This window comes from Terribacillus sp. JSM ZJ617, assembly GCF_044383785.1.
GTDB lineage: Bacteria > Bacillota > Bacilli > Bacillales > Amphibacillaceae > Terribacillus.
This window is the reverse complement of record NZ_JBISEQ010000002.1, coordinates 460,872-518,542: the sequence shown is the minus strand read 5'-3', so window position 1 is coordinate 518,542 and position 57,671 is coordinate 460,872. Positions and strand designations below refer to the sequence as shown.

The following is a 57,671-nucleotide window of genomic DNA, read 5'->3' as shown; positions in this document are numbered from 1 at the left end:
TATCCCGAGGAAGTCTATGAATTACTGAAAGAACCAGTGCGGTTAATGACAGTCCGAATTCCAGTTCGAATGGACGATGGCAGTACGAAGATATTCACAGGGTACAGGGCTCAGCATAACGATGCAGTTGGTCCAACCAAGGGTGGCGTTCGTTTCCATCCGGAAGTGAGCGAGAATGAAGTAAAAGCATTGTCCATTTGGATGAGTCTGAAAGCGGGTATCGTCGACTTACCTTATGGAGGCGGTAAAGGCGGTATCATCTGTGATCCCCGTGAAATGAGTTTTCGGGAGCTGGAAGGCGTCAGCCGTGGATATGTACGGGCAATCAGTCAGATTGTCGGTCCGACGAAAGACATACCAGCACCGGATGTGATGACCAACTCTCAGATAATGGCATGGATGATGGACGAATACAGCAGGATGGATGAATTCAACAATCCAGGGTTCATCACCGGAAAGCCGATTGTATTGGGAGGTTCACATGGCAGGGAAACAGCTACAGCTAAAGGCGTGACAATCTGCTTGAAGGAAGCTGCCAAGCAGCGAGGCATCAAAATCGAAGGAGCGCGTGTTGTCATACAAGGCTTTGGAAATGCTGGCAGTTACCTAGCTAAATTCATGCACGAAGCTGGCGCGAAGGTAATCGGTATTTCAGATGCTTACGGGGCGCTTCATGACCCGGATGGCCTGGATATCGACTATTTGCTTGATCGAAGGGACAGCTTCGGAACAGTGACCAACTTGTTCAAGTCCACAATTTCCAACCAGGAATTATTGGAGCTTGATTGCGATATACTTGTACCAGCTGCGGTAGAAAACCAAATCACCAAAGATAATGCACATAAAATTAAAGCTCAGATTGTGATTGAAGCTGCAAATGGACCGACGACGTTTGAAGCGACCAAGATCCTGACAGAACGCGGTATCTTGATAGTTCCGGATGTGCTTGCATCGGCAGGCGGTGTGACGGTCTCCTATTTTGAATGGGTGCAGAACAACCAGGGCTTTTATTGGACGGAGCAGGAAGTAGAAGAAAGATTAGAGAAAGTGATGCTGAAAGGGTTCCAAAATGTATACCAGACTGCACAAACTAGACGGGTCGATATGCGGCTGGCTGCATACATGGTAGGTGTCCGGAAAATGGCGGAAGCATCCAGATTCAGAGGCTGGATCTAATCATATTGGAAATTATGCTCTTATCCTGAAGCAAAAAGGATAAGAGCTTTCTCTTTTCTCGGGAAGAGGGATAGAAAGGAGCAGTACAATGCATAAAGAACAAGCAATCATTATAGGAGCCGGTCCATGCGGATTATCCGCAGCAATTGAGCTGCAAAAAGTTGGTATCGAACCGCTTCTTATCGAAAAAGGCAATGTCGTGAATTCGATTTATAACTATCCTACCCACCAGACCTTCTTCAGCTCCAGTGAACGGCTGGAGGTAGGCGATATAGCATTTGTTACCGAAATGAAGAAACCTGTCAGGAACCAGGCGCTGGCTTATTATCGAACAGTTGCTCAGCGGCAGAATTTGCGTATACATACTTTCGAACGAGTGATACAAGTGTCTGGAAGTGTTCATGACTTTACGTTAACTACGAAGACGATAAAGGAGGAAGAAAAACACTATAAAGCAGATTATGTTATTGTAGCAACCGGATACTACGATCAGCCTTACTTGATGAATGTGCCTGGTGAGAATCAGCCGCATGTATTCCATTATTTTAAAGAAGCTCATCCTTATTTCGGTAAAAATGTGACGGTAATTGGCGGGAAAAATTCCGCCGTCGATGCTGTGTTAGAACTTCATAAAGCAGGAGCGAATATTACTGCACTCTATCGCGGCAGTACATATTCCAAAAGTGTAAAGCCTTGGATCCTGCCAGAATACGAATCATTGGCTCGTAATGGATACATCGACCATAGATTCAATGCACATATTAAAGAGATCACCGATACACAGGTTATTTATGAAGCAGAAGGCAAGACTCAATCGGTCGACGCTGATTTCGTTTTTGCGATGACTGGGTACCGGCCCGACCTGAAGCTCCTGCAAAGCATGGGTATCTCCATTCATCCAGGATCAGGAAAGCCTGACTATGATCCGGAAACGATGGAGTCGAACGTACCGGGTATTTTCATTGCGGGAGTAATCGCAGCTGGGAATAATAACAACGAAGTATTCATTGAAAATGGACGTTTCCATGGTGGACAGATTGCCCAATCAATTGCTTCGCGTAACTGAAAGGAAGAAAATCGATGAAAAAAGGGAAAGTTGTATTGATCACTACTGGCGGCACAATTGCCAGTGTTCCGAATGAAGAAAGCGGGAAACTTGCATCCGGTGAAATGACGGGTGAGGAACTGCGCAGCCAGATTGATCTGCCGGATCATATCGAAGTCAAAGTGGTAAGTGCACTTCAGAAACCGAGTATGCACATTACGTTTGATGACCTGCTGTCATTAAAAGAAATAATCGAACAGCAGCTAAAGGATCCGCAAGTCCAAGGGGTTGTTGTCACACATGGCACAGATTCGCTGGAGGAAACGGCTTATTTCCTTGATTTGACCATAGCGGATGCCCGTCCAGTTGTAGTCACAGGTTCACAGCGTGCTATCCACGAACTTGGTTCTGATGTGTTCATCAACCTGCGCCACGCTGTTCTGACAGCTTTTGATGACCAATTGTTGAATTGCGGGACTGTTGTTGTTTTCAATGAGCGTATTTTCCCAGCAAAATATGTTAAAAAAGAGCATGCCTCCAATATCCAAGGCTTCAATGCTTTCGGGTTCGGTTATTTAGGTATTATTGACAATGATAAAGTGTATCTCTATCAAAAACCGGTCAAACGGAATACGTATCAGCTGAAAAGCAGGCTTCCTGACGTGGATATTATCAAGTGCTATCTGCAGGCGGACGGCAAATTTATTAAAGCAGCGCGTGAAGCAGGGGTGAAAGGCATTGTCTTAGAGGGCGTTGGGCGAGGACAAGTAGCTCCAAAAATGAAAGAAGAAATCCTTCAAGCCTTACAGGATGGTATAAAAATCATTCTGACGACTGCTTCTGAAGAAGGTAATGTTTATACGACTTATGATTATGAGGGAAGTGCCTATGATCTGTATAAGGCTGGTGTTCTGTTAGGGAAGGATCAAGATAGTAAGAAAGCCCGTATCGAGCTTGCTGTTGCTTTGGCATCGTATCAGACCGATAGGCTTATATAGACCGCAGGAATTATTTCCTGTTTCTTTCCAGTAACATATTCCAAAAAAATAGACCACATGGTACGATAAGGGAAGATTGTTAGTTGGAAGAGGTGCTATCATGCTTACCATCCTTTCCGCAGCTATTGCGCCAGCCCTCGCGCTTCTCACCTTCTTCTATTTGAAGGATCGTCTGGAGCCCGAGCCGCTCAGCATGGTACTGCGGACTTTCCTATATGGCGCTCTGCTTGTTTTTCCTATCATGTTCATCCAATATGCGATGAAAGCTGAAGGATTAAGCACGCATCCGATTGTTTATTCATTTTTCACTGTCGGATTCATGGAAGAGTTCTTCAAATGGTTCATCTTCCTGTACACAGCTTTCCGGCACACTGAGATGGATTCGGTATATGATGGGATCATTTATGGTGTCAGTATCAGCTTGGGCTTTGCTACGGTGGAGAATGTACTCTACTTATTTGCGCATGGAGTAGACTATGCTTTCACTCGGGCGCTCTTCCCGGTTTCTTCCCATGCTCTTTTTGGAGTGCTGATGGGATATTATCTCGGAAGAGCTAAATTCGGAAGTTATCATCCCCGTTTGCGTATTTTCGGAGCGATGCTGATCCCGTTTTTGCTGCACGGATTGTACGATTATATTTTACTGATTGTTACATTCAACTGGATTTACGTACTGGTTCCCTTCATGATCATCCTTTGGATAATCGGACTTCGTAAAGTGCGATCAGCAATTCAGCATCCTATTGAACAGATACATACAACGAAATAAAAGAGTCAGGCAGTGAATCTGCCTGGCTCTTTTTTTGTTGCATAATATGTGCACACGAGAAGAAAGCTATCAGTATCAGATCATAGTTAGGTTGGAGGAAAAAGACAGATGGAAAGTAAAAAGTTTCGGCTATGCAAATTGTTATGTGCCGGTCTGATATTGATAGGCGCAATCCTATCGGCACCTGTAGAGACTAAAGCCTTTTCCGATCAGGTGATCCAGCATGGAGCCACAGGTGACGACGTAGTGGAACTGCAAGCTCGCTTACAATATGCAGGATACTACAATAAAACAATTGATGGTGTTTTCGGGTGGAGCACGTACTGGGCACTTCGTAATTTTCAATATGAATTCGGAATGGAGATTGACGGTGTTGCAGGCCAGCAGGCGAAAGACAAGCTAGTTTCCATGACGAAGTACGACAAAGCCTTCGTTATGCGTCAGATTCAAGAAGGTAATACATTCACTTATTATGGTGGAACACCGCAGGAAAATCAGGTGAAGAAGCGTGGTAATGGAGGCGGAGGCGGTAACAATGCTAATGCTGATGCTCCATCTACGTCTGCAGTCAATGTTCCAAATGGGTATTCTCAGAATGATATTAAACTTATGGCTAATGCTGTCCATGGAGAAGCGCGAGGAGAACCGTATGTTGGGCAAGTAGCAGTAGCAGCAGTCATTCTGAACAGGGTGGAAGATCCTTCTTTCCCCAACACCATCTCTGGTGTCATTTTTGAACCGAGAGCTTTCACAGCTGTTGCAGATGGCCAAATATGGCTGACACCTGATGAAACAGCAGAACAAGCAGTATTGGATGCAATAAACGGCTGGGATCCTTCCGGAGGAGCCATTTATTACTTCAACCCAAACACGGCAACTTCGCCATGGATTTGGGGCAGACCTCAGATTAAAACGATCGGTGAACACATTTTCTGTATGTAGAAAGGAGAGCGAAGGATGTACAAATGGGTTATTATCGGCGTTCTGGCTTTGGCACTCACAGGAACAGCTTTTTGGGGCTATAATGAACGCCAGGAAAAGAATGATATCAAGATGCAAGCAGAGAATAATTATCAGCGTTCTTTCCACGAGCTGACGTATCGGATTGATACTCTGCACGATAAGATCGGAGCGACACTGGCAATGAACTCCAGAGATTCCCTTTCCCCACAATTAGCGGAAATCTGGCGTTTATCATCTGAAGCACATACAGACGTCGGCCAGCTTCCATTAGCACTATTACCGTTTGAAAAAACTGAGAAATTTTTAACGAACATTGGAGATTTTACGTACAAAACAGCTGTCCGGGATTTGGACAAGGAACCATTGTCTGAAGAAGAAATGGAGCGCTTGGAGAAGCTGCATGATAATGCGGGGCAAATTAAAGATGAGCTGCGGAATGTCCAAAATACAGTTTTGGGAGATAACCTGCACTGGACTGATGTGGAGCTTGCGTTATCGGATGATGAACCAGATCATTCAGATAATACCATCATTTCAAGCTTTAAAAATGTAGATGATACCTCAGGAGGATTTTCAGACGAAAAAGATTTCAATAACGGTGCATTGCCAGCCTCCAATGAAGAGCATAAATTTGAAGGTGTGACCGGTGAACGAATCAATCAAAAACAAGCAAAGACAGTTGCTGCAAAAGCTTTTGATTTGAATACGATAAGCGGCATAGAAGGCGGAAAATCAGGTAAAGGATCTGATGTACCTCTATATAGTCTCTCCTATCAAAAGGATGGTGAAAGCGGCTATGCAGATATCAGTCAAAAAGGCGGTCACATTCTTACACTAATGATGCAGCGTGATCGGGAGGAGCCGAAACTGGGATTGCACGATGCCCAGCAAAAGGCACAGGACTTCTTGGAAGAGCAGAAACTGGCGGATATGGAAATGGTGCAGAGCAGCCAGTATGATTCTGTCGGTATCTTCTTCTTTGTACCTGTCCAAAACGACGTTCGTATTTATGCAGATATAGTCCAAGTGAAAGTAGCTCTCGATAATGGAGATATACTAGGCTATAATGCCCGTGACTATTTTATGAATCACCATAAGCGTGATTTACAGGAACCAAAGCTTACAGAAGACCAAGCAGCAGAAAAACTGAATCAAAATGTTCAGGTACAGGAGACGCATCTTGCTTTGATCGAGAACGATACCCATGAAGAAACACTCGTCTATGAAATAATGGGTACTAGAAATGACGAAACTTACCGAATTTATGTAAATGCCGATACAGGAAAAGAAGAAGAAATCGAGAAACAAACAACAACAGAAGCACGTTTTCTGCAAAGTACGTAAAGGGGAATGGCAAACAGCCTTCCCCTTTTTGAATATATTTGTAATAATAGGAAGAAAGAACGATTCAAGGGAAGAGGCGAGGTGCTTGCTGAAAATCGGTAGTACTTTAGTATTAGAGAAAACAGATACATTAAATCGGGACGAATGGCTGCGATATCGGGCCAAAGTAATCGATTTGGCAGAAAATGCGATTTATATCGATTATCCGGTAAACGAACAGACAAAACGGACAGATATTTTTCCAGTCGGTACTGCTTTTAGAGCATTATATGTGACAGAAGACGAGAATGCATTTACATTCGGAACATCAATAATGGGCAGAGAAATGCTGAAAGTTCCGGCATTGAAACTATCAATGCCGAAGGAAGATGCTATCCGGAAGATTCAGCGACGCCAATATGTGCGAATTATGACGAGTACGGATGTGGCTCTTCACAGCAACGAAGCTGGTGTACCCCCGATTTCATCCATTACACTTGATATAAGCGGAGGGGGGCTGTCTTTGCTGCTGCCTGAGAAACATGGATTCAAGGAGAGGATGAGCGTAACGCTGTATATTGCCTACTCCCTGCAGAAAGAGGGTCCTGCTTTTCTGACAGCCTCAGGAAATATCATTCGAATCGTCCGTAATGAGAAATCCGGCAAAATAATCGCCAGCATTCAGTTCGATGAAATCCAGGAACGGGACAGACAAGCAATCATCCGTTTCTGCTTTGAGCGTCAGCGGGAACAGCGGAAAAAAGGGGTCCGAATCAGGTAGACTTCAAATAGACCAAGCCGCTTTCCTGTGTTATGCTTTATTAGGTTTTATTTCCGATTATGATGAGAAAAAGGATTGAATTGAATGACGAAAACTATCGCTATCGCAATTGATGGACCTGCAGCTGCAGGCAAAAGTACGGTATCCAAATTAGTCGCTAAGAAATTGCAATTTGTATATGTGGATACTGGTGCCATGTACCGAGCACTTACACTGACTGCACTTGAGGCTGGAGCTGACTTGGAATCAGAGGAAGCCTTACTATCCTTGCTGCAAGGAATTGACATTGTTTTAATGCAGCATGAAGACGGTCAAAAAGTACTTGTAAACAGTAAAGATGTAACCGAAGCAATCCGCACGAATGAAGTGACAAATAATGTTTCCATTGTCGCTAAGCATCCGCTTGTACGCGAAGAAATGGTGAGACGACAGCAGAAACTTGCAGCCGATAATGGTATTGTCATGGATGGCCGTGATATTGGGACTCGAGTCCTTCCGGATGCTGAAGTGAAGATTTTCATGATAGCTTCTGTAGAGGAACGTGCAGAGCGCCGTTATAAAGAAAATATCGCCAAAGGATTCGAGGCAGATCTGGAACAGCTGAAAGAGGAAATTCGTCTCCGTGACAAGCTCGATTCTGAAAGGGAAGCATCTCCATTAGTCAAAGCCGAAGACGCTGTTGAAATCGATACAACTGCACTATCGATCGATGGTGTTGTAGAAAAAATCCTTAAAGCCGTACACGAGGCTCTCGGAAGATAAGGAGTAGGGATTATGTCATTATATACCATAGGTAAGATGATCCTTAGTGCTGCATTTTACCCGATGTTTCGTATAAAAGTATATGGCAAGGAACATGTTCCTAAAGAAGGACCTGTTTTGGTCTGTTCCAATCATATCTCCAATTTCGATCCGCCAATACTAGGTATTACCTGTCCGCGTGACATCGCCTTCATGGGAAAAAGTGAGCTTTTCAAGCCTAAGCCGCTTGGCTGGCTCATGAAGAACTTAAATGTTTTTCCAGTGAAGCGGGGCATGCAGGATCGTGGGGCACTTCGTGTAGGATTGGACATATTAGCCGAAGGCAAGACGATGGGTTTGTTCCCAGAAGGAACTAGAAGTAAGGACGGTAAACTCGGGGAGCCCCTTCCTGGAATAGGTTTCTTTGCCATGCGCTCGGAAGCGAAAGTTGTACCTTGTGCGATTATTGGCTCCTATAAAGGGGTAAAAGCATTGAAAGTAATCTATGGACCGCCAATTGATATGGAAGAGCTGAGAGAGCGTAAAGCGCCGGCTAAAGAAGTATCACAGGTGATCATGGATGAAATACAACTTCTAATGAATAAGCATGTCGGATAGATGCCCTATCACTTGACAAATATCTTCAAATGTTAGAAGTTAGAAAAAAGGACATTTCTATGTTTTTTTACTAATGTTTTGTCTCGTAAACTGAAGGAGGTCTCTTTGATGGATGAAATGAATGAGCAAGCTACGGATTTCAAGGAATTGTCTGTAGGCGATACTGTAACCGGTAAAGTGGTGAAAGTGGAAGATAAACAAGCTTTGGTAGACATTGGCTACAAAGTGGAAGGTATCCTGCCAATCAGCGAATTATCCAGTCTTCATGTTGAGCGTGCTGCTGATGCAGTGAGTGAAGGTGAAGAGTTGACACTTAAAGTGAAAAAAGTAGATGACGAAGAAGTCGTTCTATCCAAGCGTGCAGTCACTGCTGAGCTTGCATGGGATGACCTGGAAGCGAAATTCGAATCCGGAGAAGTCTTCGAAGCTGAAGTCAAGGAAGTCGTCAAAGGCGGTCTTGTTGTAGATGTCGGCCTTCGCGGATTCATCCCTGCTTCCCTCGTGGAAACATATTTTGTGGAAGAGTTTGAAGGGTACAAAGGAAAACCGCTTACGCTGAAAGTGGTCGAGCTGGACCGCGAACAGAACCGTGTCATCCTTTCTCACCGTGCGGTAGCCGAGGAAGAGGAAGCTTCCAAGAAACAGGAAGTGCTTGACAGCCTAGAAGCTGGCCAAGTAATTGACGGTACAGTACAGCGTTTGACTGACTTTGGTGTCTTCGTCAGCATTGGCGGCGGAATTGACGGGCTCGTACACATTTCCCAGCTTTCTCATGAGCATGTGGAAAAGGCATCTGATGTCGTGACAGAAGGTCAAGAAATCAAAGTCAAAGTGCTTGGTGTCGACAAAGAAAACGAGCGCATCAGCCTATCCCTGAAAGAGACACTCCCAGGACCTTGGGAGAACATCAGTGATCGAGCACAAGCAGGGGATGTACTGGAAGGCGAAGTGAAGCGCTTGGTAAGCTTCGGTGCATTTGTTGAAGTATTCCCAGGTGTTGAAGGCCTTGTCCACATTTCCCAAATTGCTAACCGTCATATCGGTACGCCGCAGGAAGTGCTTGAGCCAGGTCAAACAGTGCAAGTGAAAGTTCTTGATGTCAACGAAAGCGAAAAACGCATGAGCTTGAGCATCAAGGAATTAGAACAAGATGAAAACGATGCTGTCATCAAGGAATACGAAAAAGAAGAAGAGCATTCCGGCTTCCAGCTTGGAGATATTCTCGGTGACAAATTGAATAAGTACAAGCAATAATCTTAAAAGACCAAGGCTGTCCCAAAAGGACAGCCTTGGTCTTTTTTTGTGATCCGTGTATAGTTTTTCTCCTCACTTGTCATAATGCTGATACAAGGAGGAGTGAAAAATGGACGGGTTTTACTTTTATTGGGCTACATGGATCAGCTGGATCTTGGTAACCTTTTTCATGCGTCATTCATTGGCTCGGACACTTTTTGCATTCGCTATATTGCTTACCATTTCATTATCTGGTTTTTCCGTTAATTTTGCTGGACATCGAATTTTTGCTACCGTTTTTCTGCTTGCTGTCATTGGCTACCTATTCATTTTTTCCAGTAAGCGAGTTGGAAGGGGGACATTTGGGAGCATTTGTTTAGGAATTGCTTATGCGGGAATGCTGCTTTGGGAACTGACAAATCCCGTCGCACTGCTTATTCCGCGTATCCTTTTGTTTTCATTGACATTATTTGCCCTTGTCATCTATCTGACTCGGAATTTCCATTTACAGCTTGGCATTAGCTGCTTGGGTTTTGCTATCGGGGAAGTCATTTATCTGTTGCTATTGGATATTTATGGTCTGCAGCAAGATGCTGGCAGCTTTAAAGCAATGGATGTACTGGGAACGATACTGCTTCTAATAATCTCAACAAAACTGCTTGGTATGCTGAGAAAGTATCTGCGAAATAAGTCGAAATGGACTCCCGGACGAACATGATGTCGAAAAATATTGTTTCCCTATGACGCTTTTGCTAGAATAAAACAGTTAGGTTGCAACAGAAGAACCAGCACATAAAGGAAAGTAGGAAAGGATGTTCCTTTCATGAGGAAATCAGTAGTTGCCATTGTAGGCAGACCAAACGTAGGAAAATCAACAATATTCAACCGTCTGGCCGGGGAAAGGATCTCCATTGTGGAAGATACACCTGGTGTGACACGTGACAGAATCTATACGGAAGCAGAATGGCTGAACCAGCCGTTTAACATAATTGACACCGGCGGTATCGAAATCGGAGATGCACCATTTCTAGTGGAAATCCGTGAGCAGGCAGAACTTGCCATTGCAGAAGCGGATGTCATCATTTTCATGGTGAACGGGCGCGAGGGTATCACGGGCGCGGATGAAGAAGTAGCGAAGATTCTATTCCGTTCCAATAAGCCTGTTGTACTGGCTGTCAATAAAGTGGACAACCCGGAAATGCGAGATCAGATTTATGAGTTTTACAGCCTTGGCTTTGGCGAGCCATTCCCAATCTCTGGTACACATGGTTTAGGGCTGGGTGATTTGCTTGACGCAACTGTCCAGCATTTCCCTGAGCGTGCCGAGATGCAGGAAGATGAAGAAACGATTCATTTCAGCTTGATCGGCAGACCGAATGTCGGAAAATCGTCCCTAGTGAATGCACTGCTTAATCAAGAACGTGTAATTGTAAGTGACGTTGCTGGAACGACGCGTGATGCAGTCGATTCATCCTTCACAAGAGAAGGACAAGACTTTGTCATCATCGATACCGCTGGTATGCGTAAACGCGGAAAAGTATATGAGACAACTGAACGATACAGTATCCTTCGTGCATTGAAAGCGATTGAGCGATCCGATGTCGTCCTCGTGCTTATTAATGCAGAAGAGGGCATCATCGAACAAGATAAGAAAATTGCCGGATATGCGCATGATGCTGGTAAAGCAATCGTTATCGTCGTCAATAAATGGGATACTGTTGAATCCGATGAGAAGAAGATGAAGGAATTCACAGACGAAATTCGCGCGCATTTCCTTTACTTGGATTATGCACCAATCGTCTTCTTGTCTGCTAAGACGAAAAAACGGATCCATACACTATTGCCTGCAATTCTGACAGCAAGTGAAAATCATGCGAAACGTATTCAGACAAATGTTCTGAACGACGTTATCATGGATGCCTTGGCAATGAATCCAGCTCCGACATACAAAGGCCAGCGTCTGAAAGTGCTTTATGCTACGCAAGTGGCAGTCAAGCCGCCAGCGTTTGCTGTATTCGTCAATGATCCGGAACTGATGCACTTCTCTTATGTTCGATTCCTTGAGAATAGAATCAGAGAAGCATTCGGATTCACTGGTACACCAATAAAGATTTTCCCTAGAAGAAGATCATAAACAGGGACGAGGAGGATTTTTATGACACAACAGATAGCAGCAGTACTCGGTGCCGGCAGCTGGGGAACCGCCCTTGCCATGGTTTTGGCGGACAATGGACATGATGTGAGACTTTGGTCTCATAATCCGAATCAGGTTGCTGAAATTAACGAGAAGCGCCAGAATGAGAAATACCTGCCTGGAGTGACACTTCCTGAGGCTATTACTGCTTATGCAGATATAGAAGAGGCTGTACATGATGCAGCTGCTGTGATCCTCGTCGTACCTGCAAAAGCAACGCGCGAGGTGGCTGCGAAGCTTGCGGGACACATTCCTGCCGAAGCCGTTATTGCGCATGCTACGAAGGGAATTGAACCAAAAACTAGTAAACGCGTCTCCCAGATGATCGAAGAAGAACTGAAGCATGTCACACATCGTCCAGTCGTTGTCTTGTCAGGTCCAAGCCATGCAGAGGAAGTAGCGAAAAGACAGCCGACGACGCTAAGTGCCTCTTCTGTCGAAATGGAAGAAGCGAAGAAGGTCCAAGAGCTGTTCATGAATGAATACTTCCGCGTTTACACCATCACGGACATGGTCGGCGTGGAACTTGGCGGTTCCTTGAAGAATATCATTGCCCTTGGAGCAGGTATTTCCGATGGCCTGGGTTATGGGGATAATGCGAAAGCAGCATTGATCACAAGGGGTCTCGCAGAAATTGCCCGCCTTGGAACAAAGCTAGGAGCAAATCCTCTCACATTCATTGGCTTATCCGGTATGGGGGATCTCATTGTGACTTGTACGAGTGTCCATAGCCGTAACTGGCGCACTGGTAATATGCTCGGTAAAGGTATGACATTGGATGAAGCGCTCGCCCAAATGGGTATGGCTGTAGAAGGTGTCCGAACGACCGAAGCTGTGGCTGAGCTTGCTGACAAGGCTGGTGTCGATATGCCAATCACCCAGGGAATCAATCAAGTCCTCTTCCATGGTGCAAAAGCCAAGGACATTGTTGATCAGCTTATGACACGTTTGCCAAAACATGAAATGGATGATCTTCAAGATGTATTGAATGCCCGCTAACATTTTTTCTCTCCTTGCATATACTGTTTCGTAGCTAATCTGCAAGGAGGAATGAACGTGGCAGACTTTCAAAAGAACTTGATTGATCAGATTCAGAAAAAATCGAATGTGAAGGCTGATGATATCTACAAGGTAGCCAACTCTGTTAAAAGTGCGAATTTCCAAGACGAAGCAACAGTGCGTGGTTTAGTGAAGCAATTGGCTGCAATGGCAGGCAAGCCGCTTACACAGGCGAAAGAAGATAAAATCGTCAAAGCCATCATCGGTAACAATATGCCGACTGATATGAACACGCTAAGCAAATTATTCAAAAACTAACAGCGGCAATTGGGCAGAACAACTTACCATTCCTTGCCCTTTACGCATAAACTAACTCGCACCAGCATATTTTTCTAGGTTGCCTTGGGTATAATTTAGTCTATTTCAAGAAGAAGCGTCTGCTTCTTCTTTTTTTATTGGTATGATCCCCGACTGCAGCGCATAGATTATCCGCAGAGGGCAATATGCTGTTCGTCCTTTCCTGCAAAACCGCCCTTTGATGCCAGCAGGCAAGGAATCCATTATTTCTAGCATATTTGGATAGGACAACATCATAAACTGCTAGTGTATGTAGCTAAGACTGTCCATGCATCGAAAGTAGATCGGGAGGGGATCTTTTGGAAAGAGTAGATATTTTTAAAGATATCTCGAAACGGACAAACGGCGATATCTACCTTGGGGTGGTAGGGGCTGTCCGAACAGGGAAATCGACTTTTATCAAGAAGTTCATGGAATTGGTTGTCCTGCCTAACATGGAGGATGAAGCAGAGCGGGCCCGAGCCCAAGATGAACTGCCGCAAAGCGCAGCTGGTCGGACGATCATGACGACAGAACCGAAATTCGTTCCGAACAACGCTGTCTCCCTTCAAGTGGACGAAGGTCTGGAAGTAAGTGTCCGGGTCGTCGATTGTGTAGGATATACAGTGGCAGGTGCAAAAGGGTTTGAAGATGAAAATGGGCCGCGCATGATCAACACGCCATGGTATGAGGAGCCTATCCCATTCCATGATGCTGCCGAGATCGGAACCCGCAAAGTGATTCAGGAGCATAGCACCATTGGTGTCGTTGTGACGACAGACGGTTCGATCGGCGAAATTCCGCGAACTGATTATGTGGAGCCGGAAGAGCGAGTCGTATCTGAGCTGAAGGAAGTTGGCAAGCCGTTCATCATGGTGATCAATTCGGTAACTCCGCATAACCAAAACACCGAGCTGCTCCGCCAGGAATTGAGTGAAAAATATGATATCCCAGTACTCGCGATGAGTGTAGAAAGCATGACGGAACATGATGTATATAATGTGCTTCGGGAGTCGCTGTATGAATTCCCGGTCCTGGAAGTGAACGTCAATTTGCCGAGCTGGGTGATGGTGCTGAAGGAAGACCACTGGCTCCGTTCCAATTATCAAGTAGCCATCCAGGAAACAGTCAAGGATATCAAACGGCTTCGTGATGTTGATCGTGTTGTGGGGTACTTTGATGAATATGATTATATCGAAAGAGCAAATCTTGCTGGAATGGAACTGGGCGAAGGAGTAGCAGAAATAGATTTACATGCTCCGGATGCTTTGTACGATCAAGTGCTGAAGGAAATTGTCGGGGAAGAAATTCGCGGAAAGGATCACCTGCTGCAGCTGATGCAGGATTTCTCCCATGCGAAACGTGAGTATGATCAAGTATCCGATGCGCTGCATATGGTAAAACAGACAGGCTATGGTATCGCAGCACCTAGTCTTCAGGATATGGCTTTGGATGAACCTGAAATCATCCGTCAAGGCTCTCGTTTCGGAGTTCGGCTGAAGGCTGTTGCACCGAGTATCCATATGATCAAAGTAGATGTCCATTCCGAATTTGCACCGATTATCGGAACAGAGAAGCAGAGCGAAGAGCTGGTTCGATATTTGATGCAGGACTTCGAGGAAGACCCGCTTTCCATCTGGGATTCAGACATCTTCGGCCGTTCCCTCAACAGCATTGTAAGAGAAGGAATTCAAGGCAAAATCAGCTTGATGCCGGAAAATGCCAGATATAAATTGAAAGAAACATTGGAAAGAATCATTAACGAAGGATCGGGCGGATTGATAGCGATCATTCTATGAGCGGCAAATGAGCCGCTTTATTTTTTTGTCAAAAAATCATGCTGAAATGCGATAAATTTAAGGTTTTCTGGCGTTTTGTGTTGAATTATGACGCTAAGTCGTATATTATAAGCGTTGATATCGCTCTGTGAGCGGTATTGATAGGTATAAAACCTATCTTTATAGTGAACAAATGATAGCATATGCTATTATCTTTACTGTTCAAGGTAATGTCAGGGAGGTGTAATGATGAACAAAACAGATCTTATCAATACTGTTGCTGAGAAAAGCGATCTTTCTAAAAAGGATGCTACGAAAGCTGTTGACGCAGTTTTCGATTCAATCATGGATTCTCTTAAACAAGGTGACAAAGTACAATTGATCGGTTTCGGTAACTTCGAAGTACGCGAGCGTGCTGCACGTAAAGGCCGTAACCCGCAGACTGGGAAAGAAATCGAAATCCCGGCGAGCAAAGTGCCAGCGTTCAAAGCCGGCAAGGCCCTTAAGGATAACGTGAAGTAATTACATATGGGCTGTGATGAGGGATGCCTGAATACATCAGGTGTCCCTCATTTTTATTTGACAAGCTTGCAGACAAGACGAAATAGGACTTGCTATGCTATAATACTTTTTATACAGTTTGAAATACGAAAAAGGGCGCAGGTGATTGTTTTGTCCTATGCATCCATGGAAGAGCTACACACATTACGAAATAAAATAGAGAAGCGCATGCAGCAGACTTATCTGGACAAGAATACGGAAGCGCCATTCTTGGACGAAAATAAGCTGCTGATACTGCAGACGCTATTTGGTCAAACGAACCTGCCCGATAAGCAGCAGACAGACTACGTGATCACAATCATGCTAATCCAGATGGCGCTGGACACTCATGATAAAGTGATCGTAACCACTAAATCTGACGAGACGGCTGATGAACGGAAAAACCGACAGCTGACTGTATTGGCTGGTAATTATTATAGTGCGCTGTATTATCAGATTCTTGCTGGTCTGGAAGAAATTGATATGGTAGCGCTGCTGGCAACCAGCATTAAAGAAATCAACGAACAGAAAATGTCATTGCATTATGATACGACTTCAACGGAAGCGTTCTTTACAAAGCTAGGACGGCTGGAAAGCAGCTTGTTCCGAACTGCAGCTTCCCGTTATATGGATACAGCAATACTTGAGCCGCTGAATGACTATTTCCTGATTAGCAGACTACAGCAGGAGGCCAGGGAAAAGAAACAGACGTCCTTGCTTTCAAAGCTTGCTGCAATTCTAGAAACGGAAAAGAGCGGACTGACTGTGATGGAAGCGATACATCAGGAGATAGAAGCTGCTAAAGATCGGCTTCTAGCTAGACTGGATATACTGCCGCCGGTCTTTGCAAAGTTATCCCGCAAGCTGCTGCTTCAGGGGAATCGGCAGGAAGAGTTATTTCTGGAAGAAGGGTAATTATGGCACAAGAAACGAAAGAACAGCGTGTACACCACGTTTTCGAAAAGATATATGACCGCTATGATTTTATGAACTCTGTCATTTCCTTCAGGCGTCACCGTGCTTGGAGACGGAGTGTGATGAAGAAAATGCAGGTACAGCCAGGAGATACAGCATTGGATGTTTGCTGTGGAACTGGTGACTGGTCCTTTTCGCTTGCTAAGGCTGTCGGTCCGAAAGGGCAAGTGACAGGTCTTGACTTCAGCAAGAATATGCTTTCAGTAGCAGAAAAGAAAAACACGGAAAAATCAATCGATCAGCTATCGTTCACATGGGGAAATGCAATGGAGCTGCCGTTTGAGGATAATTCTTTTGATTTCGTGACCATCGGCTTCGGCCTGCGTAATGTACCTGATTATCTCCAAGTATTGAAGGAGATGTATCGGGTGGTCAAACCTGGTGGCAAAGTAGTTTGCCTGGAAACATCACAGCCGACGATGTTCGGTTTCAAACAAGTATATTATTTTTATTTCAAACGAATCATGCCAGTATTAGGTAAGCTTCTGGCGAAAAGTTATGATGAGTACAGCTGGCTGCAGGAATCTGCAAAGGATTTCCCAGGCAAGAAGGAACTTCGCGGGCTATTCCAGCAAGCTGGACTGACGAATGTGAAGATTAAGACATATACAGGCGGCGTAGCAGCTATGCATATGGGAGAAAAGCCGGCGGTAAGGAACTGACTGGCAAAATGTCTGGACGGATGAAGGTGACGTGAATGAAATTACCGATGATCTACTCATATTTAAAAAAGGACTTGGACAGAATCGAGGATGCGATGACAAACACGATTCGCGCTGAGCATCCTGTCCTGGAGGATGCGTCGGTACAGCTTCTCCGAGCCGGAGGCAAGCGGATCCGACCGGTTTTCGTTTTGCTGAGCGGTAAGTTCGGAACGTATGAACTGCCTCGGATCCAAACCGTGGCCGTCGCACTCGAATTGATTCATATGGCTTCGCTTGTCCACGATGATGTCATTGACGATGCGGAACTCCGACGTGGGAAACCGACCGTAAAGGCGAAATGGGACAATAAGGTGGCCATGTATGCGGGTGATTATATCTTCGCTCGATCCCTGGAGTACCTTTCTAAGCTGGAAGAGCCAAGGGCGCACCAGATTCTTGCGCACACGATTGTCGAGCTTTGTATCGGTGAAGTGGAGCAGATTCGGGATAAATACCGGATTGAGCAGCACTTGAAAGATTACCTCCGGCGCATACGCCGTAAGACAGCGATACTTATTGCAGCCAGTGCACGGCTTGGTGCAATTGCATCCGGAGCGTCACTTCAGCATGAGCGTGCATTGTATCGGTACGGTTATTTTGTGGGGATGAGTTATCAGATCATCGATGATGTGCTCGATTTCACGGCATCTGAAGCTGATTTGGGCAAGCCGGCTGGCGGTGATTTACTTCAGGGGAATATGACACTTCCTGCTTTGCTTGCATGCGAAGATCGTTTCTTCAAAGAACGGCTTACACAGGCCTTTCGCAATCCGGAAGCCTTGGATCGGGAAACTTTGCAGCCATTTATCCAGCACATAAAAGCTTCAGACAGCATCAAGCGATCGTTGGAAATCAGTGACCGCTACTTACAGAAAGCATATCAGGAATTGGATAAATTGCCGCCAACAAGAGATCGTAATACACTGAAACAAATTGCTAGACATATAGGTAAGCGCAGCTCCTGATTGTAAAACGCTTACATAACTGGTATGATGACAGTAAAGTTCAGAAAAGGGAGCTGTATTTAGTATGGAAAAAACATTTTTGATGGTTAAGCCGGATGGCGTACAACGCGGATTGATTGGGGAAATCGTAACAAGATTTGAAAAGAAGGGCTTGAAGCTTCTGGCAGGTAAGATAATGGTTGTAACAGAAGAGCAAGCAAAGACGCATTACATAGAACATGAAAGCAAACCCTTCTTCGGTTCTTTGATCAGCTATATTACATCCGGTCCGGTATTTGCAATGGTTTGGGAAGGCAAAGATGCTGTCGCACTTACGAGAAGCATGATTGGGGCGACTAAACCAACAGATGCAGCACCAGGGACTATCAGAGGCGATTATGCAGTCGAGATGAGCCGTAACCTTATCCATGGTTCTGACAGCCCAGAAAGTGCTGAACGGGAAATCGCAAATATGTTTAAAGCCGATGAACTGGTTTCATATGAACAAGCAACAGCGAAATGGCTATATGAATAAATGAAAAATGCAGGCGTACATGCCTGCATTTTTTATTTACATCTACCAACAATCGTCTATATACAGTAAAATAGAACTAGATACATATAGACAGGGGAACATGACGTGGCAACAGATTATGATTACTTTGTACAGCAAATCAAAGCACATACGGGTATCGATTTATCACAATATAAAGAAGCGCAGATGCTGAGGCGTTTGACGACGCTTCGTGAAAAGAGAGGCTTTAAAGATTTTAAGGCATATTCTCAGGCAATCAAGGATGACGCTGCTTTGATGGATGAGTTCCTTGATCGCATGACCATTAATGTCTCTGAATTCTACCGAAACTATCAGCGCTGGGAAGTGTTGGAGCGACGGATACTACCCGAACTGCTCAAGAAAAAGAAGCCGCTGAAAATATGGAGTGCCGCTTGCTCTACCGGTGAAGAACCATATACATTAGCAATCCTTCTTGATCGTTACGCTAAGGGAACTTCGTACACCATCCATGCAACCGACTTAGATCAGCGTGTGCTGGATACGGCTAAGCTCGGAAAGTATAATGAAAGGGCATTGAAAGAAATGCCAGCAGCAATCAAATCCGCTTATTTCAATCAAGACGGATCCGTATTCCAAATAAAAGACGAATTAAAGCAGCATATTCAATTCAAGCAGCATAATCTGCTGGCCGATGCTTATGATACGAATTACGATTTAATCATTTGCCGGAATGTACTAATTTACTTCACAGAAGAAGCGAAGGCAGATATATATCATAAATTCAGTAAATCCTTGGCATCTGATAGTTATCTCTTTGTCGGCAGTACAGAACAAATATTCAATCCCGGCATCTATGGCTTGGGTGCAGTCGACACATTTTTCTATCAAAAACAAAAAACAGACTAGGAGAATTCCTAGTCTGTTTTCTTATTCTTTAATCCGTATTATCTTCGACACATGTCGATTGACGAATGCCGGAAGAAAGAAAGAGATGGCGAATACTAAAGTAAAAGCAATGAACCAAGCACGCAGCCAGTTTGATAGTTGGAAAGCTTGTAATCCTGAATTCACTGCTGTTAATGTAAAAGAAATAATGGCGGTCATTATGGCAGCAGTGACAGCGCTGCAAAGAACGCGATGAATTTTTGAATTGACAATCATGTTCGTACTCCTTTTGTAACTAATCTCCAATAATTATATATTATCTTCAAAAGTTGTCAAATGGATTAAATGACGTATAATGATGCTAAAGCTGCATGGAGGGGGCAAAATTTTGAATGGATGAAATTGATTATAAACTGCTGCGGCAGATGGCGGTAACTATTGGAGACGCAGCTAAAATCACTGATATTCCGATTCGAAAGCTTAGATACTGGGAAGATAAAGGTTATATCGATAGCGTAGAGGAAAAGACGAATACGACAAGGCGGTTCGATTATTATATGATCAAGAAAATTGTCCTAATGAAGGAATTGTTGGAAGACGGTTATACCGTGGAAGCTGCCTCTAAAAAAGCGGAAGCCCGTCTCGGCACATTGCGTCACGTATTCGAGGAGAGCAGCCGAAAATAACGATAAGTTACTGCTCGAAAATATTGTCAGAATTGTTCCCACTTAAGAAACAAGTTATGTTATAGTAAATAAAATTACAAAGAACAGAGACAACGGAGGAATATACATGCGCTACTTAACTGCAGGTGAATCACATGGTAAACAGCTTACAACAATTGTAGAAGGTGTTCCTTCCTATTTACCGTTGACTACCGATGATATCAACGCATCCTTGCTTGAGAGGCAGAAAGGTCATGGCCGGGGCAAGCGAATGCAGATTGAAAAAGATTTGGTCGACATTGTAGGCGGTGTCCGTCATGGATATACACTGGGATCTCCTATCGCACTTGTCATACATAATGATGATTTTAAGCACTGGGTAGATGTAATGGGTGAGGACCCAGTGGAAGATCCGCAAGCTGTGCGTCGAATCGTCTCACGTCCAAGACCCGGACACGCGGATTTAAACGGTGCCTTGAAATACGGCCATCGCGACATGAGAAATGTATTGGAGCGTTCATCTGCTCGTGAAACAGCAGCGCGCGTGGCAGCTGGTGCTGTAGCTAAAAAGCTTCTTGCGGAATTGGATATAAATATTGTTGGCTATACAAAGGAGATTGCGGGCATTAAAGCAGTTGAATTCCCAGATTATACATATGAAGAAAGAGATAGTATTTCAAAAGCATCATCAGTACGCTGCCTTGATCCACAGGCTTCTGAACAAATGGTAAATGCGATTGATCAAGCAAAGAAAGACGGAGATTCTATCGGCGGTGTCGTGGAGGTCTTTGTAGAAGGACTGCCAGCAGGTATTGGATCTTACGTGCACTATGACCGTAAACTTGATGGTCGTATTGCAGGAGCTGTCGCGAGCATTAATGCATTCAAAGGTGTGGAATTCGGGATCGGCTTTGAAGCAGCAAGACTTCCAGGAAGTCAAGTACATGACGAAATTGCATGGGATAAAGAAAATGGCTATTACCGCAAAACGAATCGTCTTGGCGGATTGGAGGGCGGCATGACAACTGGTATGCCACTCATTGTCAAAGGTGTCATGAAACCAATCCCGACTCTTTATAAACCGCTACAGAGCGTGGATATAGAGACTAAGGAGCCGTTCAATGCCAGTATCGAACGTTCCGATAGCTGTGCCGTTCCGGCTGCAGCTCTAGTAATGGAGCATGTAGTGGCATTCGAGATAGCAAAGGCGATTTTGGAACAGTTCCCGAATGATCAGTTTCCAAAGCTTCAGGAAGCGATCAAAAACTACCGGGAAGAAATCCGGGTGTTCTGATGGAACAGATAACAGTAAAGGCAAGTCAGTCAAGTTACAAAGTTTCTGTAGGTGCGGGAATCAGGCATAAATTGTCTGAGTTCCTGCCTAAGTCCTATCAAAATGTATTTGTTGTCACCGATACTAGTATCGCACCTCATTATCTGGATGATTATGTAACTTCACTCTTGCCAGATGCTAAGATAACAAAGAAAATCATCGAGCCAGGGGAAGCGGCTAAAAGTAAGGATGTATATTTCGACATATTGGATAGTATGTTCGAGGCTGAGCTTGACCGAAAGGCCCTGGTCCTAGCCTTGGGCGGAGGAGTTATTGGTGACTTGGCCGGGTTTGTGGCAAGTACATATATGCGAGGCATCGACTTCGTTCAGCTGCCGACAACAATCCTTGCCCATGATTCGAGTGTCGGAGGTAAGGTTGCGATCAACCATGAAACTGGAAAAAATCTTATTGGAAGCTTCTATCCTCCAGTTGCTGTCGTTTACGATGTAGACACTATTACCACACTACCAGAAAAAGAAGTGCGAAGCGGCTATGCTGAGCTAATCAAGGAAGCTTATATCGGGAACGCTGCCTTTCTCAGCCAGCTGCTGGAACGTGAAAAACTAGACAAAGAAAATCAGGAACTGCTTATTCAGGATTTGTCTTATGGGATACGTGTGAAAACGAAGATCGTTGAGGCAGATGAAAAAGAAAATGACCTTCGGAAGTATTTGAATCTCGGTCATACACTCGGTCATGCAATTGAAGCAGAAGCAGGCTACGGCACATTCACTCACGGAGAAGCTGTCGCAATTGGTATGCTGTTTGCTTTGGAGTTGAGTGAGAAACGATTCGGAGCTGATTTGCGTTTAGAGGAATTCCGCAGCTGGATGGAACGAAACGATTACCCGTTGCAATTGCCTGATCTTTCTCCTGAAAGACTCGTTAAGAGAATGCAAATGGATAAAAAATCGGAGAACAAAGAAGTACACATGGTGCTGCTTCGTGAAATCGGGGAACCGGTGACTGAAAGAATCGATCATGATACGCTTCATGACGCTGTTAGATCATTCCTTGAGAGGATGAGCAGAGCATGATACGAGGTTTTAGAGGAGCAACAACTGTAGCTGAGAATGATGAGAAACAAATTATCGAAGCAACTGCAGCTATGCTGGATGAAATAGTCTCGGAGAATGCGATAGACCCGGAGGATGTTGTCCAAGTACTTATTTCGGCTACTCCCGATTTGACAAAAACATTTCCGGCAAAAGCATTGCGCGTCTTTCGCGATGACTGGACATATGTACCTGTCATGTGTATGCAGGAGCTGGCAATTGAAGGCGGGCTGCCTAAATGCATTCGTGTGATGCTGACAGCACGGACTGACTTGGCACAGAAGGACATTCATCATGTTTATCATGAGGAAGCAATCAAATTACGTCCCGACTTAAAGGAGGAGCATCAATGAGAGCAAAACAGATTTTGAATGAATTGACAGCTTACAAACCAGGAAAACCGATGGAAGAGGTTCGGAAGGAATTTGGATTGGATCGCATCGTAAAACTCGCATCCAATGAAAATCCCTACGGTTTTTCAGCTAAAGTAAAAGAGGCCTTGCCGACATTCGCAGATGAACAAGAGATCTATCCTGATGGATATGGTACAGCATTGAAAGAGAAATTGGCAGAGCGCTTTGGCGTAGGCTTAGATCAAATCGTTCTCGGAGCGGGCTCTGATGAAATCATTATGATGCTTTGCCGCACATTCCTTGCGCCTGGCCTTAACACGGTAATGGCACATCCTTCTTTTTCGCAATACCCGCATCATGCTTTGATTGAAGGGGCAGAAGTCCGGGCAATTGAAACAAAGAACGGGTTCCACGACCTTCCAGCAATGCTGGAAGCAATCGACGAGAAAACAGGAATCGTTTGGCTATGTACACCTAACAATCCAACAGGAAACCATATTGCCAAAGCAGACTTTGAAAACTTCCTTCGTCAAGTTCCAAAAGAGGTTCTGGTAGTAGCGGATGAGGCTTACGTCGAGTTTCTGGAAACTGATGACTATTTTGATACACTAGCTGCTTTGAGTGAATACCCGAATTTGATCACACTGCGCACTTTCTCTAAAGCGTATGGTTTAGCTGCATTGCGCGTAGGTTACGGAATCGGTCATCCGGAAGTTATTCATAAGATTAACGTAGTAAGAAGTCCGTTCAATAATACGACAATTGCACAAAAGGCAGCGATTGTGGCACTTGATGATCAAGAATTCATCAAGGATTCCATCGCTAAGAATAACCAAGTGAAGCATAACTTCCTGGCATTCTGTGATGCTCACCAAATCAAATATTATGAGTCACATACAAACTTCGTCTTGATATACGACCTGCCTGTCAGCGGAGATAGTGTCTTCCAGCATATGCTTTCCAAAGGCTTTATCATTCGTTCCGGCGACGCTCTCGGTATTCCGAACAGTGTCCGAATCACGATTGGTAATGAACAGGATATGACGGAATTCACTGTGTTACTTGATCAATTCTTGACTAGCGTGAAAGAAAGCTAAGATGGAGACGGTCGTAATCGCGGGACTTGGTTTGATCGGCGGCTCGCTTGCTCGTAATATCCAAACGCACAAGCAAGTTCATCTTATCGGAGTAGATCAAAGGGAAAGTACGTTGGAGTATGCCCTGAAGCATGAGATCATCGATGAAGCGTCGTCTTCTTTCCAAGAAGCTGCACGCAAGGCAGATATCATTATACTTGCTGCACCAGTTTCCAAGTCTGTCGAGCTACTTAAGGAGCTTGATAGTATGAAACTGGAAAAAGATGTGCTTGTAACCGATGTTTCATCAGTTAAGGGTCCGATCTTCCAGCAGGCTGCGTCCCTTCAGTCCGACAAAGTATACTTCGTCGGCGGCCACCCGATGGCAGGTTCCCATAAACACGGAATAGAGGCTTCAAAAGCACATTTGTTTGAGAATGCCATATATGTTTTGACACCTGTTCAGCGGGCTAGGGAAAGTGATATCAAGCGGTTGGAGAACTTGCTTGATGGTACGAAAAGCAGTTTTATCACGTTATCGGCAGAAGAGCATGATGAGATGACCGGAGTTGTTTCTCATTTTCCTCATTTGATTGCATCTGCGCTGGTACAGCAGGCAAAGAAATGGGAAGCGAAACATAGCTTCCTTCCTAAACTCGCTGCAGGCGGATTCCGTGATATCACCCGGATTGCCTCGAGCAATCCCGGTATGTGGCAGGACATTTTCTTTCAGAACAAAGAGAAGATGGGGGTCCTGCTTGACGATTGGATTGAGGAAATGCAGGCTTTTCGAAAGCTTTTGGCAGAAGATCAGGGACAGCAGATTCATACCTACCTGGAAGAGGCGAAGCAATATCGGGACGGTTTAGAACCTCGGAAAAAAGGTGCAATACCAGGGTATTACGATTTGTATGTCGATATTACTGACCGGCCCGGAGCTTTGCAGAAAGTTCTCACCATCGTCGCTGATGCTGGTTTGAGTATTGTGAATATCCAAATACTTGAGCTGCGTGAAGGGCTGACAGGTGTTCTTCGCCTCAGCTTTTCAGAGCAGAAAATCCAGCTGAAGGCAAAAGGTGTGCTGGAAGTTTTCGGATATGAAGTAAAGATAGAAGATTGAAGGTGGAAGCAGTGACAGATGTACGACTCAAACCTACAGCAAAGGGACTTTCTGGTTCTATTACCGTACCAGGCGATAAATCGGTTTCCCACCGAAGCATCATTTTCGGTGCTTTGGCCAAAGGAAAAACTACTGTCCGTCATTTCTTGACTGGAGAGGATTGTCTTCGGACGATAGATGCTTTTCGAGCGCTTGGTGTCTCGATTGAACAGGATGGGGATACGGTTATCATCGATAGCGCAGGGAAAGACAGCTTTACAGAACCGACTGTTCCGATTTACTTTGGTAATTCTGGAACAACCGCCCGCCTATTGCTTGGTGTTTTTGCAGCCTTGCCATTTCATATAACAGCATATGGGGATGCATCACTTACTAAACGACCGATGGATCGTGTTGTGATTCCTTTGCGACAGATGGGGGCAAAAATAAATGGGCGTGAGCAAGGGAAGTATTTGCCGTTGGCCATTGACGGACAAAATCTCTCAGCTCTTACATACCACACCCCAGTAAAAAGTGCACAAGTGAAATCAGCTTTGCTGCTGGCGGGTTTGTTAGCAAATGGCGAAACGCAGATTTCTGAAGATGTCAAGACGAGGGATCATACTGAACAGATGCTGAGAAGCTTCGGGGCGAGCATTGATGTAAAAGGAACGACAGTCACGGTCAAAGGCGGCCAGCAACTCGTCGGCACAGATGTCTATGTTCCAGGAGATATTTCATCGGCTGCTTTCTTCCTTGTTGCAGCATGTCTCGTTCCAGGCAGTGAAATCATATTAACGAATACCGGTTTGAATGCTACACGTACTGGCATTTTGGATGTGCTGCAGCAAATGGGTGCCGATATGGAAATCAAAGAGCATGACATTCAAGCTGGTGAGCGAATCGGAGATATCACGATACGATATCGCACTTTGAAAGGCACAGAGATAGGCGGAAACATCATTCCCCGGCTTATCGATGAGCTGCCTATCTTGGCATTATTGGCAACGCAGGCTGATGGAGAAACAATCATCAAGGATGCGGAGGAACTTCGGTACAAGGAAACCGATCGAATCGAGGCGATTGCAGCAACACTGCGGAGTTTTGGTGCTGAAGTGGAATCGACACCTGATGGAATGAGAATTCCTGGAAATCAATCCCTTACAGGTGCAACTGCTGATTCTTTCGGTGATCACCGAATCGGGATGATGATTGCTATTGCCAGCTTGATTGCAACAGGGGAGACAGTTTTAACTGATGCGGACAGCATCAATATCTCTTACCCATCATTTTTTGCGGATCTACGTGCGCTGCAGGATTGATTAAGTCTGATTCCCAACAGGGAATCAGACTTTTTTGCTGTTCTAAAGCTATTGCTTTAGGTTACACTGAAGACAGATGGATAAGCCGAGAGGCGTGTAAATAGAAGGAAGTGTGAAAAAATGGAAGAAATAAGAAAAGCAATAACTTATATGGAGAATGATCAGCCACAGGAAGCGGTGGATACATTAGAGGCTTATTTACCGGCTGCCAATGAGGAAGAGAAATTCACGATAGCAGAATTATATATGCAGTGGGGCATGCATGAAGAAGCAAAAGCAGTCCTGCTTCAGCTCGAGCAAATGTTCCCGGATGAGATGGAGCTTAAAATGATGCTTGCTGAACTTTTCATTGATCTGAATGAAGACCAGGAAGCAATTGATAAGCTGGATCAGATTGTGGAGGATGAGGACTATTTTATCCCAGCTCAAATGCAGCTTGCTGATTTGTATGAGGCGCAGGGTTTATTTGAGGTCGCTGAGCAAAAGCTGTTGGCAGCTAAACGATTCGACCCTTCTGAACCTGTCATTGATTTGGCATTAGGAGAGCTTGCTTTATCGACTGCATCCTACTTGAAAGCAATCACTTATTATGAAAAAGTCTACGAAAAGCAGACTGTCATGGGTGATATCGATATCGCCCTTCGCCTCGCAGAAGCTTATGCTGCTACAGGTGAATTCGAGAAAGCATTGACTTATTACCAGGAAACAGATGTCGATGATGTGGAACAGCTGTTCAGTTTTGGGTTCACGGCCTTCAAGCTAGCCAGATACGATATTGCTATCAGTACATGGGAGAAACTTCTTAAAGAGGAAGCGGATTATCTGTCTGTCTATGAGTATCTTGCCAAGGCCTATGAAGAAGAGGGATTGATGGAGAAGGCATTCGAAACGGCAGAAAAAGGTTTGTCATTGGATGAGTATAACCAGAAGCTCTATTTCACTGCGGGCCGTCTTGCAAGACAGCTTGGCAAAAATGATCGCAGCTATTTCCTTATTCGTCATGCAATTGCACTCGACCCGGGTTATAAAGAAGCGATTCTCTATTTGATTGAGAATTTCAAGCTGGATGAAGACCACGAGGCTATCATCGAATTATTGACGCATATCTTGGAAACAGATGAAGAAGATGCAGCGTACCGTTGGGAGCTTGCGCGTGCCTATAATGAAACTGAAATGTTTGATGAGGCATTAAAGGCATATGGGGAAGCATATACTAACTTCAAAGATGATAGCGATTTTCTAAAAGAATACGGATATTTCCTATTGGAAGAAGGGAGGATGCAAGAGGCTGTCGAAATACTAAAAGAGTATCTTCGCCTGGAGCCATCAGATATCGAAGTAGAGGAGAATATCAACCGGCTCTTGTCTCAATAAATGCATTGAATTGAAATCATTTCGCTTTCTGGGAGGGGGCACATATGAATATTTCCGTTACCATGCAGGATAAGAAGACGTTCATTCGCTGGTTCTTAGATAATTACCAATTGAAGCGCAGGGAAAGTGTCTGGATCTTGAACTACTTGATAAATCATGATTCGTTTCTTGATAATGTGCATTTTATCCGTGAAGCAAGATTCAGTCCCAGAGGAATCATCATATCCGCCCATTGTTCTGAAGAAGTGCCGTTCCGTTTCTACAAGGACAACATCGTTACAACCGATGCAGAGAAATCATTCCATGATATACGCATGAACAAGAAAGATCCTGTCTATATTCAACTCAATTTCAAGAATTCCCATCAAAGTATGGAATATGTCGCAGTGCTGGAAGACAATCCTTTCTTGCCGGAAGATCATTATGTGACGAAAGAAGACCGGCAGCTGGCAGCGAAACTTCTTGATGCGTCACACCATCAATACAAGAAGAAGAAGCTGCAAGAAGCAATTGATTTAGCTCTTGATAAGAGAGACGAAGATAAATTCAGGTTATTAAGCAAGGCGATGCGGCAATTGAAAGAAGAAGCTGAAGACACAATTGAACACATTTAATTAGATGCGCTGTTATAGCGCATCTATTTTTTTATCTTTCTAGTTAAAAATTTCAATAGAGAAGAAAGATTCTGCTAAAATAAAGTGACTGCTTCTTAAGAAGCAGGCTGGAATACATAAAAGAAAATACTTCATGAAAGGAAATACACAGAATGTATCGTCTTCTATTTCACCGTTACAGCATGCTGATATTGTTTATCATTAATCTTATTGGGACGATCTATGGGTACATATGGTATGGCTGGCAGCTTGAGATTACACCGGCGATTTTCCTTCCCTTTGTACCGGATAGTCCGACAGCCAGTCTCTTCTTCACTATCTTCCTTGGGTTATACCTGATTGGAAGACAAAATGGCTATATCGAAGCGCTGGCAGTTGTTTCATTATTCAAATACGGTATATGGGCGGTCGTCATGAATTTGCTCACCATAGCCGTAGCAGGGTCACTTTCCTGGCAGGGGTATATGCTGATTGCCTCTCATTTGGGAATGGCGATTCAAGGCCTTTTGTATGCACCGCTTTACCGAGTGAAGTTACGGCATCTTGCTGTAGCTGCTATCGTCGTTTTACATAATGATATCATCGATTATGTATTCGACATGATGCCTATTTACGGCAACTTGATGGACTATAGCGATAATATCGGCTATTTCACTTTCTGGCTCAGTATCGTTTCCATCCTGGTTGGATACATAGCCACGCAGCGAAAATCATCTTTACGAAATCTAAACAAATAAGGCACATACCGACATACAAATACGTTTTTAAGCATAGGCTGTAGGAACATTTAAAAAAGAGGGGATGCTTATGAAAAAGCTGCTTCTCGTCATTGTTCTGACAGCCTCTTTTTTTGTACTTGCCAATCTTGCTGAACTACTTCTGCAGCCGCATACAGAGGCTCTGTCGTCATCTTCCGACAAAACAGGTCAAACGTTTGATCAACAGTTCGAAGCGCTTCCTGCATATTTGTACAGTGTTACCGTGCCGGACAAAAACAGTTATGGAACAGGACGATTCTGGGGAATACTTGGTATTAGTGCAAGCATTGTAGGAACACTTGTTTATGTTGGTTATAAGAAGTATCGAGCTGAAAATGACAAAAGTGTGAACAACGATCCTAATAGTTGATTTTTTTCGAATTTTTGACTAAAATTGACCTTAATAAGTTCCAAATATTTTTATGGAGGAATGTATATGTCACTAGGTGCTTATATAATCTATATAGCACTTCTTCTGATTATCCCTTTATGGGCTCAATCGAAGGTAAAAAGCACGTATAAGAAGTATTCGAAAGTAGAAACGTCATCTCTAATGACAGGTGCACAGGTCGCAAGAAAGATTTTAGATGATAATGGAATATATGATGTGCAAATTGAAGAAACACGCGGTATGTTATCTGATCACTATGACCCGCGTCATAAAGTAGTTCGTTTATCCACTGACAACTACCATGGTCACAGCATGGCTGCAGCAGCGGTTTCCGCCCACGAGGTTGGACACGCAATTCAGCATGCAGAGGGATACGGATTCCTGAAGTTCCGTACAGCGCTTGCTCCGGCAGCTGCATGGGGCAGCAACCTTTCCATGTTCCTAATCATAGCAGGTGCTATCTTTGGATCCCTGCAATTCGTCGGACTTGGTATTGCGTTCTTTGCTATCGCAGTATTGTTCCAGGTTGTTACTCTGCCGGTCGAGTTCAATGCTTCTAATCGTGCAATGACACAATTGGTTTCAACAGGAATCATCCGGAACGATGAAGAGCGCTCAACTAAAAAGGTTTTGAACGCGGCAGCAATGACTTACGTTGCGGCAGCTCTAGTAGCTGTAGCCGAGCTTGTACGCTTCATCCTTATGTTCTTTGTCAGCAATAACGAAGATTAACAAAAGGCATCCCGAGGGATGCCTTTTTTATTGTGCTTGTATGACCTTGATCAACTCTCGGAGGTAGTCGGGCAGATCAGGCGGCCGTCTGCTGCTGACAATATGACCGTCTACGACAACAGCTTCATCATGCCATATCGCTCCTGCATTCGTCATGTCATCTTTTATTCCAGGAGTACTAGTGACATTTACACCTTCCAATATGCCGGCAGAGATAAGCACCCACCCAGCATGACAGATTTGACCGATTGCTTTCTTATGTGTGTGGAAATGACGGGTGACTTCCAATACACTGTGATAGCGGCGAAGTTTATCCGGTGACCATCCGCCAGGGACGAGCAAGGCATCATATTGATTCGGATCAACTTCATCAAACGTCAAATCAGAAGTCGCTGGAACCCCATACTTTCCTTTATAAACAGTATTTGCTGACTCACCCGCTAAATACACTTCCGCTCCTGCTTCGCGCAGCCGAAGTATTGGATACCACAATTCCAGATCCTCGAAATCATCACTGACAAACGATAGTATTTTCTTTCCAGTAAGTTCCACGATCTCACCTCTCTCGTTTATTCTTCTCCACTTTACCAATTCAAGTATCAAAATGCATGCAAAACGTCAGTCGGTATTATACGGTTTTTTATTTTCATCCAGTGTAAACCCTTCCCCCATCACATCATGCACCTCGCTAAGGGCGACAAAGGCATGTGGATCGACTGAGGTGATAATCGCTTTCAATCGGACAATTTCGTTCCGGGCGACGACACAATAAAGCACATCACGTTTTTCGCCTGTGAAGCTTCCTCTGCCATCAAGGACCGTTACACCCCGGTCCATTTGCTTTAGTATCTGATTGGCTATATCTGCACTCTGACTCGAAATGATAGTTGCACCTCTTGCCGAGTAGGCGCCTTCTTGGATAAAGTCGATGACTCTAGCGCCAACGAAGACGGCAACGAGTGTATACATACCGCGGATCAGATCAAGATAGGTAAGAACCGATGTGACAATAACAACGGCATCAAAGAGAAACATCGTCCGTCCCATCGTCCAGCCGGCATACTTGTTAGCCAGTCGGGCAATGATGTCGACTCCTCCGGTTGTACCGCCGAAGCGGAAGATGATACCGAGACCGACTCCTATGAATACGCCAGCTAAAAGTGAAGCAATCAGCAAATCGTTGCCTAAGTCAATATTAAACGAATATGTCTGGAATAAACGCAGGAACAAGGAAACTGCCACTGTCCCGATGATTGTATAAACGAAAGTTGTCCGGCCAAGGAACTTCCAGCCGATCAGGAACAATGGAATATTCAGCACCAGGTTCATAATTGCTGGATCCCAATCGAATTCGAATAGTAAAATAAGCGTTATCCCGGTGAATCCGCCTTCCCCAAGTTTATTGGCGATATTGAAATGGACGATACCGAACGAAAAGATAGCCGCGCCTAACAGAATGAACAGGATGTTCTTTATACGCAGTCTGAACATAATCTACCTCCTAAGATGACAATTCCTTCTATATTATAGACAACTATCCTTATCCCTACAAATCTGTCAGACAGGTAAAAACATTTGTCAAATGCCGTATTTTTAAGCTAACATGGTAATGATATAGCGAAAGGAAGATCGCGAATGAATACTACATATACGACAAAGGAAATACAAGCACGTGTCGACGCTTATATTTCCCAATTCAAAGAAGGTTATTTTTCACCGCTCAGCATGCTTGCCAGAATGACGGAAGAAGTAGGAGAGCTTGCAAGGGAAGTGAACCATACATATGGAGAAAAGCCGAAAAAAGCTAGTGAAGAAGCTAATACAGTAGCAGATGAACTCGGAGATATTATATTCGTGATGACATGCTTTGCTAATTCCTTGAATATCGATCTATCGGAAGCATTCGAAAAATCGATGACGAAATTTGAAACAAGGGATAAAGATAGATGGACGAAGAAGACACAGGAGGACATACATAATGACTAAAGATACGATTAAAATTATTGTAGCGGGACCAAGAGGCAGAATGGGGTCGGAAGCATTGCAGCTTATCGATCGGACGGCTCATTTTGAGCTAGTGGCAGCAATTGACCGAAAAAACGGAGGAAAGCGGATCAGTGATATCGAAGGTTTGCCAGCGAGCGATGCGTTCATTTACGAAGATGCTGCGGCGTGTTTAGAGGAAGCGGAGGCAGATGTACTTATCGACTTGACCATTCCGGAAACAGGCTACAAACATATGAAGCTCGCTATTGAACATGGTGTGCGTCCGGTAGTCGGTACTTCTGGTTTTACGGAAGAACAAGTAGAAGAGCTAGGGAAGCTTAGTGAAGAAAAAGGCATCGGAGCAATTATTGCACCAAACTTCGCAATTGGGGCAGTACTTATGATGCAATTCGCCAAGCAAGCAGCAAAATACTTCCCAACAGTAGAAATCATTGAAAAGCATCATGATCAAAAACTGGATGCCCCAAGCGGTACGGCTGTGAAAACAGCTCAGCTGATCCAGGAAGTACGCGAACCAGCAAAACAAGGACATCCGGATGAGAAAGAGACGATAGCTGGAGCACGTGGTGCAGACGTGGACGGCATGCGGATTCACAGTGTCCGTCTCCCAGGACTCGTTGCACACCAAGAAGTTATTTTCGGTGCACCAGGCGAGCAATTCACAGTTAAACATGATAGTTTCAACCGCGCATCCTTTATGTCAGGTGTAGAGCTGGCAGTGGACCGTGTCATGAAGATGGACATACTTGCATACGGATTAGAAAATATATTGGAATGAGGCGATAGACATGCATATTGCTTTAATTGCCCATGATAAGAAAAAACCTGAAATGGTCCGTTTTACGGTCGCATATAAAGAAATGCTGAAGAAACATACCCTGTATGCTACAGGCACGACAGGCACTCGCATCAAAGAAGCAACAGGATTACCTGTGGAATTGTTCCAATCGGGCCCGCTTGGAGGCGATCAGCAGATTGGTGCAAGGATCGCAACGAATCAAATGGATCTGATTATCTTTTTCAGGGATCCACTCACTGCCCAGCCGCATGAACCTGATGTAAGTGCACTAATGCGCTTATGTGATGTGCATCGTATTCCGCTGGCAACCAATCTGGCAGCGGCCGAAATATTTATTCGCGGATTGGACCGTGGAGATTTCGATTGGCGCAAGATCATACGCGATCGTGAGCCGGAGCTATGAAAAAGCTGAAAATCGGTATCACTTGTTATCCGACGCTTGGCGGATCGGGCGTCATTGCAACAGAACTCGGAAAAAAACTAGCTAAAAAGGGACATGACATTCATTTCATTACATCCAGTGTCCCTTTCCGGCTGGATATGCTGCTTCCGAATGTATTTTTCCATGAAGTCGAGATGAGTCATTATCCTGTCTTCCAATACCCGCCATACGATTTGGTGCTGGCTAATAAAATGGCTGAAGTAATCGACGAAGAACAGCTCGATATCCTGCATGTCCATTATGCTGTTCCGCATGCTATATGTGCAATCTTAGCTAAGGCAATTGCCAAGCGGGATGTAAAGATTGTCACTACCCTTCACGGAACGGATATTACGGTGCTTGGAATTGATAATGGACTGCGCAAAATGATCATTCATGCAATTGAAGAGAGTGATGTCGTCACAGCGGTATCACAAAGTCTCGTAAAGCAAACAAGAGAAATGCTTGATGTCACTAGCCCAATCGACGTTGTCTACAACTTTGTCGATGAAGAAGTGTATCGTCCGGCAGATGTGTGTGACATAAGGCAGCAATTCGGTATCAAGGAAGATGATAAAGTACTCGTACATATAAGCAATTTCCGTAAAGTGAAACGTGTACAGGATGTTGTACAGGTTTTTTCGTATATACAGGAGAAGCTGGATGCCAAGCTGATGCTAATTGGGGACGGACCCGAGTATTCAGATATTCTGCGAGATGTGCAGCAGCGCGGTCTTGAAGATAAAGTCCTTTTCTTAGGTAAGCGCAATAATGTTGCTGCCCTGTTAAATATGGCGGACATCATGCTGCTTCCTTCTGAAAAAGAGAGCTTCGGTTTGGTTCTTTTAGAAGCAATGGCCTGTGGGGTGCCATGTATCGGAACAGATGTCGGCGGCATACCAGAAGTTATCCAGCACGGTAAGAATGGTTTTATAACCCAGCTGGGAGATGTAGAGCAAATGGGTTCCTTTGCAATGGATTTGCTGACAAATGAAAGGCTGTGGCAGCAATTTTCCGAAGCATCCATTCAGTATGCTGCGGAAAACTTCCATTCTGATCAAATTGTTGCTCAATACGAAGCAATATATGAAGAGGTTTTGCAATGAAGATATTTGAAAAAGCTTTCCGGGTCATACAGCAACTCGAACAGCATGGTTATGAAGCATATCTGGTCGGAGGTGCGGTGAGGGATTATCTTATCGGAAAAGCTGTCGGCGATTTGGATATTGCTACGTCAGCTACGCCGGATCAGGTAATAAAAGTCTTTGATAAAGTCATACCAATTGGTATCGAACATGGAACTGTTCTTGTGCGTTTTGAGCAGGAAAGCTTCGAAATTACAACCTTCCGAACAGAAGGTGCATATTCTGATTACCGGCATCCTGATAGCGTGAACTTTGTGACCGATGTAACAGCTGATCTTGCACGTAGGGATTATACAGTTAATGCGATAGCGATGGCCAGAACAGGGGAGTTAGTGGATCCTTTCGATGGCAGGAGCGCTATCGAAAAGAAGGAGCTTGTTACGGTAGGTCAGGCCTTTGATCGTTTTCAAGAAGACCCTCTGCGTATGATGCGCGGTGTCCGGTTTGTTTCTCAGCTAGGGTACAAATTGGATCATGATGCACGAAAAGTGATGGAGGACCAGCGTCTGTGGTTAGCACGTATTGCAATTGAACGTGTAGCGATTGAAATGGAGAAATTATGCCGCGGCAAACATGTGAAGACAGCTGTGCAGCTCCTGCAGGATACGGGATTATGGAAAGCAATGCCGATTTTTAAGGATCATCCTGAGCTGATGGGTGAGCTATCCAATAAAATTGTGCCTCTCGGCAGTTTAGCAGAATGGGTCGCGCTTTGTTCTTTATTAAGCACAAGGCCAGTGCTTGATTGGGTAAAAGAGTGGAAGCTCTCCAATGCTGTCAAACAAGACGCTCAAAATTTGGTGCGCTTACTGCAAAGCGACCTGGATGCTTGGGCGGTATATCAGTTGCCAGATCATCTGGATACTGGCTACTGCCGTCTTGTGAAGATTTATAAGGAAATAGATATTCAGGATGAGTTATCAACTTTGAGAAATTCACTTCCGATTCGAAATAGTTCGGAGCTGGCTATTTCCGGTTCTGACTTGATCAGCTGGTTCCCTGAAAGAAAGAAAGGAAGCTGGATCCGTGATCTGCTGCTCGCTGCGGAAAAAGCTGTGGTGGAAAACAGGGTGCCAAATGATAAAGAGCAGCTGAAGGAGTGGGTCTACCATGGACACGACACGTAATCGTCTTATAAGAATTCTCCAGGAACATAAGACGTCGTATGTTTCTGGCCAGAACCTATCCGATCAGCTCGGTATCTCAAGGGCAGCAGTCTGGAAGCATATGAAAGCGTTGGAAGCAGACGGCTATGAAATAGATGCTGTTCCTCGCAAAGGATACCAAGTTAAGCGATCGCCAGACAAACTCAGCAAAAATACACTGAACTGGAAGCTGGATACAGAATGGATCGGACGCAAGATCATCTTTGAAGAAGAGCTTGATTCTACCCAAGTTTTGGCGAAATCTTTGGCGGATCAAGGTGCAGTTCACGGAACTGTTGTCATCGCTGATCAGCAGACAAGCGGTAAGGGAACAAAAGGGCGCAGTTGGCATTCACCAGCCGGAACCGGTATATGGATGAGTTTAATCATCCGGCCTGAATTCGGACCCCGGGAAGCAGCACAGCTGACGTTGGCTGCAGCGGTTGCCATCACACGCGTATTCCGCCAGAACGATATTGATGCTAGCATTAAATGGCCGAATGATATCTATCTGGGCGGCAAGAAGCTCGCTGGAATACTGACCGAAATGCAGGCAGAGCAGGATTATATTCAGCATATCGTACTGGGTATCGGAATCAACATCAATCAGACTGCGGCGGAATTAGCGCCGGATATCCGCGATAAAGCAACATCATTACGTATCGAGACAGATAAGGAATGGAAGCGGCAAGAGCTCATTCATCTGATTTGGAAAGAGTTCGAGGACGTCTATTCGCTATACATAAAAAAAGGTTTCCACATCATCAGGAACGAATGGATGCAGTATGCTTTACGACTCGGGCACCGTGTGAAAGCAACTACTCCATCAACTGTCTTTTATGCAGTTTTCAAGGGAATCGGGGAAGACGGCGAGCTTATCCTTGAAAATGATGATGGCAGTACACAGCGTTTGTATTCAGCTGAATTGGAATGGAGAGAGGAGTAACGAAATGAAAACAAGACTCGATTTTCAGAAGATGAAAGAAAACAACGAGAAAATCACGATGGTCACTGCCTACGATTATCCAACGGCAAAATTGGCGCAGCAGGCCGGTATCGATATGCTTCTTGTTGGCGACTCATTAGGAATGGTCGTACTCGGATATGACTCCACCATCCCGGTAACAGTGGAGGATATGATTCATCATGGAAAAGCCGTCACTCGCGGTGGAAACGATACGTTTGTTGTAGTAGATATGCCATTTATGACGTACCATGTATCGGTTGAGGCAACTATACCGCAAGCGAAACGCATCTTCCAGGAAACCGGAGCACAGGCTTTGAAGCTGGAAGGAGCAGATCAGGTCATCCTGGACAGCATCAAGGCATTAGCAACAGGTGGTATTCCAGTTGTCGGTCATCTTGGTCTGACACCGCAGTCAGTCCATATACTCGGGGGATATAAAGTACAAGGGAAAAACGAACAGACAGCAAAACAGCTGCTGGAGGATGCACGCAAAGTTGAAGCAGCCGGAGCGATTGCAGTCGTGCTGGAGTGTGTTCCAAAGCAATTGGCCGCACTCATCGCCAAAGATATTTCTATTCCGGTCATCGGAATTGGTGCCGGTGCAGAAGTAGACGGACAAGTACTTGTCTTTCATGACCTAAGTCGGTACGGTGTTGATCGTTTGCCGAAATTCGCTGTTAGCTATGCAGATCTAAATGAAACAGTTACGAATGTCTTCTCCACATATAAGGAAAATGTAAAGAATGGTATTTTTCCGAATGACGGACAGAGTTTTACGATGGACGAAGCAGCATTACCTAAACTAGGAGAATGAATATGAAGATCATTTCGACATTAGAAGCGTTGCAGCAAGAAAGAAAGCAGCTGGCGAAAGAGCAGAAATCAATTGGTTATGTAGCTACGATGGGCTTTTTGCATGAAGGGCATCAATCCTTGATGAAGCGCTCCAAGGCGGAGAACGATATCACCGTGCTTAGCATTTTCGTAAATCCGCTGCAATTTGGTGAGGGCGAGGATTTTGAGACTTATCCGCGAGATGCAGTCCGTGATCAGGCTGTCGCGGAAGCAGAAGGCGTCGATATCGTCTTCATGCCAGAAGCAGCGGACATGTATCCAGGCAGCAGTACAATCAAACTGCATGTTGCTGACAGAGTAGACGTGCTCTGCGGCAGATCAAGACCCGGTCATTTTGATGGTGTGGTTACTGTCTTATCGAAGCTTTTCCATTTGATTCAGCCGGACAGAGCGTATTTCGGGCTGAAGGATGCACAGCAAGTAGCAGTTGTACAAGCTTTGGTGCACGACCTTAATTTCCCGCTGGAAGTGGTTCCGGTACCGACTGTGCGCGAGGCAGACGGATTAGCGAAAAGCAGCCGCAACGTCTATTTATCAGAGGAAGAGAGAGAAGAAGCTCCAGCTATTCACCGCGCACTGCAGCAAGCTAAACAAAGCATCCAAGATGGAACAAAGGATCCTGAAAAAGTAGCATCTGCTGTAAAAGAATTTATAAACAGCCAAACAAGTGGTAGAATAGACTACGTTGAAATTTTGTCATATCCGGCCTTGAAGCCAGTCAGGGAAATAGATGCACGCATCATCATTGCTGCAGCTGTCTATTTCGACAAGGCAAGATTGATCGACAATATAGTATTAGAAGCTGATGGCTCCATCATGGACCGTTTTTAATATAGGGGGATAATAAGATGTTTCGCACAATGATGAAGGCGAAGATACATCGTGCTCGTGTCACGGAAGCAAACTTGAATTATGTTGGCAGTATTACGATCGATACGCACATTCTGGAACAAGTAGGCATACTTCCTCATGAAAAAGTGCAGATTGTGAACAATAATAATGGAGCACGTCTCGAAACATATGTCATCCCCGGTGAACGGCATAGCGGTGTCATCTGCCTAAACGGTGCTGCTGCACGTCTTGTACAGAAAGATGATGTAGTTATCATCGTTTCCTATGCCATGCTATCTGAAGAAGAACTGGCTGACTTCAAGCCAAAGATCGCCCTGATGAACGAAGATAATACAGTTCAGGAAATCATCGAGGAAGAACCGCCGCTTACTGTTATGATGTAACGGCATAAAAGAATCGTACGATAAGACTCTTATCTGTGATAAGAGTCTTTCTTTTCTAAGCAGTATGGAGGGTGGAGTATGGAAAAATTTGTAGTGGTGGATCTTGAAACAACAGGACATGCGCCGTCGAATGGCGATAAAATCATAGAGGTCGGGATTGTCGTCATCCAAGGACGTGTGATCACAGATCAATTTCAGACGATGCTGGATCCCGGTATGCCGATTCCACCTTTCATCTCCCAACTGACAGGTATTACGGATGAAGATGTAGCTGGTGCTCCGCAATTTGAAGATGTAGCAGAAGAGATTTCTGCTTTCTTCAAAGATAGCTATGTGGTTGCTCATAATGCGAATTTTGATTTGCGGTTTCTGAACAGCTCTCTGGAAGAGGCGGGACTAACTCCAATTCAGCGCCCAGTGCTGGATACTGTCGAGTTGGCGCGTATTCTGCTGCCAACGGCGCCGAGCTACAAATTAAGTGTTCTTAGTGAGCACCTTTCTTTTGAACATGATCAGCCTCACCGTGCGCTGTCCGATACGCTTGTAACGGCAGAACTCCTGCTGTCTCTTCTTGATGAGCTAGGAAAGCTGCCTTATGAGACAATTTCTCATCTACTAACACTGGAACGCTCATTGAAGAGCGATTTACGCGGCTTACTTGAGTATCGTTTGGAGGAACTTGCATTCGAGGATACACAAGATGATGGGCTTGAGGTTTATCGAGGGCTGGCATTTCGGAAAGTCCAGGAAGAAAATGATACTGTATCTGTTATTACGCAATCTTTCGGTGAGATGGCGGATCAGCTGTATCAAAAGAGTGGCTGGCTTTCAGAGGGAATGAAAGGCTATGAGCCGAGAAAAAGTCAGCTGGAGATGAGTGAACAGATCTTTGATGTTTTCCAATCAAATAAACACGCTCTCCTGGAAGCGGAAACAGGTACCGGAAAGTCACTTGCTTATCTTTTGCCAGCAGTATACACAGCAGTAAAAGAAAAGAGTCGGATCGTTATCAGCACTCATTTGACTCAGCTGCAGGCACAATTGATGGACAAGGAAATTCCGCTTTTACAGCGTATTCTGCCGTTTTCCTTTAAAGCTGCACTGCTGAAGGGAAAGCAGCATTATTTAAGTCTCAGCCGCTTCGAATCAGAGCTTCAGCAAACAGCAAATGATAATTATGATATCGTACTTACAAAAGCGATTTTACTTGTATGGCTGACAATGACTGAAACTGGTGATATTGATGAAGTGAATCTGCCTTCCAGCGGGAAGCGATTTTTCCTGCACATGTCTGCGGATGCAGAGGATACGCAAGATCCATTTTCGCCATGGTTTTCCCGTTCGTTTTACCAGCGGGCAAAAAAAGCAGCATGGCAGGCAGATGTGATTGTGACGAACCATGCGCTGCTTTGCAGCGATATGCAAGAAGAATACCAGCTCCTGCCATCGTATCAGCGAGCCATTATCGATGAGGCACATCATTTCGAGGCGACAGCCGCGAAGCATTTTGGATTGGCATTGGATTATGTCAGCATCCACCATATGCTGTCTCATGCGAATAAAGTATATGAGACAGCAACGGATGAGCTCCCAAATACACAAGCAGAGATGCTGATTTGGCAAAGTTTATGGGATCAGACGAAAGAAGAAGCAGATGACATGTTCCGCTATATCCATGATTTTGTCTTGTCCCAGCATAAGAAGAAGCTCGGAACCAACGACATCGGCAGATTACAGCTGCGGCTCGAGGATGTTCGGCAGACAAAGCAGGTCCTGGTAATAGCTGAAATGAGCAACAGATTATTATTTGGTGTGCGAGACTGTATCCACCATTTGCTTCAGCTGACAAAATCCGCTGATAAGCAGGGGGATAAGAAGATTGCTGATTCCATTCGGAATGCAGTGGATCAGCTGCAGACAATCATTGATGCGATTGAACGGATGTTCCTTATGTATGACGATGAGGAAGTGAAATGGATAGAAGTCGATATGTACGGCGCGCGCAACGCTGTTTACTTGTACAGTGAACCATTAGAAATTGCAGATTTGCTACTGGAACATTTCTTTTCGGAAAAGAAGAGTGTTGTGCTCACAAGTGCAACTTTAACAATGAAGCAATCGTTTGCTTTCATTCAGGAACAGCTAGGCTTGGATGAACACACCGTAACAAGACGTTTCGATTCTCCTTATTCTTATCAGGAGCAAGTACAGCTGCTCGTCCCAAATGATTTTCCGGATGTGCGAGGCAAGGATAACTATCCTTTCATTTATGCGGTTTGTGAATCGATTTTGAGCCTTGCTGCCATTACGGATGGGCGGATGCTAGTATTATTCACTTCCTATGATATGCTGAAAAAAGCTTATGGACTTGTGAAGGAACTGACAGAGGATCAGGATTATACTTTGATTGCTCAAGGTATTACGAGCGGCAGTCGTGATCGGCTGAAAAAGAATTTCCAAAGCAATAAGAAGGCCATCCTGTTCGGAACCAGTTCATTCTGGGAAGGCGTCGATATTCCTGGAGAAGATTTAAGCTGTCTCGTCATTGTAAGGCTGCCATTCCAGCCTCCAGATCATCCAATTTATGAAGCAAAGGCAGCCAAATTGAAGGCAGAAGGAAAGAATGCCTTTATGGAGCTTGCATTGCCTAATGCAGTCATCCGCTTTAAGCAAGGATTCGGCAGGCTGATTCGGTCATCCAGTGATAGAGGGATTGTGTTCGTTTGTGATGACAGGATGATGAAGACAAGATATGGCAGTTACTTCACGGCTTCGATACCAGATGTACCCACACATTATAAGAGTACAGCTGAACTTTTGGAGCTAGCAGAGGAATGGCTATAAAAAAAGTGCGCCACTAGGACGCACAACTGCTGGGGAGAAGGAAGATTTTTGTTGAAAAAACTTTGAACTCGTCTTAGAATTACACCAGTACAACTGGTATAATAAGAATTGGATTGCTTCTCAACATACATTAGTTTGCTGCAGAAAGCCATCTCTATGAGTAACAAATCATGTAAATGAATTGCTCGGAGGTAACGATGATGGAAAATAATAAGATGGAGACATTGTCCACTGTACGTGTACAATACAGCAGCGACCTGTACAAGCTGGTTGACTCACTGAACCGTACACTGAAAGAGAAGGACTTAATGTTCGGATTAGCATTGGATGAGGAAGATCATGATACGGCGATATTCACGATTTACCGTACCTAAATGGGCAAAGATCTCAATTATCAGTGCTTTAGCAGTTTTGATCATTGTCCTCGGCTGCGGTATATACGTTTATAGCACAGCACAAAATGCACGAACAGAGGGCTTTGAAGCTTCAGAGGACTTTGCACTTGATAATACGGATCTTGAAACCGCAGATGAAGTGACACGATTCAATGGCGAACATGTATATCATGTCGTCAAAGGCAAGCAGGCTGATGGAGAAGATGCTATCGCTTATGTCAAAAAGGGCGAGAAGGATCCGAAGCAGATCATTTTTACTACAGATACTGCTGATGAACAGCAAGCAGAAAGCAGCTGGCAGTCAGCGTGCGGAGCGGACTGTGAATTGGATGATGTCCGGCTTGGATTGTACGATGATGCACCAGCATGGGAATTCACATTCCGCGATGGACAGGATCGCCTCGGCTACAGTTATTACACACTAGATGGTACCGAGCAGCTGGAAAGCTATGCTCTATCCAACCAATATCAATAATACAACTACATATGTAGGACAGACAATGGAGGGTTCTTTTTGAAGACAACGATCGCAAAGCTTAGTGAGCATGTAGGAGAAGAAGTAACAATCGGAGCGTGGCTCCGCAACAAACGTTCCAGCGGTAAAATTGCATTTTTACAGCTGCGTGACGGAACTGGATTTGTACAAGGTGTCGTCGTCAAAAGCGACGTATCTGAGGAAGTGTTCCAGACAGCCAAGAACATGACACAGGAAACATCCCTTTATGTTACAGGAAAAGTAGTAGAGGACAGCCGTTCTTCCTTCGGTTATGAAATCCAGGTCAGTGATGTGGAAGTAATCCATGCAGCAACAGATTACCCGATCACACCAAAAGAGCATGGAACTGAATTCTTGATGGACAACCGCCATCTGTGGCTTCGTTCCCAAAAACAGCATGCGGTGATGAAAATCCGTAATGAAATCATCCGTGCAACGTATGAATACTTCCATGAAAATGGCTATACGAAAATCGATCCGCCAATTCTGACAGGTTCCTCTGCAGAAGGTACGACGGAATTGTTCCATACAAAATACTTCGACGAAGAAGCATATCTATCACAAAGCGGACAGCTTTACATGGAAGCAGCTGCAATGGCATTCAACAAAGTATTCTCCTTTGGTCCGACATTCCGTGCAGAAAAATCCAAAACTAGACGTCATTTGATCGAATTTTGGATGATTGAGCCGGAAATGGCTTTTGTTGAGCACGAAGAAAGCCTGGAAATCCAGGAGAACTACATCAGTCACCTAGTTGCTTCTGTACTGAAGAACTGCAAACTGGACCTTGAAATCCTTGGACGCGATACAGAGAAATTGGCTAAAGTTACTGCGCCATTCCCGCGCATCACGTACGACAAAGCGATCGAATTACTGAAGGAAAAAGGGTTTGATGATATTGAGTGGGGCGAAGATTTCGGAGCACCGCATGAGACTGCGATTGCTGAAAGCTTCGACAAGCCAGTATTCATCACGCATTACCCAGCTGCAATCAAAGCATTCTACATGAAGCCAGATCCGAATCGGGAAGATGTCGTGCTTTGTGCAGATCTGATTGCTCCAGAAGGCTATGGCGAAATCATCGGCGGATCTCAGCGTATCGATGATCTTGAATTGATGGAAAAACGCTACGAAGAACATAACCTGACTAGCGATGCGTACAACTGGTATTTGGAATTACGCAAGTACGGCAGTGTACCACACTCAGGCTTTGGTCTTGGTCTGGAGCGGACAGTCGCTTGGCTTTCCGGAGTGGAGCACGTTCGCGAAACTATACCATTCCCGCGTCTTTTGAACCGTCTATACCCATAATAAATAGATTTCCTGACGATCCCTTGTCGAATGACGAGGGATTGTCCTATTAATGGAAGGAGAACCCAGATGAATAACGACTTGAATTACCAACGAATGCTGGGAAATCCATTTTCCTTTCCCGGTATTTTGATGAATAGATATGTATCCCTTGGCTTGAATGAAACGGAAATGATGGTCATTTTGCATATTTGCTTTTTCCAGCAGCAAGGTATCATGTTTCCGACTACAGATCAACTTGCCAAAAAAGTAACGCTTTCCGAAAGAGATGTAGCCTTAGTTTTACGCAAGCTGGTTCAGCGTAATATGCTGCAGATTGAAGATGTGCAGGAAGAAAACGTGCGAAGCCAAGCTTACAGTCTGAACGGATTATGGCATCTCGCGTTTGCAGAAACCGTGTATCCTGAACCTGAAAAGAATACAGACAAAGAAGAAGAGGCTGCAATATTCATTCTTTTTGAGCAGGAATTCGGCCGACCATTGTCACCTTTTGAAATAGAAACGGTCACATTATGGCTCGATGAAGACATGCAGCCGCCATCCCTCATTAAAGCTGCTTTGCGAGAAGCAGTACTGATGAGTAAATTGAATTTCCGCTATATAGATCGTATTTTGCGTGAATGGAAGCGTAAAGGTATCCGATCCGTAGACCAGGCTCGCAAGGAAAGTAAATCATTTCATGAGAACCAGCGGCCTACGGCAGCTGCAGTACGTTCAGAGCAGCAAGCACCAGCCCGCGATGTAAGTATTTACTATAACTGGCTGGAAGAAGATTGAGGAGGAAAAGCATACAATGCTGAACAAAACACAGATACGACGGGCATTGGATGCGATGCGAGACATGTTCCCGGAAGCAGCATGTGAACTGGTCCACCGTAATCCATTCGAGCTGGTGATCGCCGTACTGCTGTCTGCGCAGTGTACCGATAACCTTGTCAATAAAGTAACGAAAGATCTGTTCGAAAAATATAAGACACCGGAAGACTATCTAGCTGTTCCGCTTGAAGAGCTGCAGCATGATATTCGTTCTATCGGTCTTTATCGCAACAAGGCGAAAAATATCCAGAAGCTTTGTCAGACGCTGCTTGATCAATATGACGGAATTGTACCAGACACACGTGATGAACTAGTCAAGCTAGCTGGAGTAGGGCGCAAGACAGCCAATGTGGTAGCATCGGTTGCTTTCAACGAGCCTGCCATTGCTGTAGATACCCACGTTGAGCGTGTATCCAAACGGCTCGGTTTTTGCCGCTGGAAGGACAACGTAACCGAAGTAGAAAACACATTGATGAAAAAGGTACCACGTGATGAGTGGAGCGATACACATCACCGCATGATCTTTTTCGGACGCTACCATTGCAAGGCAAGAAACCCTAACTGCCTGGCATGTCCCTTGAACGACATTTGCCGGGAAGGCAAGAAACGTCTGAAGGCAGAAGCAAATTAAAAGACAGTCACTCCAGATTGAAGTGACTGTCTTTTTTTGTTTGATATTTTGTTATTGCTGCTCGTTTGTATTACCTTGATCAGTTTCCGATTCAGTATCTCCGCCAGTATCCGAATCCGGATTGTCTCCATCAGGATTATCTTCTTCCTCGGTATTGCCGGTTTCCCCGCCTTGATCAGAATTGCCATTGCCATTACCGTTGCCGTTGCTATTCTCATTACCGTTACCATTACCATTGTTCTGGTCACTGTTTTCATCGGCGTTTTGGTCTTGATTCTGTTCATCATTCTGATCTTGGTTCTGCTCGTCCTCATTTTGCTGATCTTCATTATTCTGATCTTGCTGATCCTCAGCATTTTCATCAGGATTTTCTTCTTCTTCAGCATTTTCTTCTCCACCAGGGACGGTGACAGAAGTTGATTTTGCCTCACTAGTCTCACCATCAACTGATGCTGTAACTGCAATGTTGTAGGTTTGTCCAGCTTGAACGTTATCAATTACCGCTGAAGTATCAGATGTGGATGTCGAGCCGCTTGGATCGGCACTTATACTGAAGTTTGCATCGCCATCGTAGTTCCAGCTGATATTAATGCTGTTGCTTGCTTCATCATAGCTTGCAGAAAGTCCGGTAACCGGAGCTATTTCTTCTTCTTCATATCTTTCTGATGTAGCACCAGGAAGATTACCCTTCAGGAATAATTCCGTCAGGATTTCAGAAGAGGGGGTGCCAGCACTAGGAGAAGCAGCAGGGCGAGAGCCTTTTTCGACTTTCGCCTCCACTACGCTGCTGGGTTTTTTAAAGCTTTCCGTGTCCTTACCTTCATGGACTTCTGTCATGATTTGCTTGAATAGCTGTTTTGCAACATTCGTTCCAATTACACCGTTTCCGTCCTGGATTACTGTACTACCTTTATCGTTACCAGTCCAAACAGAGAGGGTGTAATTTGTTGTCAAGCCATTCATCCAGGAGTCAGGACTTCCTTCTTGGTCTTCTAGATTGGTTGTACCAGTCTTACCAGCAATATCCAACCCCGGCACATTTGCTAATGTTCCGGTACCTTCTGTCATAACAGAACGCATCATGTCTGTTACCATATAAGCTGTTGATTCGCTCATCGCTGCTTCAGATTCTGGTTTCATATCCAACGTACTACCATCGCTAAATTCTATTTTCGTAATGGCATATGGCTCCGTGTAGATACCTTCGTTACCAAATGCTGCATAAGCGCCAGCAATATCAATCGTATGGAACTGAGCTGCTCCACCTATACTATCTCCATTTTTGATACCATCCGGAAATTCCAGACCCAGACCATTCGCGAATTTCTCTGCGTTTTCTGCACCAACAGCTTGGAATGTTTTTATTGCTGGAATATTGTATGATTTCGCCAAAGCAGTTCTTGCGCTCATCCAACCATGGAATCGATCATCATAGTTACCAGGAGTCCACTTACCAATAGTAAGTGGTTCATCATTAATTTGTTCATACGTAGATGTATAAACACCATTTTCAAATGCTGGTGCGTAGTCAAGAATCGGTTTCATACCTGATCCCGGCTGACGACCATTTCCCTGGATAGCATAGTTGTAACCGCCAAGTTCGTTGTTTCGATTACCGCCAATAGCCCGAATTGCTCCGCTCTTAGTATCGAGTAGGGTAATACCAGCTTGCAGTTCTTCATTGGGCCAGACAATGCCGCTGTCTTCGCTAAGTGCATTTTCCACAGTGTCTTGCGCATCCGGATCCAAAGTTGTATAAATCTTCATGCCATCTAGATGAAGATCGGTATCTTCAAAACGCTCGCTAAGCTCTTTTTGTACTTGATCAAGAAAAGCTCCATATTTATTTGACTGTGGCTTCTTCTCAGTAAGTAAATCCTCAACCTTTGTCTTTTTCGCTTCATCTGCTTCTGCTTGGGTGATTTTCCCATGCTGTACCATTAAATCAAGAACAGTGTTCATACGTTCCTGAGCAAGATCGGGATTCTCAAATGGGTTGTAAGCAGTAGGTCGTTGTGGTAGCCCGGCAAGCAAAGCTACTTCAGGCAGTGTTAAATCATTCAAGTCATCTTTATCAAAATATGTTTCTGATGCTGTTAATACACCATTTGCATACTCCCCGTAAAAAACTTTATTCAAATACATTTCTAAAATTTCTTCCTTGGAGTACTTTCGATCAAGCTGGAAGGCAAGCCACCATTCCTGTACTTTTCGTTTGATTGTCTTTTCCGGAGATAGGAAAGAGCGTTTGATGACCTGTTGGTCGATCGTACTTCCGCCTTCTGCCCCAAATCCATTCTTAAAGTTGGAAATTAATGCGCCGCCGGTACGAATGATATCGATTCCGTTATGTTCAAAGAATCGGGAATCCTCTGTAGCAGTTACTGCATCGATCAGCTGCTGCGGCAGATCGTCATACGTTACTTTTCGTCTGCTTTCCGAACCTAATTCCGCAAATTCATCGCCATTCATGTCATAGACGATATTGGAAGCAGGGTCGGTTAGTTTTTCTTCGTCCAGCTTAGGAGCTGTAGCAGCGTAGTAAGCAAATACACTACCACCTGCGATAACACATAATACACCTATTAATACAATCGTAAGTAATATTTTCTTCCAAATAGGTTTTTTCTTCTTTTTCTGTTTTCTTCTTGATGCACGAGATTGGCCCTTTTCTGCCATTACTCCTCTTCCTCCGTTCTAAAATGAAGCTGGTCGATAATGTGTAAGTAATCGACCTTTGCCTGATACTTCATTGGAATCAGAAATCCTTGCTCACAAATCACTTCGTAGGGAATGGATTTTCTGCCTCCATCATATTGACGTTTCCACCACGGAAAAAGTTTCTCTGCTTCGAAAAAAAATGTTTGATTATGTGCGGAAAAACGCATAATGACGAAGCAGATAGCCCCATGGCTGCATACATGCTCCATGTGGGAAATCTGGTGCTCGTGGAAATTGGAGAGCGGGAAACTGGTCTTGTTTTTAGTGACCTTGGCTTCGAAGTCTACATATTTTCCGCGATATACGCCATTATAATCCGTAGTGGATGCTTGTTTGAAATACGCTTCTTTAATGACCGCTGCACTTCGTTTTGGATAGTCGACCTGGACAATCTGCACTGGGGTAGGTTTTTTGTGGATGATAGCCTTTTGCTGAGCGAGATAATACTCGTTCGTCTCATTGATATCTTCCTCTAAAGTCATCCCTCTATTGCCGAAGTCGACAGGCTGTGTGAGCCTCGATGCAGCAGTTTGTCTGATGATCTTTTTCCCGTTAGGATATTGCACGGTTTCTCCCCCCACTATAGGAATGATCATACCATAATCCTTAGAATACTTCACTTTGTGTCTGTAACTCAACTGAAAAAAGGGGCAATTCGATGACAATTACTGACATAGCACAATTGCTTTCTTCCATCGAAGAGAAAACAGCCGCTGCAAACTTAGATAATATCCGAAGAACGATGGCTTATCAAGCTTTTTATGAACGGAATCCAGAGATAAAGTGGGCATTCCTGGCTTCCATGGTTTCTAGGAACGCTGGCTGGAATATGACAGATTTACATTTGGATATGTTTCAGGACTTACTGTCAGCACGTATAAGAAAACAGCTTTTTTCTCTTTACGAACGTGCCAATTGGCTCATCTTCTCTGATGCTTATCCGCAGTTGCTGTTGTATGAGTCACATAAAAAAGGACAAATTGACATGATCGCACATCTTCATCATTTTCGTGTGTCTGCTTTTATGGAAGAAACGTGGAAGCAATTCATAAAAGAAGGTGACATGCAGCAACTGCTGTACTGCCTTATCGTCAACGAACAGCATGTCATCGGCTCGCCTGTCATCGTCCAGCCGTTCTATAAAAAGCATGTATTCAGCCGCTGGCCATATCAGCTTCAGGATTTTTTTCGTTTGAATACTGTGTTCTTCCCGACAATGGATGGGGAGTTGTATGGACTGTATGCTCACCATTTTACAAGCGTGGATGAACGAATACAGATGGGGAAGAAGTTGAGCCAGCTCCTTTTTGACGACCAGCTTTATCCCGCATTTGTACAATTTGCCAAACGCGTTCCTTACACGGGGTCTCGAGATGATTATGAGCGCTATGGCAGATTTAGAACCATCGGCAGTTGTCCATTACGAGCGTGCTATCCAGTCATTACACACAAAGATATTATTCGTACGGACTGGTACAGATATGGGGGCATCAAACGAAGTTGGCTGACCCCTGAGAAAAAAAAGCGTCATCGTCCAACCGGAACCGCCTTTTATTGGAAGAGGCGACTGATGAAGATTGCGGCATTGATCAAGAAAAAAAGCAAAGCGATCAATTGACCGCTTTGCTTTTTACACTTATATGGAAGGACGGTTTGGTCCATCAAGCTTTTTATCATACCCGTCGCCGGCAGTGCGGGCTGTCGGCCGTTTCTGGCCAGTCGATGTCTTTCTTTCCTGCTTTTTCATCTTTCACCCTCCTTTATAGTTAGGATGAGCGAAACAGCTCTGAATCATGCGAATGTGCCCGTATTTTTTGTTGTTTTGTCAACTGTGCAGGAGAAGTCTTAAATGGGCAGAAAAAGTAAGGAAAAAGGGGGCATACGGATGAACAAGCAAAATGGTGTGACCAAAGAAGAATTGCAGCTGGCTCTGTTCCAGCTGACTGGCGCATATCGGAAATTGGACCAAAGACTCACCGTACAGGCGAACCGTTCCAGGACGACGTTAAAACAGCCTTTGATTGAACGAGTGCTCCGAGCAGAGTCCCAGCTGGATAAAAAGCATGATAAATGGAATCATGAGCATGGTAAATTAGCCTGACTGCTTGTATAATAGAACAACACGAAAAGCAGAGAAGGGGTTATATTGACTACATTACAGATATATAATAAGCAGCTATCCGACTTGATGGCACGTTTGAAAGAGCGCTTCCTTACGCATGAGCCTCCAAGCGAAAAGCACGATAAAGCATTTTTTGAAATGGTCAAGAAGGAAACAGAACCAATGTATCTGCTGCTTAGGAAGTGGCATCAGGCTGCGGAGGAATTTGTCCAGCAGCGCGAGGTCAGTGTGCATCCGCAGCAGGTAAAGTCTACAGAAGAAAATGTCCATTTAATCATTCTGCATAGTTATTACATAGACATCAAGTCAGAACGATATATGGATTATCACCAATCAATCGGCTACGTCATCCAATTGCTAGATGAAGATTTGGACCGAATTGAAGGATACAACGGAGAGGGAGAAAACAAATGACGAAAGAAGAATTGATTAATCTGGCTAAAGAAGCAAGAGAACGGGCATATATACCTTATTCTAAATTTGGAGTAGGTGCTGCAGTACTGACAAAGGCAGGAAAAGTTTATCAAGGATGCAATATCGAAAATGCTGCTTATCCAGTTACATGCTGTGCTGAACGAACAGCAATTTTCCAAGCAATTGCAAACGGCGAAAGGGAGTTCTCTGAAATCGCAGTTGTTGCGAATACAGAACGTCCAGTTCCGCCTTGCGGATCTTGCCGCCAGGTAATGGCTGAATTCTTCCCGCAGGATGCTGTCATCCACATTTCGAACATGAATGGCGTTTCAAAGACAGTTACTATGGAAGAGCTGCTTCCGTTTTCATTCCAGCCAGAAGATCTCTACTCTGACGAAAAAGCTGCGCAGTAACAATCGACACTGATTCAAGGACTCAAAGTGTTTTTACACTTTGGGTCCTTTTTTATTTTATTTATCGTTCGATAGGTTTCTTCATAAGGCGAACAGGGTAAAGGGGACTATTGGAATGGAGGTCTGACCGTTGACTAAGAAAAAAGTAGCAGTTATCGGAGCTGGTCCTGGGGGTCTGACAGCTGGGATGCTGCTTGCAGCCAAAGGGTATAACGTAGAAATATATGAGAAAAATGATGTGATTGGCGGCCGGACTTCACGTTTGAAGCAAGGCGAGTTCCAATTTGATCTTGGTGCGACCTTCTTCATGATGCCTCAGCTTCTGGAGGAGCTTTTCGAGGAAGCGGGTCGAAATCTTCACGATTATGTCCAGCTGCATCGACTAGATCCATTATATACGCTACGGTTTGGGGACGTCACTTTTACACCCCGAGTCGACAGACAAGATATGCTGGATGAAATCGAACGGGTCTTTCCTGGCGAAAGCGAAGGTTTCATTCACTTCATGGAAAAAGAAGGGGAGAAGTTTGACCGAGTGGAAAAACTTCTGCGCCGTCCTTTCGTACATAAACGCACGTATCTGACTAAGGATGTGCTGCATGCGCTGCCGAAACTGGATATGTTTCAGACAGTATATAGTAAGCTTTCTACCTATTTTAATGATGAACGACTAAAATATGCTTTTACCTTCCAGGCAAAATACTTAGGAATGTCACCTTGGAAGTGTCCTGGCACATTCACGATACTATCTTATCTTGAGCATAAGTTCGGTTTGTACCATCCCATAGGTGGCGTAAATCGAATTTGTGAAGCGATGCGGCAGGTGATTGAGGAGTACGGAGGCATTGTCCATACCGGAAAACCTGTTGCTCAAGTTCTTACAGAAGGCAAACAGGCCACAGGTATTCGTCTGGAAGATGGTCATGTCGTTCATGCTGACGAAGTAATTATCAATGCGGATTACAGTTATAGCATGCAGCATTTATTTGATGGTAGGTGGAAGAAGAAATTCCGGAAGAAAACGGAGAATAAAAAATATTCCTGCTCAACCTTCATGCTTTATCTAGGCTTGAAGCAAGAAGTCGACCTTCCTCATCATATGGTTGTCTTTGCAGATGACTACAAAAAGAATGTAGAAGAGATGACAGAACAGTTCGTTCTTTCAAAGGATCCGTCCGTCTACATTCACTATCCGACGAAACTTGACCCGACAACGGCACCTGCTGGAAAGTCTACAGCTTATTTGCTGATGCCAGTGCCGAATACAGAGGCTGACATTGATTGGAACGAAGCAAGTCCTCGTATACGGCAGAAAATGCTGGATATCCTTGCTCATGAAACCGGTATTGAGAATATAGAGGCTCTGATTGAAACAGAGCATTGCATTACCCCGTCAGATTGGGAAGCGATGAATATTAAGCATGGAGCAGTATTTAATCTTGCTCATTCACTTGATCAAATGATGTACAACCGACCTCATAATCAAGTGAAAGAGCTATCCCATTGTTACCTTGTTGGTGGGGGAACGCATCCTGGCAGCGGACTGCCAACCATTTTTCAGTCAGCAAAGATCAGTGCCGATCTAGTGGAGAAGAATAATGGAGCGAAAACTTATCAAATGATAAATTCCCCTCGGAAGAAGGTGACGATGTGAAAACGGCAATTATCGGTGCAGGTATCGGTGGGCTAACAACTGCACTGCTTCTGGAAAGACAGGGACATGAGGTAACGATCTTTGAACAGCAGTCGAATCCCGGTGGGCGTATGCAGTACGAAACTGACGGCATGTTCCGAATCGACCAAGGTCCGACAATTGTCCTTCTGCCCGATATGATTCGCAGTGTATTGGAGTCATGCGCTATTCCTCAGAAGGATCTTGAGCTGATTAAATGTGATCCGCTTTACCGGATTCATTACGCGGATGGTACTGCGTATACAAAATATGCCGATTCTGCAAAGCAGAAAGAAGAATTACTGGAGAAGTTTCCAAATTCTGCGCTACAATTTGATCAATTTATGCGCGATATGAAAAACGTATACCGGTTTGGGGTGAGTCAATTTTTGGAGCGGGGCTTTTCGAACAGGTTACGTTTCTTTACGACAAGCAACCTGCGTTTCCTTTATAAATCAAAAGCTTACCGTAATGTTCATTCTTTTATCAGTGATTATTTCACCGAACCGAAGCTGCAAGATGCTTATGCACTCCAATCCTTGTATATAGGAGGTTCTCCTTATACGACTCCTGCAATTTATGGCCTTATTTCTTATAGCGAGCATGAGCACGGTATCTGGTATATGAAAGGAGGCTATGCGGGACTGATCGAAACGTTGGTTTCTTATTGTGAAAAACGCGGTGTCACTATTCAGTACAATTCGAAAGTGGAAAAAATCCGGAAGAATGGGAAACGAGTAAGCGGTATCGAGATGGACGGAGTATACCAGCCTTTTGATAATGTAGTGTTCAACGGTGACTTTCCTGCCATTCATTCTTTACTTGATGATAATAAAGCAAAAAAGAAAAAGCAACCTGCTGCCTCCAATGGCTGCCTGCTCATTTATGCAGGTACCAATCGAAAATGGGAAGAGCTGCAAACACATCAATTTGTGCTACCTGAACAGTTCCAGCTAAATATGAAAGCTATTTTTGAGTCCAGGACTATCCCAGATGACCCGTCCTTTTATGTATTCAATCCGGGTTCAATAGATCCGTCATGTGCTCCTGCCGGAAAATCGACATTATATTTCCTAATCCCAGTTCCATCCGGCGACCATATCAATTGGGATCAGCAGCAAGACTTACTCGTTGAACGTGTTCTTCACAAAGCAGAGCAGACGCTGCTGCCAGGATTGTTGGGATCAATTGAATGGCTGAAGGTAAGGACCCCGGCCGATGCAAGTCAAGCTGGTCTGTATCAAGGAGGGAGCTTTGGAATAGCTCCGAATCTGCTTCAATCAGGAGGCTTCCGCCCGCAGAACAAACCATTCGGTATTGAAGGACTTTATGCTGTCGGCGCTTCTGTCCATCCAGGCGGAGGTGTACCGATCGTCATGCAAGGAGCGAAGAATTTAAGTGACCTAATAAAGAGTGAGGTGGGAGACTATGCTCAAGAAACCGTACGCAAAAGCGTGTGAGAAGGCGATGAAGCAGCACTCCGCGAGCTTTTATCAAGCTTTTCGCGAGCTTCCTTCTCCGCGTAAGGAAGCTGTTTTTGTTATTTATACTTTCTGCCGGATGATTGATGACAGCATGGATGAACCTGAAAACAGCGCTTATACGCTGGACGAGCTGGAGTGGAACTTTCACCATCTCAGCCAAGCGGAAGGGCATTTTATCTGGCCTTCCCTTCGCTGGCTGTTCGACACTTTTCCTAATCTGGAACCAGCGCCGTTCTTCACCCAGATAAAGGGTCAGCGCATGGATGAGGAGCATACGCATTACAAAACATTTGAACAGCTGGAAAACTATTGCTACCACGTAGCCGGATCTGTCGGCGAAATGCTGCTGCCGGTATTGCATGATTACCCGTCAGAGCAAATTGTTCAAGCAGGAATCAAGCTTGGTAAGGCAATGCAAATTGTCAATATCCTGCGGGATATCGGAGAGGACTTGGAGCGCGGTCGACGATATGTTCCGCTGTCTATCATGTCAGCCTATGACTATACAGAAGAAGCGTTTTATGCCCAGGAACTATCGTTTTCGTTCAATCAGGTGATTGATGACTTGATAACTACTGCTGACAATTGGTTTGAAGAGGGTCTGGAAGGTTTGAATACGTATCCCGAATCGAGTGCATTTGCAATCACATTGGCAAGCAGCTATTATGCAGCAATCATGGATGCAATCAAGGAAAATGATTATGATGTATTCCATAAGCGTGCATATGTACCGCAGTCACGTAAACTAGCACTTTACAAAGCTGCCAAAAAGGCGAGGAAAAAGGAATCGATTACATGATGTATCGTATCTTTGCTGTTTGGCTGTTTATAGGACTGGTGCTTCTTTTATTCTGGGAGCTGCCGGAATGGCTCTACTTTGCAAATAGTATTTTTATGATTCTTTATATGGCATCCGTTCTGGCAGAAAGCAAAGCATATTTCTTCCATAACACGAAAAAGATCAAAACGACCGCTGTTCTGTTAATCATCGGTGTTACTACACTGCTCATTGAAGCACTAAGTGTTTATACAGGATTTCCGTTCGGCGATTACGGATATACGACCATGCTCGGGTATCATGTGTTGGGAGTACCCTTTACAATCGCCATTGCCTGGGTTGGTTTTATCGTTAACAGCACTATGATCAGTACACAGCAAAATAAGTGGCTGCGGGCTTTGGAAACTGGTATATGGGTTGTATTCATTGATTTAATACTTGATCCTGTCGCATTAGCTTGGGACTTTTGGCAATGGGATAATGGCGGTTTTTATTATGGGATTCCGGCAACGAATTTTATTACATGGTTTTTCCTGGCTGCTATTCTGTCATTAGTGCTTCCATTGCAAAGGGGAGTGAAGCCGTCAGTTCAGTCGTATCGATTATTGGAATTGATGTTCCTGTTTTTCGGTCTGCTGGCTCTGAAGAAAGGTTTCATCCTTGTTGCTTGTCTGGCCATTCTGTTCATTCTTGTTACAGAAGGGAGGAGAGTGTTTGATTCAAGCAGAAAAAAAGCGATGGTTCATTAAACTTTTCGCTGCTTATCAACGGTATTATTTGCTTCCTCGTAACTTTGAACGTGTTGAAGCAACTGGACATGTCCAGACACCAGAAGTACCCGCCATTTATATTGCAAATCACAGTTCTTGGTGGGATGGACTGTTAATCTTCCAGGTTGCGGAAAATCATTTGAGAGGCGATCATTATATGCTGATGGCCCAAGAAGGACTGGAAAATTATCGCTTCTTTCGCAAGCTCGGTGCTTTCTCCATTAACAAAACAAGAATTCGCGATGTTGTCGCTTCCCTTCAATATGCAACACAGCTGCTGGAAGCGGGCAGCTGCGTTTGGCTGTTTCCCCAGGGTCAGATTTTGCATCAAGACCAGCGACCATATCTTTTTGGGACGGGAATAGGTTATTTGCTGCATCAGAAGCAGGTACCGGTTGTCCCGGTTACTTTACATTATCATTTCGGGGAAGAAAAGAAGCCCATTGCTTCCTTGCACTTCGGTAGAGCGATTCAGGAGAACTGGGAAAGCATGACACGTTCCAGTGTCAGTATGTATTTATCTAAACTACTGGAAGAACAAGCAGACGAGCATAAACAGACGATCATCGGGGGGCTGCGTATGGAGTCCCAGGAACAGATCAGCTAGGAAGGGGATGCGTTATGCTTGTACTATTATTAATAATCAACTTCCTGCTTCTACTTCAGCTGATTTGGGTGCTGTATAACAGCACCGCTTTTCCGAAAAGCTTCACGCAAAGAAGTCCTGCGGTCAAGCCATTGAGCATACTGATACCCGCACGAAATGAAGCAGATAACATTGGACAGTTACTTGAGAGTCTGATACCGCAACAGGACTACATAAAAGAAATTCTTGTATTGGATGATCAGTCAACGGATGGAACAGCTACTATTGTGCAGCAATTCCAGCTTAAGCTAAAGAACTTGAAACTAATTCAAGGCAAGGAGCTGCCTTCCGGCTGGACAGGTAAAAACTATGCTTGTCATCAATTGGGGCAATATGCGGAAGGGGATTGGCTGCTGTTTCTCGATGCGGATGTGACAGTGGAGAAAAGTGGACTTCTGCTGCTTCAGCCATATCTTGACGGTCGTTATCATATGATATCTGCTTTTCCGAGGCAGCGTGTTCATACTTTTCTTGAACGCATGCTTGTACCATTCATGGTTTTCCTCGTCATTTGCCACTTACCAATTCGACAAGTAACGAAAACCCAAGATCCTAAATTCACTGCAGCTCACGGTGCGTTCATTTGTATTCACAAGGAAAGTTATCAGAATGCTGGCGGTCATGCTGCTATCAAATCTGCCATAGTGGATGATATGGAACTTATGCGTCTGATGAAACGGTCTCAGTTTCCAGTTGCTTTGTTGCGCGGTGAAAAATTCGCCAGTATGCGAATGTACGAGGCTAACCGTTCTGTGTGGCTCGGATTCCGTAAAAATATTTTCACAGGGACGGGAAGCAATATATTCCTTACTTTATTTATATGTGTGTTATATGCACTGATATATGTTGTACCGACAGTTTGCTTTGTTTCTGCTCTATTGTTTGACGCTACGCAAACGACGCTCGCAGCAGCTTTGGCTTATATGATCGGAGCTATCATTAAATTTATCATTGATTTTCAAGCTAAGACAAGCTGGTATACATTCTTTCTCTACCCAATTGCATGTACCTGTTTTATTTTGCTAGCTATGGATGCAGTAAGGATTCATAAACAAAAAGAGGGATACGAATGGAAAGGCAGGAGATATTACGAATGAAACGTGCTATCATCATCGGGAGCGGATTAGGTGGTTTAACGACCAGTATATATCTTGCTCATGCTGGTTGGAATGTAAGAATACTTGAAAAGAATAAAACACTTGGCGGCAAGCTTCAACAGGTTAACCAGGAGGGTTTCCATTTTGATTTAGGACCAAGCACAATCACGCTAAAGCACATTTTCGAACAAGT

At 44.5% G+C, this 57,671-nt stretch carries 65 protein-coding genes (2 of these 65 cut by a window edge); 59 read left to right on the top strand and 6 right to left on the bottom strand.

The annotated features are described in order from the left end of the window. The 21 genes from ACH6C1_RS08815 to ACH6C1_RS08715 form a co-directional block, all read left to right on the top strand. Positions 1–1,176, top strand: the 3' portion of a protein-coding gene (locus ACH6C1_RS08815) for a Glu/Leu/Phe/Val family dehydrogenase (protein ID WP_374076412.1). 96 nt of this gene lie to the left of the window's left edge; the window shows 1,176 of its 1,272 coding nt (coding positions 97–1,272); its start codon lies beyond the left edge, outside the window; the stop codon is at positions 1,174–1,176. Between the two features lie 88 nt (positions 1,177–1,264). Then, the gene (locus ACH6C1_RS08810) at positions 1,265–2,242 is read left to right on the top strand and encodes a YpdA family putative bacillithiol disulfide reductase (protein ID WP_374076410.1); all 978 of its coding nucleotides are present in this window, start codon (positions 1,265–1,267) and stop codon (positions 2,240–2,242) included. Positions 2,243–2,256: 14 nt separating this feature from the next. Then, positions 2,257–3,219, top strand: a complete 963-nt coding sequence (locus tag ACH6C1_RS08805) for an asparaginase (protein WP_374076408.1) — start codon at positions 2,257–2,259, stop codon at positions 3,217–3,219. Between the two features lie 100 nt (positions 3,220–3,319). Further along, on the top strand, positions 3,320–3,988 hold the full coding sequence (prsW, locus tag ACH6C1_RS08800; RefSeq protein WP_366249844.1) for a glutamic-type intramembrane protease PrsW: 669 nt from the start codon (positions 3,320–3,322) through the stop codon (positions 3,986–3,988). A gap of 108 nt (positions 3,989–4,096) precedes the next feature. Beyond that, positions 4,097–4,930 carry a spore cortex-lytic enzyme gene (sleB, locus tag ACH6C1_RS08795; protein WP_374076406.1) on the top strand — a complete coding sequence of 278 codons (834 nt, stop codon included), beginning with the start codon at positions 4,097–4,099 and terminating at the stop codon, positions 4,928–4,930. Between the two features lie 15 nt (positions 4,931–4,945). Continuing rightward, entirely contained in the window at positions 4,946–6,295 is a 1,350-nt protein-coding gene (ypeB, locus tag ACH6C1_RS08790; protein ID WP_374076404.1) for a germination protein YpeB, read from the top strand. An 85-nt stretch (positions 6,296–6,380) separates the two neighbouring features. Next, the gene (locus ACH6C1_RS08785) at positions 6,381–7,055 is read left to right on the top strand and encodes a flagellar brake protein (protein WP_374076402.1); all 675 of its coding nucleotides are present in this window, start codon (positions 6,381–6,383) and stop codon (positions 7,053–7,055) included. Between the two features lie 84 nt (positions 7,056–7,139). Further along, positions 7,140–7,817: a (d)CMP kinase gene (gene cmk, locus ACH6C1_RS08780; protein ID WP_095222648.1), complete on the top strand. Its 678-nt coding sequence runs from the start codon at positions 7,140–7,142 to the stop codon at positions 7,815–7,817. A gap of 12 nt (positions 7,818–7,829) precedes the next feature. Beyond that, complete coding sequence (locus tag ACH6C1_RS08775; protein WP_095222649.1) at positions 7,830–8,414, top strand: lysophospholipid acyltransferase family protein; 585 nt, start codon at positions 7,830–7,832, stop codon at positions 8,412–8,414. A gap of 108 nt (positions 8,415–8,522) precedes the next feature. Continuing rightward, positions 8,523–9,668, top strand: coding sequence for a 30S ribosomal protein S1 (rpsA, locus tag ACH6C1_RS08770; protein WP_095222650.1), 1,146 nt, complete (start codon positions 8,523–8,525; stop codon positions 9,666–9,668). Between the two features lie 109 nt (positions 9,669–9,777). After that, entirely contained in the window at positions 9,778–10,365 is a 588-nt protein-coding gene (locus tag ACH6C1_RS08765; RefSeq protein WP_374076399.1) for a YphA family membrane protein, read from the top strand. Positions 10,366–10,470: 105 nt separating this feature from the next. Then, entirely contained in the window at positions 10,471–11,781 is a 1,311-nt protein-coding gene (der, locus tag ACH6C1_RS08760; protein ID WP_095222652.1) for a ribosome biogenesis GTPase Der, read from the top strand. 21 nt (positions 11,782–11,802) lie between these two features. Beyond that, positions 11,803–12,840 carry an NAD(P)H-dependent glycerol-3-phosphate dehydrogenase gene (locus ACH6C1_RS08755; protein ID WP_374076397.1) on the top strand — a complete coding sequence of 346 codons (1,038 nt, stop codon included), beginning with the start codon at positions 11,803–11,805 and terminating at the stop codon, positions 12,838–12,840. Positions 12,841–12,897: 57 nt separating this feature from the next. Further along, positions 12,898–13,158 (top strand): stage VI sporulation protein F, encoded by a 261-nt coding sequence (locus ACH6C1_RS08750; protein WP_095222654.1) that lies wholly within the window; start codon positions 12,898–12,900, stop codon positions 13,156–13,158. A 338-nt stretch (positions 13,159–13,496) separates the two neighbouring features. Next, positions 13,497–14,975, top strand: coding sequence for a stage IV sporulation protein A (gene spoIVA / locus ACH6C1_RS08745; protein WP_095217924.1), 1,479 nt, complete (start codon positions 13,497–13,499; stop codon positions 14,973–14,975). A 228-nt stretch (positions 14,976–15,203) separates the two neighbouring features. Further along, positions 15,204–15,476, top strand: coding sequence for an HU family DNA-binding protein (locus ACH6C1_RS08740; protein ID WP_095222655.1), 273 nt, complete (start codon positions 15,204–15,206; stop codon positions 15,474–15,476). A gap of 150 nt (positions 15,477–15,626) precedes the next feature. Continuing rightward, positions 15,627–16,409, top strand: coding sequence for a heptaprenyl diphosphate synthase component 1 (locus ACH6C1_RS08735; RefSeq protein ID WP_374076393.1), 783 nt, complete (start codon positions 15,627–15,629; stop codon positions 16,407–16,409). A 2-nt stretch (positions 16,410–16,411) separates the two neighbouring features. Continuing rightward, positions 16,412–17,131 carry a demethylmenaquinone methyltransferase gene (gene menG, locus ACH6C1_RS08730; RefSeq protein ID WP_095222657.1) on the top strand — a complete coding sequence of 240 codons (720 nt, stop codon included), beginning with the start codon at positions 16,412–16,414 and terminating at the stop codon, positions 17,129–17,131. A 35-nt stretch (positions 17,132–17,166) separates the two neighbouring features. Further along, a complete protein-coding gene (hepT, locus tag ACH6C1_RS08725; RefSeq protein ID WP_374076391.1) occupies positions 17,167–18,138 on the top strand; it encodes a heptaprenyl diphosphate synthase component II in 972 nt (323 codons plus the stop codon). 64 nt (positions 18,139–18,202) lie between these two features. Beyond that, on the top strand, positions 18,203–18,652 hold the full coding sequence (gene ndk / locus ACH6C1_RS08720; protein WP_374076389.1) for a nucleoside-diphosphate kinase: 450 nt from the start codon (positions 18,203–18,205) through the stop codon (positions 18,650–18,652). A gap of 105 nt (positions 18,653–18,757) precedes the next feature. Further along, complete coding sequence (locus ACH6C1_RS08715) at positions 18,758–19,540, top strand: CheR family methyltransferase (protein WP_286160706.1); 783 nt, start codon at positions 18,758–18,760, stop codon at positions 19,538–19,540. Positions 19,541–19,561: 21 nt separating this feature from the next. Here ACH6C1_RS08715 and ACH6C1_RS08710 read toward each other — a convergent pair whose 3' ends face one another. Then, positions 19,562–19,795, bottom strand: a complete 234-nt coding sequence (locus tag ACH6C1_RS08710; protein ID WP_374076387.1) for a DUF2798 domain-containing protein — start codon at positions 19,793–19,795, stop codon at positions 19,562–19,564. A gap of 116 nt (positions 19,796–19,911) precedes the next feature. On the opposite strand from ACH6C1_RS08710, the gene ACH6C1_RS08705 reads away from it, so the two are divergent. The 12 genes from ACH6C1_RS08705 (at position 19,912) to ACH6C1_RS08650 (ending at position 30,294) form a co-directional block, all read left to right on the top strand. Further along, on the top strand, positions 19,912–20,205 hold the full coding sequence (locus tag ACH6C1_RS08705; protein ID WP_095222661.1) for a MerR family transcriptional regulator: 294 nt from the start codon (positions 19,912–19,914) through the stop codon (positions 20,203–20,205). A 106-nt stretch (positions 20,206–20,311) separates the two neighbouring features. Then, positions 20,312–21,478, top strand: a complete 1,167-nt coding sequence (gene aroC, locus ACH6C1_RS08700; RefSeq protein ID WP_374076385.1) for a chorismate synthase — start codon at positions 20,312–20,314, stop codon at positions 21,476–21,478. Continuing rightward, on the top strand, positions 21,478–22,557 hold the full coding sequence (gene aroB, locus ACH6C1_RS08695) for a 3-dehydroquinate synthase (RefSeq protein ID WP_374076383.1): 1,080 nt from the start codon (positions 21,478–21,480) through the stop codon (positions 22,555–22,557). Before aroC ends, aroB begins: the two co-directional genes overlap by 1 nt. Further along, on the top strand, positions 22,554–22,928 hold the full coding sequence (gene aroH / locus ACH6C1_RS08690) for a chorismate mutase (protein WP_095222664.1): 375 nt from the start codon (positions 22,554–22,556) through the stop codon (positions 22,926–22,928). The genes aroB and aroH overlap by 4 nt, the downstream gene beginning before the upstream one ends. Next, entirely contained in the window at positions 22,925–24,025 is a 1,101-nt protein-coding gene (gene hisC / locus ACH6C1_RS08685) for a histidinol-phosphate transaminase (protein ID WP_374076381.1), read from the top strand. The genes aroH and hisC overlap by 4 nt, the downstream gene beginning before the upstream one ends. Position 24,026: 1 nt before the next feature. Further along, positions 24,027–25,124: a prephenate dehydrogenase gene (locus ACH6C1_RS08680; protein WP_095222666.1), complete on the top strand. Its 1,098-nt coding sequence runs from the start codon at positions 24,027–24,029 to the stop codon at positions 25,122–25,124. 11 nt (positions 25,125–25,135) lie between these two features. Then, entirely contained in the window at positions 25,136–26,425 is a 1,290-nt protein-coding gene (aroA, locus tag ACH6C1_RS08675; RefSeq protein WP_374076379.1) for a 3-phosphoshikimate 1-carboxyvinyltransferase, read from the top strand. A 120-nt stretch (positions 26,426–26,545) separates the two neighbouring features. Further along, entirely contained in the window at positions 26,546–27,799 is a 1,254-nt protein-coding gene (locus ACH6C1_RS08670) for a tetratricopeptide repeat protein (protein WP_374076377.1), read from the top strand. Positions 27,800–27,843: 44 nt separating this feature from the next. Next, positions 27,844–28,413, top strand: coding sequence for a ReoY family proteolytic degradation factor (locus ACH6C1_RS08665; RefSeq protein ID WP_095222668.1), 570 nt, complete (start codon positions 27,844–27,846; stop codon positions 28,411–28,413). Positions 28,414–28,565: 152 nt separating this feature from the next. Next, positions 28,566–29,150, top strand: a complete 585-nt coding sequence (lhaT, locus tag ACH6C1_RS08660) for a lipoprotein heptaprenylglyceryl N-acetyltransferase LhaT (protein ID WP_366249822.1) — start codon at positions 28,566–28,568, stop codon at positions 29,148–29,150. Positions 29,151–29,220: 70 nt separating this feature from the next. Next, on the top strand, positions 29,221–29,541 hold the full coding sequence (locus ACH6C1_RS08655; protein ID WP_366249821.1) for a sporulation protein YpjB: 321 nt from the start codon (positions 29,221–29,223) through the stop codon (positions 29,539–29,541). A gap of 66 nt (positions 29,542–29,607) precedes the next feature. Continuing rightward, entirely contained in the window at positions 29,608–30,294 is a 687-nt protein-coding gene (locus ACH6C1_RS08650; protein WP_095222671.1) for a zinc metallopeptidase, read from the top strand. 27 nt (positions 30,295–30,321) lie between these two features. Here ACH6C1_RS08650 and ACH6C1_RS08645 read toward each other — a convergent pair whose 3' ends face one another. Beyond that, a complete protein-coding gene (locus ACH6C1_RS08645) occupies positions 30,322–30,846 on the bottom strand; it encodes a type 1 glutamine amidotransferase domain-containing protein (protein ID WP_366249820.1) in 525 nt (174 codons plus the stop codon). A gap of 66 nt (positions 30,847–30,912) precedes the next feature. Further along, the gene (locus tag ACH6C1_RS08640; RefSeq protein ID WP_095222674.1) at positions 30,913–31,785 is read right to left on the bottom strand and encodes a YitT family protein; all 873 of its coding nucleotides are present in this window, start codon (positions 31,783–31,785) and stop codon (positions 30,913–30,915) included. 144 nt (positions 31,786–31,929) lie between these two features. Between ACH6C1_RS08640 and ACH6C1_RS08635 the strand changes: the two genes are divergently transcribed. The 15 genes from ACH6C1_RS08635 (at position 31,930) to nth (ending at position 45,361) form a co-directional block, all read left to right on the top strand. Continuing rightward, a complete protein-coding gene (locus ACH6C1_RS08635; RefSeq protein ID WP_366249819.1) occupies positions 31,930–32,280 on the top strand; it encodes a nucleotide pyrophosphohydrolase in 351 nt (116 codons plus the stop codon). Continuing rightward, complete coding sequence (gene dapB, locus ACH6C1_RS08630) at positions 32,273–33,079, top strand: 4-hydroxy-tetrahydrodipicolinate reductase (RefSeq protein ID WP_374076372.1); 807 nt, start codon at positions 32,273–32,275, stop codon at positions 33,077–33,079. Before ACH6C1_RS08635 ends, dapB begins: the two co-directional genes overlap by 8 nt. A gap of 10 nt (positions 33,080–33,089) precedes the next feature. Next, positions 33,090–33,503: a methylglyoxal synthase gene (gene mgsA / locus ACH6C1_RS08625; protein WP_093728366.1), complete on the top strand. Its 414-nt coding sequence runs from the start codon at positions 33,090–33,092 to the stop codon at positions 33,501–33,503. Continuing rightward, positions 33,500–34,627: an N-acetyl-alpha-D-glucosaminyl L-malate synthase BshA gene (gene bshA / locus ACH6C1_RS08620; protein WP_374076370.1), complete on the top strand. Its 1,128-nt coding sequence runs from the start codon at positions 33,500–33,502 to the stop codon at positions 34,625–34,627. Before mgsA ends, bshA begins: the two co-directional genes overlap by 4 nt. Continuing rightward, entirely contained in the window at positions 34,624–35,793 is a 1,170-nt protein-coding gene (locus ACH6C1_RS08615; protein ID WP_374076368.1) for a CCA tRNA nucleotidyltransferase, read from the top strand. Before bshA ends, ACH6C1_RS08615 begins: the two co-directional genes overlap by 4 nt. Beyond that, the gene (locus ACH6C1_RS08610) at positions 35,777–36,757 is read left to right on the top strand and encodes a biotin--[acetyl-CoA-carboxylase] ligase (protein ID WP_374076366.1); all 981 of its coding nucleotides are present in this window, start codon (positions 35,777–35,779) and stop codon (positions 36,755–36,757) included. Before ACH6C1_RS08615 ends, ACH6C1_RS08610 begins: the two co-directional genes overlap by 17 nt. 4 nt (positions 36,758–36,761) lie before the next feature. Beyond that, positions 36,762–37,592, top strand: coding sequence for a 3-methyl-2-oxobutanoate hydroxymethyltransferase (panB, locus tag ACH6C1_RS08605; protein WP_374076364.1), 831 nt, complete (start codon positions 36,762–36,764; stop codon positions 37,590–37,592). 2 nt (positions 37,593–37,594) lie between these two features. Continuing rightward, the gene (panC, locus tag ACH6C1_RS08600) at positions 37,595–38,464 is read left to right on the top strand and encodes a pantoate--beta-alanine ligase (protein ID WP_374076362.1); all 870 of its coding nucleotides are present in this window, start codon (positions 37,595–37,597) and stop codon (positions 38,462–38,464) included. Positions 38,465–38,481: 17 nt separating this feature from the next. Further along, the gene (gene panD / locus ACH6C1_RS08595; RefSeq protein ID WP_093879685.1) at positions 38,482–38,868 is read left to right on the top strand and encodes an aspartate 1-decarboxylase; all 387 of its coding nucleotides are present in this window, start codon (positions 38,482–38,484) and stop codon (positions 38,866–38,868) included. Between the two features lie 78 nt (positions 38,869–38,946). Next, the gene (gene dinG, locus ACH6C1_RS08590) at positions 38,947–41,712 is read left to right on the top strand and encodes an ATP-dependent DNA helicase DinG (RefSeq protein ID WP_374076359.1); all 2,766 of its coding nucleotides are present in this window, start codon (positions 38,947–38,949) and stop codon (positions 41,710–41,712) included. A gap of 200 nt (positions 41,713–41,912) precedes the next feature. Beyond that, positions 41,913–42,086, top strand: coding sequence for a YpmA family protein (locus ACH6C1_RS08585; RefSeq protein ID WP_093728373.1), 174 nt, complete (start codon positions 41,913–41,915; stop codon positions 42,084–42,086). Continuing rightward, positions 42,052–42,582: a cell wall elongation regulator TseB-like domain-containing protein gene (locus ACH6C1_RS08580; protein ID WP_374076357.1), complete on the top strand. Its 531-nt coding sequence runs from the start codon at positions 42,052–42,054 to the stop codon at positions 42,580–42,582. Before ACH6C1_RS08585 ends, ACH6C1_RS08580 begins: the two co-directional genes overlap by 35 nt. 39 nt (positions 42,583–42,621) lie before the next feature. Beyond that, on the top strand, positions 42,622–43,914 hold the full coding sequence (asnS, locus tag ACH6C1_RS08575; protein WP_095222684.1) for an asparagine--tRNA ligase: 1,293 nt from the start codon (positions 42,622–42,624) through the stop codon (positions 43,912–43,914). Positions 43,915–43,983: 69 nt separating this feature from the next. After that, positions 43,984–44,691, top strand: a complete 708-nt coding sequence (locus ACH6C1_RS08570; RefSeq protein WP_366249810.1) for a DnaD domain protein — start codon at positions 43,984–43,986, stop codon at positions 44,689–44,691. A gap of 16 nt (positions 44,692–44,707) precedes the next feature. Beyond that, the gene (gene nth / locus ACH6C1_RS08565; protein WP_374076354.1) at positions 44,708–45,361 is read left to right on the top strand and encodes an endonuclease III; all 654 of its coding nucleotides are present in this window, start codon (positions 44,708–44,710) and stop codon (positions 45,359–45,361) included. 51 nt (positions 45,362–45,412) lie between these two features. Here nth and ACH6C1_RS08560 read toward each other — a convergent pair whose 3' ends face one another. Continuing rightward, positions 45,413–48,040 (bottom strand): transglycosylase domain-containing protein, encoded by a 2,628-nt coding sequence (locus tag ACH6C1_RS08560; protein WP_374076352.1) that lies wholly within the window; start codon positions 48,038–48,040, stop codon positions 45,413–45,415. Beyond that, positions 48,040–48,648 (bottom strand): Holliday junction resolvase RecU, encoded by a 609-nt coding sequence (gene recU / locus ACH6C1_RS08555; protein WP_374076350.1) that lies wholly within the window; start codon positions 48,646–48,648, stop codon positions 48,040–48,042. Before recU ends, ACH6C1_RS08560 begins: the two co-directional genes overlap by 1 nt. Positions 48,649–48,740: 92 nt before the next feature. Between recU and ACH6C1_RS08550 the strand changes: the two genes are divergently transcribed. Further along, on the top strand, positions 48,741–49,700 hold the full coding sequence (locus ACH6C1_RS08550) for a DUF2515 family protein (RefSeq protein ID WP_374076348.1): 960 nt from the start codon (positions 48,741–48,743) through the stop codon (positions 49,698–49,700). 18 nt (positions 49,701–49,718) lie between these two features. On the opposite strand, the gene ACH6C1_RS08545 is transcribed toward ACH6C1_RS08550, so the two are convergent. Next, complete coding sequence (locus ACH6C1_RS08545; protein WP_141234138.1) at positions 49,719–49,829, bottom strand: spore protein; 111 nt, start codon at positions 49,827–49,829, stop codon at positions 49,719–49,721. 102 nt (positions 49,830–49,931) lie between these two features. Here ACH6C1_RS08545 and ACH6C1_RS08540 point away from each other — a divergent pair, with 102 nt between their 5' ends. From ACH6C1_RS08540 to ACH6C1_RS08495, 10 genes are all read left to right on the top strand, one after another. Further along, complete coding sequence (locus tag ACH6C1_RS08540; protein WP_374076346.1) at positions 49,932–50,183, top strand: hypothetical protein; 252 nt, start codon at positions 49,932–49,934, stop codon at positions 50,181–50,183. 45 nt (positions 50,184–50,228) lie between these two features. Beyond that, on the top strand, positions 50,229–50,618 hold the full coding sequence (locus ACH6C1_RS08535; RefSeq protein ID WP_374076344.1) for a DUF1798 family protein: 390 nt from the start codon (positions 50,229–50,231) through the stop codon (positions 50,616–50,618). After that, positions 50,615–51,031, top strand: a complete 417-nt coding sequence (locus ACH6C1_RS08530; RefSeq protein ID WP_095222691.1) for a cytidine deaminase — start codon at positions 50,615–50,617, stop codon at positions 51,029–51,031. The genes ACH6C1_RS08535 and ACH6C1_RS08530 overlap by 4 nt, the downstream gene beginning before the upstream one ends. Positions 51,032–51,161: 130 nt before the next feature. After that, complete coding sequence (locus ACH6C1_RS08525; RefSeq protein ID WP_374076342.1) at positions 51,162–52,685, top strand: phytoene desaturase family protein; 1,524 nt, start codon at positions 51,162–51,164, stop codon at positions 52,683–52,685. After that, positions 52,682–54,163: a phytoene desaturase family protein gene (locus ACH6C1_RS08520; RefSeq protein ID WP_374076340.1), complete on the top strand. Its 1,482-nt coding sequence runs from the start codon at positions 52,682–52,684 to the stop codon at positions 54,161–54,163. Before ACH6C1_RS08525 ends, ACH6C1_RS08520 begins: the two co-directional genes overlap by 4 nt. After that, entirely contained in the window at positions 54,132–54,986 is an 855-nt protein-coding gene (locus ACH6C1_RS08515) for a phytoene/squalene synthase family protein (protein ID WP_366249802.1), read from the top strand. Before ACH6C1_RS08520 ends, ACH6C1_RS08515 begins: the two co-directional genes overlap by 32 nt. Continuing rightward, a complete protein-coding gene (locus tag ACH6C1_RS08510) occupies positions 54,983–55,714 on the top strand; it encodes a carotenoid biosynthesis protein (protein WP_374076338.1) in 732 nt (243 codons plus the stop codon). The genes ACH6C1_RS08515 and ACH6C1_RS08510 overlap by 4 nt, the downstream gene beginning before the upstream one ends. Then, positions 55,680–56,342, top strand: a complete 663-nt coding sequence (locus tag ACH6C1_RS08505) for a lysophospholipid acyltransferase family protein (RefSeq protein WP_374076336.1) — start codon at positions 55,680–55,682, stop codon at positions 56,340–56,342. Before ACH6C1_RS08510 ends, ACH6C1_RS08505 begins: the two co-directional genes overlap by 35 nt. Positions 56,343–56,356: 14 nt before the next feature. Further along, positions 56,357–57,478 (top strand): glycosyltransferase family 2 protein, encoded by a 1,122-nt coding sequence (locus tag ACH6C1_RS08500; protein WP_374076334.1) that lies wholly within the window; start codon positions 56,357–56,359, stop codon positions 57,476–57,478. Then, on the top strand, positions 57,475–57,671 hold the 5' portion of the coding sequence (locus ACH6C1_RS08495) for a phytoene desaturase family protein (protein WP_374076332.1). 1,273 nt of this gene lie beyond the right edge of the window; the window shows 197 of its 1,470 coding nt (coding positions 1–197); its start codon is at positions 57,475–57,477; the stop codon falls past the right edge of the window. Before ACH6C1_RS08500 ends, ACH6C1_RS08495 begins: the two co-directional genes overlap by 4 nt.

Bases quoted from the DNA above. Each gene is read 5' to 3' on its own strand.
- ACH6C1_RS08810 (WP_374076410.1), top strand. From the start codon at position 1,265: ATGCATAAAGAACAAGCAATCATTATAGGAGCCGGTCCATGCGGATTA.
- ACH6C1_RS08805 (WP_374076408.1), top strand. From the start codon at position 2,257: ATGAAAAAAGGGAAAGTTGTATTGATCACTACTGGCGGCACAATTGCC.
- prsW (WP_366249844.1), top strand. From the start codon at position 3,320: ATGCTTACCATCCTTTCCGCAGCTATTGCGCCAGCCCTCGCGCTTCTC.
- sleB (WP_374076406.1), top strand. From the start codon at position 4,097: ATGGAAAGTAAAAAGTTTCGGCTATGCAAATTGTTATGTGCCGGTCTG.
- ypeB (WP_374076404.1), top strand. From the start codon at position 4,946: ATGTACAAATGGGTTATTATCGGCGTTCTGGCTTTGGCACTCACAGGA.
- cmk (WP_095222648.1), top strand. From the start codon at position 7,140: ATGACGAAAACTATCGCTATCGCAATTGATGGACCTGCAGCTGCAGGC.
- ACH6C1_RS08775 (WP_095222649.1), top strand. From the start codon at position 7,830: ATGTCATTATATACCATAGGTAAGATGATCCTTAGTGCTGCATTTTAC.
- rpsA (WP_095222650.1), top strand. From the start codon at position 8,523: ATGGATGAAATGAATGAGCAAGCTACGGATTTCAAGGAATTGTCTGTA.
- ACH6C1_RS08765 (WP_374076399.1), top strand. From the start codon at position 9,778: ATGGACGGGTTTTACTTTTATTGGGCTACATGGATCAGCTGGATCTTG.
- der (WP_095222652.1), top strand. From the start codon at position 10,471: ATGAGGAAATCAGTAGTTGCCATTGTAGGCAGACCAAACGTAGGAAAA.
- ACH6C1_RS08755 (WP_374076397.1), top strand. From the start codon at position 11,803: ATGACACAACAGATAGCAGCAGTACTCGGTGCCGGCAGCTGGGGAACC.
- ACH6C1_RS08740 (WP_095222655.1), top strand. From the start codon at position 15,204: ATGAACAAAACAGATCTTATCAATACTGTTGCTGAGAAAAGCGATCTT.
- menG (WP_095222657.1), top strand. From the start codon at position 16,412: ATGGCACAAGAAACGAAAGAACAGCGTGTACACCACGTTTTCGAAAAG.
- hepT (WP_374076391.1), top strand. From the start codon at position 17,167: ATGAAATTACCGATGATCTACTCATATTTAAAAAAGGACTTGGACAGA.
- ndk (WP_374076389.1), top strand. From the start codon at position 18,203: ATGGAAAAAACATTTTTGATGGTTAAGCCGGATGGCGTACAACGCGGA.
- ACH6C1_RS08710 (WP_374076387.1), bottom strand. From the start codon at position 19,795: ATGATTGTCAATTCAAAAATTCATCGCGTTCTTTGCAGCGCTGTCACT.
- ACH6C1_RS08705 (WP_095222661.1), top strand. From the start codon at position 19,912: ATGGATGAAATTGATTATAAACTGCTGCGGCAGATGGCGGTAACTATT.
- aroC (WP_374076385.1), top strand. From the start codon at position 20,312: ATGCGCTACTTAACTGCAGGTGAATCACATGGTAAACAGCTTACAACA.
- aroB (WP_374076383.1), top strand. From the start codon at position 21,478: ATGGAACAGATAACAGTAAAGGCAAGTCAGTCAAGTTACAAAGTTTCT.
- aroH (WP_095222664.1), top strand. From the start codon at position 22,554: ATGATACGAGGTTTTAGAGGAGCAACAACTGTAGCTGAGAATGATGAG.
- hisC (WP_374076381.1), top strand. From the start codon at position 22,925: ATGAGAGCAAAACAGATTTTGAATGAATTGACAGCTTACAAACCAGGA.
- ACH6C1_RS08680 (WP_095222666.1), top strand. From the start codon at position 24,027: ATGGAGACGGTCGTAATCGCGGGACTTGGTTTGATCGGCGGCTCGCTT.
- ACH6C1_RS08670 (WP_374076377.1), top strand. From the start codon at position 26,546: ATGGAAGAAATAAGAAAAGCAATAACTTATATGGAGAATGATCAGCCA.
- ACH6C1_RS08665 (WP_095222668.1), top strand. From the start codon at position 27,844: ATGAATATTTCCGTTACCATGCAGGATAAGAAGACGTTCATTCGCTGG.
- lhaT (WP_366249822.1), top strand. From the start codon at position 28,566: ATGTATCGTCTTCTATTTCACCGTTACAGCATGCTGATATTGTTTATC.
- ACH6C1_RS08655 (WP_366249821.1), top strand. From the start codon at position 29,221: ATGAAAAAGCTGCTTCTCGTCATTGTTCTGACAGCCTCTTTTTTTGTA.
- ACH6C1_RS08650 (WP_095222671.1), top strand. From the start codon at position 29,608: ATGTCACTAGGTGCTTATATAATCTATATAGCACTTCTTCTGATTATC.
- ACH6C1_RS08640 (WP_095222674.1), bottom strand. From the start codon at position 31,785: ATGTTCAGACTGCGTATAAAGAACATCCTGTTCATTCTGTTAGGCGCG.
- ACH6C1_RS08635 (WP_366249819.1), top strand. From the start codon at position 31,930: ATGAATACTACATATACGACAAAGGAAATACAAGCACGTGTCGACGCT.
- dapB (WP_374076372.1), top strand. From the start codon at position 32,273: ATGACTAAAGATACGATTAAAATTATTGTAGCGGGACCAAGAGGCAGA.
- mgsA (WP_093728366.1), top strand. From the start codon at position 33,090: ATGCATATTGCTTTAATTGCCCATGATAAGAAAAAACCTGAAATGGTC.
- bshA (WP_374076370.1), top strand. From the start codon at position 33,500: ATGAAAAAGCTGAAAATCGGTATCACTTGTTATCCGACGCTTGGCGGA.
- ACH6C1_RS08615 (WP_374076368.1), top strand. From the start codon at position 34,624: ATGAAGATATTTGAAAAAGCTTTCCGGGTCATACAGCAACTCGAACAG.
- ACH6C1_RS08610 (WP_374076366.1), top strand. From the start codon at position 35,777: ATGGACACGACACGTAATCGTCTTATAAGAATTCTCCAGGAACATAAG.
- panB (WP_374076364.1), top strand. From the start codon at position 36,762: ATGAAAACAAGACTCGATTTTCAGAAGATGAAAGAAAACAACGAGAAA.
- panC (WP_374076362.1), top strand. From the start codon at position 37,595: ATGAAGATCATTTCGACATTAGAAGCGTTGCAGCAAGAAAGAAAGCAG.
- panD (WP_093879685.1), top strand. From the start codon at position 38,482: ATGTTTCGCACAATGATGAAGGCGAAGATACATCGTGCTCGTGTCACG.
- dinG (WP_374076359.1), top strand. From the start codon at position 38,947: ATGGAAAAATTTGTAGTGGTGGATCTTGAAACAACAGGACATGCGCCG.
- ACH6C1_RS08585 (WP_093728373.1), top strand. From the start codon at position 41,913: ATGGAAAATAATAAGATGGAGACATTGTCCACTGTACGTGTACAATAC.
- ACH6C1_RS08580 (WP_374076357.1), top strand. From the start codon at position 42,052: ATGATACGGCGATATTCACGATTTACCGTACCTAAATGGGCAAAGATC.
- ACH6C1_RS08570 (WP_366249810.1), top strand. From the start codon at position 43,984: ATGAATAACGACTTGAATTACCAACGAATGCTGGGAAATCCATTTTCC.
- nth (WP_374076354.1), top strand. From the start codon at position 44,708: ATGCTGAACAAAACACAGATACGACGGGCATTGGATGCGATGCGAGAC.
- ACH6C1_RS08560 (WP_374076352.1), bottom strand. From the start codon at position 48,040: ATGGCAGAAAAGGGCCAATCTCGTGCATCAAGAAGAAAACAGAAAAAG.
- ACH6C1_RS08550 (WP_374076348.1), top strand. From the start codon at position 48,741: ATGACAATTACTGACATAGCACAATTGCTTTCTTCCATCGAAGAGAAA.
- ACH6C1_RS08545 (WP_141234138.1), bottom strand. From the start codon at position 49,829: ATGAAAAAGCAGGAAAGAAAGACATCGACTGGCCAGAAACGGCCGACA.
- ACH6C1_RS08540 (WP_374076346.1), top strand. From the start codon at position 49,932: ATGGGCAGAAAAAGTAAGGAAAAAGGGGGCATACGGATGAACAAGCAA.
- ACH6C1_RS08530 (WP_095222691.1), top strand. From the start codon at position 50,615: ATGACGAAAGAAGAATTGATTAATCTGGCTAAAGAAGCAAGAGAACGG.
- ACH6C1_RS08515 (WP_366249802.1), top strand. From the start codon at position 54,132: ATGCTCAAGAAACCGTACGCAAAAGCGTGTGAGAAGGCGATGAAGCAG.
- ACH6C1_RS08510 (WP_374076338.1), top strand. From the start codon at position 54,983: ATGATGTATCGTATCTTTGCTGTTTGGCTGTTTATAGGACTGGTGCTT.
- ACH6C1_RS08500 (WP_374076334.1), top strand. From the start codon at position 56,357: ATGCTTGTACTATTATTAATAATCAACTTCCTGCTTCTACTTCAGCTG.